Origin of the sequence: Sunxiuqinia dokdonensis (assembly GCF_001270965.1) — a bacterium.
Lineage (GTDB): Bacteria > Bacteroidota > Bacteroidia > Bacteroidales > Prolixibacteraceae > Sunxiuqinia > Sunxiuqinia dokdonensis.
Window position 1 is genome coordinate 1 of record NZ_LGIA01000210.1, and the last position, 43,403, is coordinate 43,403.

General features: G+C 46.8%; 36 protein-coding genes. 12 read left to right on the forward strand and 24 right to left on the reverse strand.

Annotation, left to right across the window (positions count from 1 at the left end):
* Positions 1-6 precede the first annotated feature (6 nt).
* Both NC99_RS22750 and NC99_RS19970 read left to right on the forward strand, forming a co-directional pair.
* Positions 7-147, forward strand: a complete 141-nt coding sequence (locus NC99_RS22750) for an RNA polymerase sigma factor (RefSeq protein WP_394330553.1) — start codon at positions 7-9, stop codon at positions 145-147.
* Between the two features lies 1 nt (position 148).
* Entirely contained in the window at positions 149-493 is a 345-nt protein-coding gene (locus NC99_RS19970; protein WP_053188224.1) for a hypothetical protein, read from the forward strand.
* A gap of 63 nt (positions 494-556) precedes the next feature.
* On the opposite strand, the gene NC99_RS19975 is transcribed toward NC99_RS19970, so the two are convergent.
* The 9 genes from NC99_RS19975 to ilvD form a co-directional block, all read right to left on the reverse strand.
* The gene (locus tag NC99_RS19975) at positions 557-967 is read right to left on the reverse strand and encodes a lipocalin-like domain-containing protein (RefSeq protein WP_053188227.1); all 411 of its coding nucleotides are present in this window, start codon (positions 965-967) and stop codon (positions 557-559) included.
* 120 nt (positions 968-1,087) lie between these two features.
* Positions 1,088-1,915, reverse strand: a complete 828-nt coding sequence (locus NC99_RS19980) for a ZIP family metal transporter (RefSeq protein WP_157625099.1) — start codon at positions 1,913-1,915, stop codon at positions 1,088-1,090.
* Between the two features lie 172 nt (positions 1,916-2,087).
* Entirely contained in the window at positions 2,088-2,852 is a 765-nt protein-coding gene (locus tag NC99_RS19985; protein WP_053188230.1) for a LytR/AlgR family response regulator transcription factor, read from the reverse strand.
* An 11-nt stretch (positions 2,853-2,863) separates the two neighbouring features.
* Positions 2,864-4,435, reverse strand: coding sequence for a sensor histidine kinase (locus NC99_RS19990; RefSeq protein WP_053188232.1), 1,572 nt, complete (start codon positions 4,433-4,435; stop codon positions 2,864-2,866).
* Positions 4,436-4,441: 6 nt separating this feature from the next.
* Complete coding sequence (locus tag NC99_RS19995) at positions 4,442-4,657, reverse strand: hypothetical protein (protein WP_053188235.1); 216 nt, start codon at positions 4,655-4,657, stop codon at positions 4,442-4,444.
* Between the two features lie 177 nt (positions 4,658-4,834).
* On the reverse strand, positions 4,835-6,310 hold the full coding sequence (ilvC, locus tag NC99_RS20000) for a ketol-acid reductoisomerase (RefSeq protein WP_053188238.1): 1,476 nt from the start codon (positions 6,308-6,310) through the stop codon (positions 4,835-4,837).
* 90 nt (positions 6,311-6,400) lie between these two features.
* Complete coding sequence (gene ilvN / locus NC99_RS20005) at positions 6,401-6,943, reverse strand: acetolactate synthase small subunit (protein ID WP_053188243.1); 543 nt, start codon at positions 6,941-6,943, stop codon at positions 6,401-6,403.
* A gap of 18 nt (positions 6,944-6,961) precedes the next feature.
* Positions 6,962-8,659 carry a biosynthetic-type acetolactate synthase large subunit gene (gene ilvB, locus NC99_RS20010; protein WP_053188246.1) on the reverse strand — a complete coding sequence of 566 codons (1,698 nt, stop codon included), beginning with the start codon at positions 8,657-8,659 and terminating at the stop codon, positions 6,962-6,964.
* Between the two features lie 24 nt (positions 8,660-8,683).
* Positions 8,684-10,513, reverse strand: a complete 1,830-nt coding sequence (ilvD, locus tag NC99_RS20015; protein WP_053188249.1) for a dihydroxy-acid dehydratase — start codon at positions 10,511-10,513, stop codon at positions 8,684-8,686.
* A 1,490-nt stretch (positions 10,514-12,003) separates the two neighbouring features.
* Here ilvD and NC99_RS20025 point away from each other — a divergent pair.
* The 4 genes from NC99_RS20025 (at position 12,004) to NC99_RS20040 (ending at position 18,972) form a co-directional block, all read left to right on the forward strand.
* Positions 12,004-12,444: a hypothetical protein gene (locus NC99_RS20025; RefSeq protein ID WP_053188256.1), complete on the forward strand. Its 441-nt coding sequence runs from the start codon at positions 12,004-12,006 to the stop codon at positions 12,442-12,444.
* 21 nt (positions 12,445-12,465) lie between these two features.
* Positions 12,466-18,045 (forward strand): MBG domain-containing protein, encoded by a 5,580-nt coding sequence (locus tag NC99_RS20030; protein WP_157625101.1) that lies wholly within the window; start codon positions 12,466-12,468, stop codon positions 18,043-18,045.
* 33 nt (positions 18,046-18,078) lie between these two features.
* Complete coding sequence (locus tag NC99_RS20035) at positions 18,079-18,510, forward strand: hypothetical protein (protein ID WP_053188261.1); 432 nt, start codon at positions 18,079-18,081, stop codon at positions 18,508-18,510.
* Between the two features lie 132 nt (positions 18,511-18,642).
* The gene (locus NC99_RS20040; protein WP_053188264.1) at positions 18,643-18,972 is read left to right on the forward strand and encodes a hypothetical protein; all 330 of its coding nucleotides are present in this window, start codon (positions 18,643-18,645) and stop codon (positions 18,970-18,972) included.
* A 483-nt stretch (positions 18,973-19,455) separates the two neighbouring features.
* On the opposite strand, the gene NC99_RS20045 is transcribed toward NC99_RS20040, so the two are convergent.
* A complete protein-coding gene (locus NC99_RS20045; protein ID WP_053188267.1) occupies positions 19,456-21,066 on the reverse strand; it encodes a sulfatase family protein in 1,611 nt (536 codons plus the stop codon).
* 135 nt (positions 21,067-21,201) lie between these two features.
* Complete coding sequence (locus NC99_RS20050; RefSeq protein WP_053188269.1) at positions 21,202-22,119, reverse strand: DMT family transporter; 918 nt, start codon at positions 22,117-22,119, stop codon at positions 21,202-21,204.
* Between the two features lie 287 nt (positions 22,120-22,406).
* Between NC99_RS20050 and NC99_RS20055 the strand changes: the two genes are divergently transcribed.
* Positions 22,407-22,982 carry a type 1 glutamine amidotransferase gene (locus NC99_RS20055; protein WP_157625103.1) on the forward strand — a complete coding sequence of 192 codons (576 nt, stop codon included), beginning with the start codon at positions 22,407-22,409 and terminating at the stop codon, positions 22,980-22,982.
* 329 nt (positions 22,983-23,311) lie between these two features.
* On the opposite strand, the gene NC99_RS20060 is transcribed toward NC99_RS20055, so the two are convergent.
* The 4 genes from NC99_RS20060 to ychF all read right to left on the reverse strand — a co-directional run bounded on the left by NC99_RS20060 (position 23,312) and on the right by ychF (position 28,411).
* Positions 23,312-23,506, reverse strand: coding sequence for a ferredoxin (locus NC99_RS20060; RefSeq protein WP_053188317.1), 195 nt, complete (start codon positions 23,504-23,506; stop codon positions 23,312-23,314).
* A gap of 230 nt (positions 23,507-23,736) precedes the next feature.
* Positions 23,737-25,413 (reverse strand): asparagine synthase B, encoded by a 1,677-nt coding sequence (gene asnB, locus NC99_RS20065; protein ID WP_053188275.1) that lies wholly within the window; start codon positions 25,411-25,413, stop codon positions 23,737-23,739.
* Between the two features lie 378 nt (positions 25,414-25,791).
* A complete protein-coding gene (locus NC99_RS20070) occupies positions 25,792-27,102 on the reverse strand; it encodes a sodium:proton antiporter (protein ID WP_053188279.1) in 1,311 nt (436 codons plus the stop codon).
* A gap of 208 nt (positions 27,103-27,310) precedes the next feature.
* Positions 27,311-28,411 (reverse strand): redox-regulated ATPase YchF, encoded by a 1,101-nt coding sequence (ychF, locus tag NC99_RS20075; protein ID WP_053188282.1) that lies wholly within the window; start codon positions 28,409-28,411, stop codon positions 27,311-27,313.
* 233 nt (positions 28,412-28,644) lie between these two features.
* On the opposite strand from ychF, the gene NC99_RS20080 reads away from it, so the two are divergent.
* Genes NC99_RS20080 through NC99_RS20090 form a run of 3 tightly spaced genes read left to right on the forward strand, consistent with a single transcriptional unit; the run spans position 28,645 to position 30,192 of the window.
* On the forward strand, positions 28,645-29,190 hold the full coding sequence (locus NC99_RS20080; RefSeq protein ID WP_053188283.1) for an RNA polymerase sigma factor: 546 nt from the start codon (positions 28,645-28,647) through the stop codon (positions 29,188-29,190).
* Positions 29,191-29,239: 49 nt separating this feature from the next.
* Entirely contained in the window at positions 29,240-29,704 is a 465-nt protein-coding gene (locus tag NC99_RS20085; protein WP_053188286.1) for a hypothetical protein, read from the forward strand.
* Between the two features lie 23 nt (positions 29,705-29,727).
* Positions 29,728-30,192 carry a hypothetical protein gene (locus NC99_RS20090; RefSeq protein ID WP_157625105.1) on the forward strand — a complete coding sequence of 155 codons (465 nt, stop codon included), beginning with the start codon at positions 29,728-29,730 and terminating at the stop codon, positions 30,190-30,192.
* 98 nt (positions 30,193-30,290) lie between these two features.
* Here the strand turns inward: NC99_RS20090 and hutH are convergent, their stop codons facing one another.
* From hutH to NC99_RS20110, 4 genes are all read right to left on the reverse strand, one after another.
* A complete protein-coding gene (gene hutH / locus NC99_RS20095; protein WP_053188292.1) occupies positions 30,291-31,787 on the reverse strand; it encodes a histidine ammonia-lyase in 1,497 nt (498 codons plus the stop codon).
* 162 nt (positions 31,788-31,949) lie between these two features.
* Complete coding sequence (gene hisS, locus NC99_RS20100) at positions 31,950-33,314, reverse strand: histidine--tRNA ligase (RefSeq protein WP_053188320.1); 1,365 nt, start codon at positions 33,312-33,314, stop codon at positions 31,950-31,952.
* Between the two features lie 88 nt (positions 33,315-33,402).
* On the reverse strand, positions 33,403-33,759 hold the full coding sequence (locus NC99_RS20105; protein ID WP_053188294.1) for a DUF4870 domain-containing protein: 357 nt from the start codon (positions 33,757-33,759) through the stop codon (positions 33,403-33,405).
* 176 nt (positions 33,760-33,935) lie between these two features.
* Positions 33,936-36,011 (reverse strand): acetate--CoA ligase family protein, encoded by a 2,076-nt coding sequence (locus NC99_RS20110; RefSeq protein WP_053188297.1) that lies wholly within the window; start codon positions 36,009-36,011, stop codon positions 33,936-33,938.
* A gap of 41 nt (positions 36,012-36,052) precedes the next feature.
* On the opposite strand from NC99_RS20110, the gene NC99_RS20115 reads away from it, so the two are divergent.
* Together NC99_RS20115 and NC99_RS20120 are read left to right on the forward strand one after the other, a co-directional pair.
* Positions 36,053-37,024, forward strand: a complete 972-nt coding sequence (locus NC99_RS20115) for a hypothetical protein (RefSeq protein ID WP_053188300.1) — start codon at positions 36,053-36,055, stop codon at positions 37,022-37,024.
* Between the two features lie 94 nt (positions 37,025-37,118).
* Positions 37,119-38,102, forward strand: a complete 984-nt coding sequence (locus NC99_RS20120) for a hypothetical protein (protein ID WP_053188302.1) — start codon at positions 37,119-37,121, stop codon at positions 38,100-38,102.
* A 174-nt stretch (positions 38,103-38,276) separates the two neighbouring features.
* On the opposite strand, the gene NC99_RS20125 is transcribed toward NC99_RS20120, so the two are convergent.
* The 5 genes from NC99_RS20125 to NC99_RS20145 all read right to left on the reverse strand — a co-directional run bounded on the left by NC99_RS20125 (position 38,277) and on the right by NC99_RS20145 (position 43,175).
* The gene (locus NC99_RS20125; RefSeq protein WP_053188303.1) at positions 38,277-40,424 is read right to left on the reverse strand and encodes a S46 family peptidase; all 2,148 of its coding nucleotides are present in this window, start codon (positions 40,422-40,424) and stop codon (positions 38,277-38,279) included.
* Between the two features lie 92 nt (positions 40,425-40,516).
* A complete protein-coding gene (locus NC99_RS20130) occupies positions 40,517-41,113 on the reverse strand; it encodes a Maf family nucleotide pyrophosphatase (protein ID WP_239684492.1) in 597 nt (198 codons plus the stop codon).
* On the reverse strand, positions 41,098-41,628 hold the full coding sequence (locus NC99_RS20135) for a KdsC family phosphatase (RefSeq protein ID WP_053188307.1): 531 nt from the start codon (positions 41,626-41,628) through the stop codon (positions 41,098-41,100). Before NC99_RS20135 ends, NC99_RS20130 begins: the two co-directional genes overlap by 16 nt.
* Before the next feature lie 3 nt (positions 41,629-41,631).
* Positions 41,632-42,402 carry a Rossmann-like and DUF2520 domain-containing protein gene (locus tag NC99_RS20140; RefSeq protein ID WP_082326607.1) on the reverse strand — a complete coding sequence of 257 codons (771 nt, stop codon included), beginning with the start codon at positions 42,400-42,402 and terminating at the stop codon, positions 41,632-41,634.
* A 62-nt stretch (positions 42,403-42,464) separates the two neighbouring features.
* Positions 42,465-43,175 carry a superoxide dismutase gene (locus tag NC99_RS20145; RefSeq protein ID WP_053188311.1) on the reverse strand — a complete coding sequence of 237 codons (711 nt, stop codon included), beginning with the start codon at positions 43,173-43,175 and terminating at the stop codon, positions 42,465-42,467.
* Positions 43,176-43,403: the final 228 nt, after the last annotated feature.

Sequence of the window (43,403 nt, forward strand, 5' to 3'; positions counted from 1 at the left end):
TTTTATTTGGAAGAACAACCCAGCAAAACCATTGCCGACGAGACCGGCTGGAGCGAAGCCAATGTGCGTGTAATTTTGCACCGGGGCCGCAAAAATATGCTGGCGGCTGTGAATCAACTGATGCTAAAAGAGCTAAAAACGATCTGAAATGGATAAGAAAAATCAAGAAGAAAGACTGATCAAAAACTTGATGAAGCATTCACTGACCAAAATGCCGTTTGAGGATTTTGAAGCGCGCATGATGGACAGAATCCACCAGGAAAAGCGTCAGCAGGAATCGGTAACCAACAACATCCGATTTGCCTGGATGTTCTTTTTTGTCGGGCTTTTTCTGGGCTTAGGCATCACCAACATGACGGCCAACCTGAGCGTCCAGCTTTATGGCATTTCCCTGAAGCAAGTCACCTTAATCATACAAATTGGCATTGCGCTGGTGTTGCTCTTTCAGTTTGAAAAACTACTCGACCTGTCCTTTCGCAAAAAAAAAACCTGAACCAAACCGTTTAAGTCACTTTAAAGGTTTGATTCAGGTTCAGTCAGCATCAATTTCTTCCTGCTAAAACACAGTCACCGGGGGCAGTTCTTCCTGCTTTTCAAAACGAATGGTGGCCACCAAAACTTCGTCATCGCCCCATTGCTGTGGCGGACAAGTCAGCTGCAATCCTTTTCCCCTCACCCGGGCATGGCGGATTTTATCCAGCCCTTCCTCATTCGGAAACAACGAGCCTTCCACATGATGAACGATGTAATCTTTCTCGCGGTTGTACTCATAACTCCCAAAATACGAAATTCCTTTCAGCTCCTTTTCGTCCTGATTTCGGGGCATATACTGAACCGAAAAATGGCCTGATGCCGAATAATGAATGTATCCAATGGCGTCTTCGCCAAATGGATAGACGATTTCGCCGTTTTCTTTTTCTGCCTCAAACGACAGGAGCTTATAAGTGCCTTCAATGATACTCTTCATAGTTTAAATTTTTGAATACGAATATTACACTTTTAACCGCAAAATCCACCTCAAAAAAACATGTTTAAAAGACAGGTTATTGGTGATTGGTGATTGGAATTTGGTCCGCCAGCTGGCGGATTATCCCAAGGCAACATCCAGGGTCATCATCACCGCAAACCCAAGCATGGCTCCAATGGTGGCAATGTCGGTATTCTTTTGCAACTGCGATTCGGGAATCAGTTCCTCCACCACAACATAGATCATGGCACCCGCGGCAAACGAAAGTGCATAAGGCAGAATCGGCTGCATCATCATCACCGCAGCAGCGCCAATTACCCCAGCAATCGGCTCTACAATTCCGGATGCTTGTCCATACAAAAAGCTCTTTCGCCGACTAAAACCTTCGCGACGCAGGGGAACTGAAACAGCGGCTCCTTCCGGAAAATTCTGAATACCAATACCAATGGCCAAAGCCACAGCCCCGGCCAAAGTTGCTGCCGGAACGCCGTCAATTGGGGCACTGGCAGCCACCGCGCCAAAGGCCACACCCACTGCGAGCCCTTCGGGAATGTTGTGCAAGGTAATGGCCATCACCAGCAACACACTGCGCCGCCAGGTGGTTGGAACCCCCTCCGCTTCGCTGGTCGGAAACCCAAGGTGAAGGTGAGGCAACAACTGGTCGGCCAGCCACAAGAAGGCGCCGCCTCCCAAAAAACCGATGACAGCGGGAATCCAGGGATGATCGCTGGTTTGCCGGGCCATTTCGATCGCGGGGTTCAGTAGCGACCAAAAGCTGGCGGCAATCATGACCCCGGCTGCAAAACCAAGCATGCCATCCAGCACCTTTCGGTTGATGCGCTTAAAAAAGAAAACCATGGAAGCCCCGAGCGCTGTCACGCCCCAGGTAAATAAGGTTGCCAATAGTGCCTGGATAACAGGCCCTTGATCAATAAACCAAGAAATCATAATCGAATTCTGTTTTCGTTTGAAGTTTCGTTTTTTGTCCCGTTGAAAATACAAAAAATAACCGATCGCACAGGCGAGTTGTTCAACGGTTTTGCTTCATCCTGCGACTTTCGCTTCAAATGGCTCAAATCGTAACAAACAAGTCCATGGAAATCGATCGTAAATCAGTTCCCTAAAGTTCCAGCAATGCTTTTATCTTATCATCATAATTGCGGCCACTCACCAACTTTGTCTTTTCGACATCATCCAAACGAACGACATACCGGCACCCCGAATGCTTGTCTATTTCATGAATCAAAGACGAGTTGACCATTAGACTGCGGTGTATGCGTATGAAGTTTTCAGGTAGTTTGTCTTCCAGAAATTTCAAGCTGTGATCAATAAGATACCTTTTACCATCTTTCATCACAATCGAAACATACTTATCCTCAGAAATAAAATAGCTAACATCGGTTATCCGTATGAGCAACATCCGGTCACCAATTTTCACAGGAATACTGGTCACCGATTTTCGCTTTTCAGGCGAAGAGTAGCTCGACAAAAGTCTCAACACCTGTTCTTTATTCCAGTCCTCCTTCAAATACCGGAGCTTTTCAATGGATCTTTTAACCCGCTCTTCTTTTACCGGTTTCACAAGATAATCGATGGCTGCCGTATCGAAGGCCTCCAAGGCATAATCGTCATAAGCTGTACAGAAGATCACGGCGGGAAAATGGCTCATTTTCTGAAGCACTTCAAAACCGTTCAGTCCCGGCATTTGAATATCCAGAAAAATCAGGTCTGGCTTCAATTGGTCAATCAAGCTCACGGCCTCCAAACCATTGGTGGCCTCACCGACAATTTCAACTTCAGGAATATCACCTAATATTTGTTGCATTCGCTGCCTGGCAGGGCCTTCATCGTCAATAATAATCGTTCGGTAGTGATTGCTTAACATGCTGTTTTTTGTTACGAAAAAGGTAAAACAATAAGAATGTATTTCTCAGGCTCATTTTCCCACTTCAACCAAGCCTTGTTTTGGTAGATCAAATTTAGCTTCTCCTGAATACTTTGCAAACCATAGCCAGCGATAGGCTCACTAGGAAAACCAGGGCCGTTATCAAAAACCATGATCTTCAGTTGCTTGTTGTGCCGCTCAACCACAACTCGAATTTGCCCGTTGCTGGTCAGTTTTGAAAGGCCATGTTTCACCGCATTCTCAACAAGCGGTTGAATCAAAAACTGTGGAATCAGGACCTCTTCAAGTTCCCTTGAAATCTGTATTTCATAGTTGAGTCGATCTCCGAAGCGCACTTTCTCAATGGTCAGGTAGGTTTCAATCGATTCAATTTCCTCCTTTAAGCTCACCGTCTGCTTTTGCTCCTTATTGAGCGAATACTTAAAGAAATCGGACAAAGCCAGAGCCATTTGCTCGGTCTTTCGGCCATCGATCCTGGCCAGACTAGCTATCGAATTCAACGAATTGTACAAGAAGTGAGGATTGATTTTAGACTGCAACGACTGCAGCTCAGCTTGTTTATGTAACTCGCTTAATTGCGCCAGTTGCACATCTTTCTCACACAACAGATTGCGCGACTGCATGCTCATGTATATGTAAAACGTCCGGGCTACAGCAATAAGCGAACAAAACAAAACGGTTGTGACTGTAACACCAAAAATAACCTCCTTACCACCATTTGACGGCATAATCACGGTTAAACCCATTGGCAGTAACGCAGGAATAAACGTCGTGGTCAAAAAGGGAATTAGCGTATTCAGCAATAAATTGTCTTTCCGGTTTTGAAGAATGCCAAATTCGACCAGGTAGATAAGAATAATGCTGATGACACCCAAAGCAGCTTGGCCTAACGTATTGGCAAGAACAATGAAATATTCAAATTTGACATTCAAAAAATACACATTGATCGACGTTGAAACAGCGACTTGTATCAAATAAGCGAGAAAAACCAACATGCTCTGCCCGAGAAACTTACCAAAATCATAATGATGATTTTTGATCACTCCGGCCTGCACAATCAGAATCAAATAAATAATCGCAATCAACATCCCAATTAATTGAGCACCGGAACTCACATAAAACCGGTTTCTCGGTGTGACGCTCTTGAATGAAACCGGAGGTTCTGCCTTTACGCCTCGCGAGCGATCGTCAAAAACTTTGGAATATAAAGCCTTTATTATTTTTCTATCAATAGCGTGAAAGGTGATATCCTCCGGTTTTTTTTCGTCAAAAACTGCTCCAGCTATTCGATTGCGCGGATAGCTGGAATATCCATCGTTTTTAGAACAATCAACTATTGCGCGTACCAAATAATAATAAAGAATCTTTTTTCTTTCCGGAAGCGATGTATTATTGGGAATATTTAGGATAACACGACTTTCTACAATTTCTCTCGAATTATTACGAGCTTCAATCTGGTTTTCTTTTTCTTTGTTTGTTGGGCTGTTAATTTCAAGAACCAGATTGGCTGTCCCGACTTCTATCACGTAAACATCCCACGCATCAATGAGGGAGTCGAGCATGCTGGCCTATTCCTTAACAATATTTTGGTCGTCAGGAGTTGGATTGCCATCTAAACGAATCAAAATGTTTGAATAATAGCGAATCGGAACAGAATCGATTAGGAATTTGGTGTTGATTTGGTCCCAAACGTCAGGCTCAAACTTAAGGCTCAAGTCAGATCCCGCCCGGGTTAGAAACCCAAAGAGAAAAACGAGTAAGCTTAACAAAACGTATTTTTTCATGGATACTAGTTTAAAGGTTTAGGCAAAGAACCTTTAAAAAAGATGAATTTAAAAGAATATTCTGACAAGCTGCAAAATCAGCCGGATAAAATGCAAAAAAGCCCCACCTTCGCAGATGGAGCTTCTTGATATTTTCGGTTCCCCTGCTTCAAAATTCGCCGGGGAATAGTCAATCAATTAGTAAATCGCCTTCATGGCAGCCATGGCTGCACGCAGCTCTTCGCCGATGATTTCCACATCGTGGTAGCGAATCTGTGCATTCACTTCAATCAGCCGCTTGTTGTCGACATGGTTATCGAAACCTTCACCATAAGTTTCGCCAATCACGTCGAGTTCAATTTTCTTCATGAAATCACCCAGCAACGGCTTGCAGGCATGATCGAACAAGTAGCAACCATATTCGGCGGTATCGGAAATTACCCGGTTCATCTCGAACAGTTTTTTACGCGCAATGGTATTGGCAATCAGCGGGGTTTCGTGCAACGACTCATAATATGCCGACTCTTCTTTGATTCCGGCTTCGGTCATGGTTTCAAAAGCCAGCTCAACACCCGATTTCACAAAAGCCACCAGCAATACGCCATTGTCAAAGTATTCCTGCTCGCTGATTTCTTCGTCGGTTGCCGGTGTTTTTTCGAAAGCCGTTTCACCCGTTGCCGCGCGCCAGGTCAGCAGGTTTTTGTCGTCATTGGCCCAGTCTTCCATCATGGTTTTGGAGAATTCGCCCGACATGATGTCGTCCATGTGCTTTTGAAACAGCGGACGCATAATGTCTTTCAATTCTTCAGCCAATTCGAAGGCTTTAATTTTGGCCGGATTCGACAAGCGATCCATCATATTCGTGATTCCACCGTGTTTCAAGGCTTCGGTAATCACTTCCCATCCATATTGAATCAATTTCGAAGCATAACCCGGCTCAATGCCTTTTTCAATCATTTTATTGAACGACAAAATCGAACCGGTTTGCAACAAGCCACACAAGATGGTTTGCTCACCCATCAAATCCGATTTCACTTCGGCCACAAACGACGAACGCAAAACGCCAGCTTTGTGCCCACCCGTAGCTACGGCGTAGGCTTTGGCAATTTCAAATCCATCGCCATTCGGATCATTTTCCGGGTGAACAGCGATCAGGGTTGGCACCCCAAAACCACGCTTGTATTCTTCGCGCACTTCAGAGCCCGGTGATTTTGGCGCCACCATAATCACGGTAATGTCTTTCCGGATTTGCATGCCTTCTTCCACAATGTTGAACCCGTGCGAATAGGAAAGCGTGGCCCCTTTTTTCATCAGGGGCATCACGGCTTCAATCACACTGGAGTGCTGCTTGTCAGGTGTCAGGTTGATCACCAAGTCGGCCGTTGGCAACATTTCTTCGTAAGTTCCTACTTTGAAGTTGTTGTCTGCCGCATTTTTATACGACTGGCGCTTTTCCTTGATGGCTGCTTCGCGCAGGGTGTACGATACATCCAATCCCGAGTCGCGCATGTTGAGCCCTTGATTTAGGCCCTGGGCCCCGCATCCAACGATCACCACCTTTTTGCCTTCCAGCTTTTTTACGCCGTCTGCAAATTCTGACTGATCCATAAACTCGCAGGTTCCCAATTGTTCCAATTGCAGACGCAACGGAAGTGTGTTAAAATAATTTGCCATTTGCTTTATACTTTTTTAGATAATTTTTCAATGTAAAATACAAGTCATCATACTGTAATTGGATGAATCCGGTTACGCTCCATCCGTATATTAGTCAATCTGGTTCAGCAAGTTGTCGCGTTCCATTAGGAACTCCGACAAACGCTCGATCGGGTCGCGGGTAATGGCCACACGCCCCGAGCGAATAAACTGCAGCACGCCAAACTGGTTTAAGGCCTCAAACAACTCCTGTGTTTCTTCCTTGTGTCCGGTTTTTTCGATCACGGTGTATTCGCGGGTAATTTCCAGAATACGGGCACCGGCTTTGCGAACCAGACGTTCAACCTGGTCGCTGTCGTACAAGGTATCGGTTTGAACCTTGTACAGTGCAATTTCCTGAAAAACCATCTCATCGTTGGTGTGGTAAAAGGCTTTGAGGACTTCGACCACTTTTTCCAGTTGCCCCACCACTTTTTTCACGCGGTCTTCTTCTTCTCTGACCACGATGGTGAATTTTGAAATCCCCTTGATGGCCGATTCAGAAACCGTTAAACTTTCAATGTTCATTTTACGCCTGGTAAAATTGATCGTAATCCGGTTGAGCAAACCGATGTGGTTTTCCGAATATATGGTAATGATAAATTCCTGTCTCATTGTGTCAATTTTTAAAGATTAAGCTTCAAGAATAATGTCTGAAACTGATGCTCCTGACGGAACCATGGGGAACACGTTGTCTTCCTTCTCGACAACAACCTCCAGCAAATATGGGCCGTCGTGATCAAGCATCCTTTGAATGCCGTCTTCCAATTCTTCGCGTTTAGTTACTTGGTGCCCTTCCATTCCGAAACCTTTTCCAATCATAATGAAGTCCGGGTTTTGCAGTTCGGTAAATGAATAGCGTTTTTCAAAGAACAGCTGTTGCCACTGACGCACCATTCCGAGGAAATTGTTATTCAGGAGAATGATTTTTACCGGCAGTTTGTTTTGTACGATGGTGCCCAGCTCCTGCAAGGTCATTTGGAAACCACCATCGCCCACAAAGCAGCAAACGGTACGGTCTTTAGCGCCCAGCTGCGCTCCCATGGCCGCCGGAATGGCGTAGCCCATGGTTCCGAGTCCGCCGGACGTGACGTTACTCTTGGATTGGGTAAACTTGAAGTAGCGCGAGGCGATCATTTGTTGTTGGCCCACATCGGTGACCAACACCGCATTGTGCTTGGTTTTTTCTGAAGTGATACGAACAGCCTCACCCATGGTCAGTCCAACTTTATCGGGGCGAATGTCTTTATCAATCACTTTCTCACGTTCAATTTGATCGCAGTCCCGGAACTCCTGAATCCACGCGTCGTGGTTGTTTTCCTTCACGTTGTCGATCAGCATGGCCAGCGATTTTTTGGCATTCCCCAGAACGGCCACATCGGTTTTGATAATCTTATCAATCTCTGCCGGATCCACTTCGAGATGAATAATCTTGGCATTTTTGGCGTATTCGCTCACCTTTCCGGTCACCCGGTCATCGAAGCGCATGCCGACGGCGATAATCAAATCGGCCTCGTTCGTTTTAATGTTGGGCCCGTAATTTCCGTGCATCCCCAACATGCCCACATTCAGCGGATGATCGGTTGGCATGGCCGATAAACCAAGCAAAGTCCAGGCTGCCGGAATCCCGGTTTTCTCCACAAAAGCTTTCAGCTCCGCTTCGGCTTGGGCAATGATGACGCCTTGGCCGAAAAGCAACAATGGTTTTTTCGCCTGATCAATCAGCCAGGCAGCAGCCTTCACCTTAAATGGATCAACCTGATGCTCGGGAATATAGGAACGGATTTTCTTACACTTTTTATAGCTGAAATCAATTTCCTGGAACTGGGCATCTTTGGCAATATCGAGCAGCACAGGCCCCGGACGACCCGATTGCGCAATGTAAAATGCTTTGGCAATGGCATCAGGAATTTCATCGGCGTTGGTAATCTGATAATTCCATTTGGTGATGGGCATCGAAATACCCACCACATCCGACTCTTGAAAAGCATCGGTACCGAGCAGCGGCGAAGCCACTTGTCCGGTAATGCAAACCAAGGGAATCGAGTCAATCATTGCATCGGCGATTCCGGTAATCAGGTTGGTGGCACCTGGCCCCGAGGTGGCAAAACACACGCCAGCCTTGCCAGTCACTTTGGCATAACCTTCGGCGGCATGCACGGCACCTTGCTCGTGGCGGGTCAAAATGTGAGACACTTGTTTGTCGTAATCGTAAAGGGCATCGTAAATGGGCATGATCGCCCCGCCCGGATATCCAAAAATGGTATCAACGCCTTCTTCCAACAAGGAAAGAATAACGGCTTTTGAACCTGTAATACGCTTTATTGCCATAATATATGAGTTTTTAATTTGTTGCTAATCAATTAATCGAATGGCGCCTTGATCTGCCGATGAAACCAGGCTGGCATAGGCTTTCAGCGCTTTGCTGACCACGCGGTTTCTGCCGGCAGGCCGATAGGCTGCTTTACCTTTTGCTTGTTCGGCCGCTTTTCTTTTGGCCATTTCTTCATCCGAAATCAGCAGGTTGATCTTGCGTTCGGGAATGCTGATTTCGATGAGGTCACCGTCTTCAATCAGCGCGATTTCGCCACCGGCTGCTGCTTCGGGAGATACGTGCCCAATCGAAAGGCCGGAAGTTCCTCCGGAAAATCGCCCATCGGTAATCAGGGCACAGGCCTTATCCAGTTTCATGGATTTGATATACGAGGTGGGATACAACATTTCCTGCATGCCCGGTCCGCCCTTCGGCCCTTCGTAGCGGATGACCACCACATCGCCGGCCTGCACAGAGTCGCCAAGAATTCCATTGACCGCATCATCCTGCGACTGGAATACCTTGGCAGTTCCTTTAAAAGTGTACACTGAAGGATCGACACCTGCTGTTTTAATGATGCATCCGTTGCGGGCAATGTTTCCAAACAAAACAGCCAATCCGCCATCTTTGCTGTAAGCATGCTCCAAATCACGGATGCAGCCTTTTTCACGATCGGTGTCCAATGCTTTATAATAACTTTCCTGTGAGCCCATCACATTGTTGCGGACTCCGGCCGGAGCCGATTTGTACTTGGTGATCACTTCTTCGGAAACCTCCGGATTCATGACATCATATTTCTGAATGGCCTCAGCCAGCGTCAGTCCGTCAACCCGCGAAACTGAAGTATCGAGCAAACCCGCCCGGTCCATTTCGGCCAAAATACCGAGAATTCCACCCGCCCGGTTTACATCTTCGATATGATACTCGGAATTGGGTGCCACCTTACACAAGTTGGGCGTGTTGCGCGAAAGCTTATCAATATCTTCCATCGTAAAATCAACCCCGGCTTCGTGTGCAATGGCCAAAATATGCAACACCGTGTTGGTGGAGCCGCCCATCGCGATATCGAGTTTCATCGAGTTTTCGAACACCGCTTTGGTCGCAATTCCTCGAGGGGTTACCTTTTCGTTTCCGTTTTGGTAATGGTCGTAAGTGATGTCGATAATGCGGTTGGCTGCTTCGGCAAACAGTTTGTTACGATTGGCATGGGTCGCCACAATGGTTCCGTTTCCGGGCAAAGCCAGCCCAAGGGCTTCGGCCAAACAGTTCATCGAGTTGGCTGTGAACATGCCCGAGCAGGATCCACAGGTTGGACAAGCTTCCTGTTCCACCCGCAAAATGGTTTCATCCGACACGGAATCGTCGGCGGCCATCACCATGGCATCAACCAAATCATAGGATTTCTCGTCGATTTTTCCGGCTTCCATTGGTCCGCCTGAAACAAAAATGGCCGGAATGTTTAAACGCATTGCGGCCATCATCATTCCCGGAGTAATTTTATCACAGTTTGAAATGCAGATCATCGCATCGGCTTTGTGCCCGTTGCACATGTACTCAACACTGTCGGCAATCACATCGCGCGAAGGCAACGAATACAACATCCCATCATGCCCCATGGCAATGCCATCATCAATGGCAATGGTATTAAACTCAGCGGCAAAACAGCCTCTTTCCTCAATCAGGGCCTTAATTTCCTGACCAATATGATGCAAGTGAACATGCCCCGGAACAAACTGGGTAAACGAATTAACAATGGCAATCATGGGCTTTCCAAATTGCTCTTCCTTCACCCCATTGGCTCTCCACAGACTTCGGGCTCCCGCCATCTTGCGTCCCTCGGTGGTCGTGGCTGATCTCAATCTTTTCTGCATTTTCAATCTGATTTTTTATTTTTAAAAAAGCCCTTCTCATAGAGAAAGGCTTTCGAATTTTATTTGTTCAACAATCCCCGGCCTTTCTTAGTGAAACACTAGAATGACGACTAGAAGGACCAAATGAATTGTTGTAAACTGTCTCATAAATCAAAGTGCTATAAATGAAAAAAGCCATTCCCCCTGATGAGAATGGCTATCGGTTAACCCAACGTACGACATCCTCACTTCGCCTGCGAAATGACCACGACTAGAAGAATAAGGACGTTGGATATGATAGCCTGTAATTTCATTTTTATTGTTATTAGTGGAGCAAATGTAGAAATTAATCCGCAAAGACAAAATTAATTCGTAAGTAAAAACTAGTTTTTTTCTGTGATTTAATATCTAAAGCCAATCTCTGCAAATAAAATAGAAGAAGAAATCAACTTACAACTTATAAAAACGACGAAAGAAAGGCTTTGAAAACCAAGCAATCAACGCCTCAACAATACTCTGCCTGCGATTCGTCCCATCTGACACAAGCAGAAAAGCGTTGCCGACTAAATTTTCTTTTCACCGGCGAATAGCGACAACACAATTCAAGACAAGCCGTTTTCTGAAACCCTTGATTTTAGTGGTCCCCGAGTAGGTATCACCCTCCCCGGCGGCTTTTCACCCCCCACAACGGAAAATCACCTACCCCTGCCTGAAATTTCATCGCTACAGCGGGAAATGCCCCTCCACGATAGGAAATTTCGGCTCCACAATGAAAAACGAGCAGCCCCTGAGCAGAATTTCAGCTCCACAGCGCGAAATGACCTCTCCCTGATCCTGTTTTTGTGTCGCAATTACCTCTGCAGATCCGTCAATCGGTCATTTTTCTAATTTAATCGGCAGTAGGAAGCCTCCCCTAAGCCATTTTTTGAATTTAACTGGCACCGGGAAGCGCCCCCGGGGCAAATTCTCGAAGTCAACCGGCTTGAGGAGGCATCCCCGGGACCATTTCTCTGCTTTCAGGGGCTGACTGATCTTTTCCCCAGGCCATTTCTCTGGTTCCATTACGCTTCGCAATCATTCTGCGGGATATCGCTCCCAAAAAATGCTCGTTGCATGAAAATTATTCCTAACCGATCGGCGGCATGATCCACTTTTCATCGGAATTTCTCTTCGGCCTGCCTGAACTTGGCGCGATTGCTCAAGCATCGATAAACAGACCATGCCTTGCGGTAACATTGCACACACAGCCTCACCGACCTGTTAAACTTTTCAACAAAATATGTGTTAGTTGAATCGTTATTTTGAAAAGACTTGGCCGATTGATGTTTTTAACTATTTTTGATCAGGTCTTAATCATACAAATATTAAAGAACTAAACAGCTAAACGAATTAGAAATAAACACCTAAATCTTATCAATAGCAGACACAAAAACGCAAATTCTCAACAATCAATCCCCATAAACCCGGAAAACTCAGCAATTAATCATTCAATAACCCATAATTCAGCGTGTATGAGAAAAATTTACCTTGTTTTAATGATTTGGATCTTTGGTACAAGTGGACTATTGGCCCAAGTATCCGATCAGGAAGCCCAGATTCTGCAGCTGTGTATTGATTTACCTGAAATACAGGAATTCTATCCACAGTTCGATGACGAATCCAAGGCAGCCGTCTATATCATGCAATATCCGATTGCAATATCGACCGACCTCCCGCTTCAAAAGTTCAACAAACAACCGGTTTACATGAGTCGGCATGAAATCTATGACAACAACGTTGATGCCTATTTCCTGTTCAAGCAAATTGATGTTGGAAGTCAATCCGCCTTTGTTGAATACACCATGTATTACGATTACAACAGCGATGATCAAAAGATCGTGAACATCAGCCTTGATTTTCAAAAATCAGATGCGGGCTGGGCGGTGCAAAATACCCAACTGGAACATAAATAGTAAACCTAAACACAATCTCGTATGAACAAACAGAATAAGATGCTCGCCTTTTTTAAAAGGCGAAGTGCCCTGCTGACTATTATTCTATTGTCAGCTATTTGGACAACACCTTCTTTGGCTCAATCTCCTTTATGTGACTCCTACCCAACTATGTTTTGTTGTGAATATATCTCAGAAGTTAGCATTAATGGTGCTTCCGCTGCCGGAGCTCCCGACGCTACCGGATTTGCCACCGGCCCAGGCTATATTGACCATACTTCGTCAAGCCTGACGACTTTGGTTGCCGGAAGTACCTACCCAGTTTCGGTGACCGTAAAAACAGGTAGCACCTACCAAGAATATGTCAAAATCTGGTTTGATTTTAACGGGAATGGTGACCTCACTGATATCGGAGAGTTAGTGTATGAAGCCGATCAGAATATTGATGGAACCTATACCTTTAATGGAACTATTACAGTTCCCAACGATGTGTTTAATGGTGATGTCTATATTCGAGTTGTGATGACCTTTGAAAATTCGCCAACACTTTGCGGAGAGTATGACTACGGGACCACCATTGATTTGAAAGCCACTATAACCGGAGGAGTTGACCCTCATGTTCTTCAGGTATCAGTTGCAAGTTCTGGAGGGCTTACTGGCACCGTAATCAGCTCACCGGGAGGTATTAGCACCGGAACAGAACAAGAAATGGCCAACTTTGCGGATGGTTCAACCGTGACCCTAACGGCAAATCCTTCCGGAGCAGCATCCTTCAACGGCTGGACTGGAGACGTGACAAGCACCAGTAACCCGCTTGAGGTGGTCATGAATGAGGCTAAAAACATCACTGCCAATTTTGGCCCGCCAAATGCTGCACCCAGCTTTAACAACGGTGCTACAGCCTCACTCACGGTTGACGAAGACGCAGCAACAACCTCAATCAACGATTTATTGGCCATTACCGATACCGATACGGGCAACCCGTTGACATGGTCTGTAGCGACAGCTCCCACCAACGGCAGCCTGAGCGGATTTAATGCTACGGCTACCAGCACAGGCTCGTCGGTTACCCCAAGTGGATTGAGCTACACCCCAGCCAACGGCTATAGCGGATCCGACTCGTTTCTCATCGAAATTAGCGATGGTACAGCAACGGCTCAAATCACGGTGAATGTGACGGTGAGAGCCAGCCAAAGCATTACTTTCGACGCGATTGGTACCAAAACCTATGGCGATGCTGACTTCACCCTCGGCGAGGCAACCACCGACGAAGGATTGACGGTGACCTACACCGCCGATGATCCCACCATCGTTTCGATTAGTGGGAATACCGCCAGCATTCTGAAAGCGGGAAGCACCACCATCACAGCAAGCCAGGATGGCGATGCCACCCATGCGCCAGCCACTTCGGTACAACAAACCCTGGATGTTTCAAAAAAAGAATTGACAGTGACAAGCGCCGTAGCAGCCGACAAGATTTACGATGGAAACACCGATGCGACCATCAGCGGAGCAACTTTAAGCGGACTTGTAGGCAGCGATGATGTCACTTTGGGCGATGCAGCAACTGGAACCTTTGCGCAAGCCACAGTAGGCACAGGCATTTCTGTTGGGACAGCCATGACCATCAGTGGAGCCGATGCCGGAAACTATACGCTGACACAGCCGGTGCTCACTGCCGATATTACGCCAAAAGCCTTAACGATTACTGCTGAAGACAAATCCAAGACCTACGACGGAGCAGTTTACAGTCCATTCACCGTGACTTATTCCGGCTTTATAACCAGCGAAGATGAAACGGCGCTGGATGGAACACTCTCCTTCAGCGGCACAGCCACTACCGCTACGAATGTGGGAACAGCATATGGCATCAGCCCCGGCGGATTGAGCGCTTCAAACTACGACATCACCTTTGTAGATGGAAAGCTGGACATTATGCCGAAAGAATTAACTGTAAGCGATGCTGTAGCAGCCGATAAGGTTTACGACGGTCAAGCCGATGCTGTCATCAGCAGTGCGATCCTTTCGGGGGTGGTCGGAACTGACGAGGTTTCGCTGGACAACCATACCTCAGGCGTATTTGCACAAGCCGGAGCGGGCACAAACATCGAAGTAAACACGTCAATGACCATCAGCGGAGCAGATGCCGGAAACTACAGTTTGACACAACCGGCACTGACTGCCAACATCACGAAAAAGGCTTTAACGATTACGGCCGACAACCAAACCAAGACTTATGATGGTGAGGTTTACAGCCCATTCACCGTAACTTATTCCGGCTTTGTAGCAGGTGAAGATGAAAACGATTTGGCAGGCGCCCTCAGCTTTACGGGTTCTGCAGCTACTGCGACTGATGTTGGCAAAGGCTATGTTATTACCCCCGAAGGCTTGAGCTCGTCGAACTACGACATCTCTCTTGTTGACGGCGAACTGGAAATCTACCCCAAAACCTTAACCGTAACGGCAGACGATCAGAGCAAGGAATATGACGGTGCTGTATTTAGTTCGTTCACGGTAAGCTATAGTGGATTTGCAACGGGTGAAGATGAAAACGATCTGGGTGGTGTTCCTACCTTCAGCGGAACAGCCATTTCGGCAACTGATATTGGCGAAGATTATACCATCATCCCGGGAGGACTGAGTTCCTGGAATTATTCGATCAACTACGTGAGTGGCATGCTGGACATCACAGCAAAAGAGCTGCAAGTTTTAAATGCAACGGCAGCCGACAAGGTCTACGACGGCCAGACCGATGCCCTCATCAGCGGTGCAATCCTGTCGGGGGTAGTCGAAGGCGAGGATGTTACTTTGAGTAACATGACCACAGGTACATTTGCACAGGAAGGTGCTGGCGAGAACATCACCGTAAGCACATCCATGATCATCAGCGGTGCAGATGCCGACAAATACACTTTGGTACAGCCAACACTAACCGCCAATATCACGAAGAAAGATCTAACGGTTACTGCTGAAGACAAATCCAAGATTTATGATGGTGCGGTTTATAGCCCATTCACCGTGACTTATTCTGGTTTTGTAACAGGCGAAGACGAGAATGATCTGGGAGGTGCGCTTGATTTCAGTGGCACAGCGACCACAGCAACCGATGCGGGGACAGCCTATGTGATTACCCCCGAAGGTTTGAGCTCGTCAAACTATGCCATCACTTTTATTGACGGCAAGTTGGATATTACGCCAATGGAACTGACTGTGACTGCCGATGCCGGACAAACAAAAGTCTATGGCGAAGCAGATCCGGTATTCACTTACGCGGTTGCACCTGCCTTGGAAACTGGCGACAGCTTCTCAGGCGAACTGAGCCGTGCAGCTGGTGAAGATGTTGGCTCGTATGCCATCGGGCAGGGAACACTGACTGCCGGAGCCAACTACGACCTCAGCTTTGTCAGCAGCGATTTCAGCATCACCCAAAAACCAATTACGGTGACTGCCGATGCCGGACAAACAAAAGTTTATGGTGAAGCAGACCCGGTATTCACCTACGCGGTTGCATCTGCTTTGATAACTGGCGACGACTTCTCAGGCGAACTGAGCCGCGCAGCCGGTGAAGATGTTGGTGATTATGCCATCGTGCAGGGAACACTGACTGCCGGAGCCAATTACGATCTCAGCTTTGTCAGCAGCGATTTCAGCATTACACAAAAAGCCATTACCGTGACTGCCGATGCCGGACAAACGAAAGTTTATGGTGAAGCAGACCCGACATTCACTTACGTGGTTGCACCTGCTTTGATAACTGGCGACAGCTTCGCGGGCGAACTGAGCCGCGTAGCCGGTGAAGATGTTGGCTTGTATGCGATCGGCCAGGGAACACTGACTGCCGGAGCCAATTACGACCTCAGCTTTGTCAGCAGCGATTTCAGCATTACACAAAAAGCCATTACCGTGACTGCCGATGCCGGACAAACTAAAGTTTATGGTGAAGCAGATCCCGTATTCACCTACGCGGTGGCACCTGCTTTGATAACTGGCGACGACTTCTCAGGCGAACTGAGCCGCGCAGCCGGTGAAGATGTTGGTGATTATGCCATCGGCCAGGGAACACTGACTGCCGGAGCCAACTACGACCTCAGCTTTGTCAGCAGCGATTTCAGTATCACTCAAAAGCCAATTACGGTGACTGCCGATGCCGGACAAACAAAAGTTTATGGCGAAGCAGATCCGGTATTCACTTACGCGGTTGCACCTGCCTTGGAAACTGGCGACAGCTTCTCAGGCGAACTGAGCCGTGCAGCTGGTGAAGATGTTGGCTTTTATGCGATCGGCCAGGGAACACTGACTGCCAGTTCGAATTACGATCTCAGCTTTGTCAGCAACGATTTCAGCATCACCCAAAAGCCAATTACGGTGACTGCCGATGCCGGACAAACAAAAGTGTACGGCGAAACAGATCCGGTATACACTTACACGGTGGCACCTGCCTTGGAGAGCGGGGATGTCCTGAACGGAGCGCTGTCAAGAGAAGCCGGAGAAGATGCAGGTTCATACTTGATCACTCTGGGCAGCTTGACCGCAGGTTCAAACTACGAATTAATCTTAGCCAGCGAATCGTTCATCATCACACAAGCCTCGCAGAGCATCAGCTTTAGCCCGATTCCATCGAAGCACCTGGAAACCGATGCAGATTTTACGTTGGATGCGACCGCGAGCTCAGGTCTTCCGGTAAGCTACACCTACACGTACAGTGCGACGGAAGCTCCCGCCACCGTTTCCGAAGATGGATTTGTCAGCTTGATGAGCTCGGGCGAAGTTGAAATTACCGCTTCACAAGCCGGGAACAACAACTACCTCCCTGCAGAACCCGTAAGCCAGTGGCTGACAATTACCAGTTCGGATGCCAGTATTCACAGTTTCACGATTAAAGGAGAGGACTTCGTCCAACCTGATCTGGAATTCTACTACCGGATGGATTGCGACGAACAGGAGACATCAGTAAGCATTAACTACAGTACCGATGCCAATGCCTCCTCAAGCGAAACAAACCCATTGGTCATTGAAACACCAGGCCCCGGGATTTACCGCAAAAGCGTGACGATCACTTCGCAAGATGAAAGCCAGCAACAGACCTACCATATCACCGTTGAAAAGGGCTTCCGTTTTGATGAAATCATCGAACAGAAGTACAACAACGTTTTATTGGTGAACAACAACCCCGATACCAATGGAGGCTACCGTTTTACAAGCTTCAAATGGTATAAAAACGGCCAGTTGATCAGCACCGGGCAATACTACTCGGCAGGTGATGATGCTTCAGACCGACTGGATCCGAACGCATCTTATTCGGTAGAGCTAACGACCACGGACAATCAGGTGCTTCGTACTTGTGAATTCAACATTGAGCTGAACAGTGCCTTTGCCTTGACAGCGAGTCCCAATCCGGTAAGAGCGGGAAGTACGATTGAAGTGGTAACAAACTACAGCAACAACATGCTGGTCGATCGCACGGTGCAGATTACAAGTCTGTACGGAGCTCCGATCTTGCGAGAGGTATCGGCCAGCAACGAAACCACGATTACACTCCCCAACAGCATGGCTCCGGGAACCTATGTCGTGACAACAGTTGCTTCGGGCGTTGTTCTCAACACAAAAATCATAGTTCAGTAATTCTTCTGGTAGCATTTTAAAAAATAGAATCATATGAATCGTTTTAAATTCAACCCATACCAACAAGTTCTGATTGCCATTTTCCTGCTCCTATCGGCAGGATCGGCAACAGCTCAATATTACCAGCTTCCGAAGGGTGAACTTTCGGTTTACTTAAAGGGAGTCAATTCTAAATTGCATATCGATATGCGGGAAACCGCTGACAGCGATACGCGATTCGGGGCAGGTGCCGGAATCCAGTACAGCTATTATCTTTCGCGAAACTGGAGTGTTTCGGGTGCGCTCGAATACCAATCTTATCGTTCTGAAACCCTCATTGACAACTTCGCCGACAGCTACAGCGTGAGCGATGCCGAAGGGGATAACATGATCTTCCGAACTTCGGCCGATGTTTACCACGAAAGGCAGTCCGTCGGCATGCTGAACATTCCGCTGCGCATTCAGTGGGAAACCACAGGCTATTAGACCAGGCTGTTTGCTGCAAGTGGGATCCAGCTGGGCCTCCCGCTTGCGGCCAGCTACAAGGCCACCGCTTTTGGCCTGGAAACTTCCGGTTACTTCCCGCAATGGGATGCTCATCTGACGAGCCCGCGTTTTATGGGTTTTGGAAGTTGGAATACCAAGCACAGCGGTAAGGAAAAGCTGAAACTAAAAAACAGCTATTCGGTTTTGTTCGAACTGGGTGTAAAACAGCAATTAAAGGCGTTCCGTCACCTGTACGTGAGTGCCTATGTCGAACTGGGACTGAACGATCTGGCAAAGGCGAGCGACCCGCAAGCACTCATGGGCTACAATACCGACAGCCCGGTTGATTTCCACCACGGCTCGGTCATTTACAGTTCGCCGGAAGCCGCCGGAAGCAACTATGCCGGTAAGGTAAGCGCTCAAAGTTTCGGTTTTAAGATGCGTTACGCTTTTAGCTGGTAGCCATTCATAGTTGCAACCAAGAGTTCAAGAAAAAAGCACTTCAGTTCCCTGAGGTGCTTTTTTCTTGAACTCCTTGTCAAACTTTTTTCTCATCTGCTTCCTAATTGTAAGTCAGTGAAAATAGTCCTTAACTTACCGTACTGCCAAATGTAGCACTTCCACCAGGAGCCTCATGATATAGAATATCAGTGAATAATTGAACTGTGACTCCAAATTATTTGATGCTGACCGTAAATTATCGGACTGTAACTCTAAATTATTTGATGCTGACGGTAAATTATCGACCTGTGACTTCAAATTATTTGATGCTGACGGTAAATTATCGGACTGTGACTCCAAATTATTTGATGCTGACGGTAAATCATCGGACTGTGACTCCAAATTATTTGATGCTGACGGTAAATCATCGGACTGTGACTTCAAAACATTTGATGCTGTCGGTAAATAATCGCCCTGAGATGCTGAATAATTCGATGGCAACAGTCAATTCTCCACCACTTCGAGATACTCATTTAAAAAGCGCTGATCGTTTTCATCCGAATCGCCATATTTTTCGCGCAGTTCAACCAAGCGGCCGTGCATCATTTCCTGCACTTCCGCATAGTCCGGGTCACCGTAAACATTGGTCATTTCATGCGGGTCTTTTTCCAGGTCGTAGAGCTCCCATTCGTCAATGTCGTAGTAAAAATGCATCAGTTTGTAGCGATCGGTAGCCACACCATAATGCCGTTTCACCATGTGTATCGAAGGATACTCGTAGTAAGTGTAGTACACCGCATCGCGCCATTCGCCGCTTTGTCCATTGAGCAGCTTGCGAAACGACTCGCCCTGCATGGCTTCAGGAATTTCAATGCCGGCATAATCGAGGAAAGTTGGCGCAAAATCGAGGTTTTGAACCAGCTGATCAAAGCTTGATCCGGCACCAATCTCTTTCGGATACCGAATGAGCAGCGGTGTGCGGAACGACTCCTCATACATAAATCGCTTATCGAACCAGCCGTGTTCCCCTAAATAAAAACCCTGATCGGAAGTATACACCACGATCGTGTTTTCATCCAAGCCGTTTTCCTCCAAAAAATCCAGCAATTCACCAACCCCGTCGTCAACCGAAGCGATGCAGCCCAGGTAATCCTGCATGTAACGCTGGTAGCGCCACTGCATAAGCTCTTTCTCATTCATATTGGCATAATCGCGCTGAAACTCGTCATTGATCGGACCATAAACCGAATCCCAGGCAGCCCGCTGGTCAAAGTCCATGCGCCCAACTTCGCGGTGAAAAGCACCTTTATCCCAACCGGCAGTTTCCTCAATACCCAGCCGGTCCATCACATCGGGATAAACCTTGGAATCGCCGGCCCAGTTCATGTGCTCCAAAATATTCATTTCCGACTCTTTGGCGGCCGTCCCCCTACCCTCGTAATCATCAAAAAGGGTTTCCGGCTCCCGAAAAGTCATGTTGGTGTAGGTTTTATAATGCCGGTTGGCAGGCAGCCATTCCCGATGCGGCGCTTTCTGATGATAAAGGACGCAAAACGGTTTCTCCAAATCCCGGTTCTTCAGCCAGTCGAGCGTCATCTCTGTGGTCAGGTCCGTCACATAGCCCGAAAGTCGTTTCCGCTCACCGTTAATGATGAAATCTGGATTGTAGTAGGCACCCTGCCCGGGCAGCACTGCTGAGTAGTCGAATCCGGTGGGCAATCCGTCGAGGTGAATTTTGCCAATCATTGCGGTTTGATAGCCATTCGCCTGAAGCAGCTTCGGAAAGTTATCCTGCTCCCAGTCGAACGGCTGGATATTGTCCACCTTTCCATTCACAAAGCTGTGCTTGCCCGTAAGAAGAACAGCCCGGCTGGGGGCGCAGATGGAATTGGTTACCGTGGCCCGGGTGAAAATAGCGCCTTCTTTGGCCAGCCGGTCAATGTTTGGCGTTTGGTTTAAGCCATGTCCGTAGGCGCTTATGGCCTGGTAGGCATGATCGTCACTCATGATGAAGACGATATTCGGACGCTTGGGTTCTTGTTCTTTGGGAGCACAGCCAACAATTCCGGCGGTTGCTGTCAGCAGGGCCAGTGAGTTTGTAAGGATTGGTTTCATACGCATGATTTATTTCGGTTGCTCAAAAATAGCAAACCGACAGATCATTTGAAACCCCATTCTGAAAAGACTTTTGACAATTGAATCATCCTCCGGAAGTGGACAAAACGAATTCCCGACAGGCTCTTCTCCGCTTTAAACGAAAAAGATGGCAACCCCCAATACGGTGATTACAGCCCCCACCACTTCTTTCCAGTTCACTTTTTCTTTGAAGATGATAATGGCGGGCGGAATAATCAGTACCGGAACAATTGACATGATGGTTGCTGCGATGCCCGCTTTCGTATTTTGAACGGCAATCAGCGAAAAGGAAACGCCGAGAAAAGGACCAAAGAACGAACCCAAACTAATACGTTTCATGGCCGAAATATTTTTCAAGGCCGCCCAAACGCGGTGATACCGCTTCATAAAAACCAGCAAAATCGCAAAACCGACAATTCCGGTCATCACCCGGATTTGCGAAGCGGCAAAAGCATCATAGTCGCCCATTCCTTTTTTGCTCAAAACCAAGCCGGTAGCCTGCCCCAGCGCGCCACCAAGGGCCAACAAAATACCGGGAACCGAGTAGGCCGAAGTCAGTCGTTTGCGAATTTTCTCTCCGCCATTGAGTGCACTGTTTTCGCGTTTCAAAATGACCATGCTGATTCCCAATAGCGTAATGATCATACCGACCCAGTTCATCGGCGACAACACTTCGCCCAATATAAAATAGGAAATGAAAGCCGTAAAAGGTGGCGTCATGGCCATAATCAGCATCGAAATGCGCGCGCCAACCACCACAAAAGCCTGAAACAAAAGCAAATCGCCAATAACAAAACCCACCAATCCCGACAAGGCCAGCCAGCCCCATTGATAAGTCGTAGCATCAAACGGAAACCACATGCCCCGTGAGATTTGGGTGTAAATGGAATAAATAAAAAACGCAATGACCAAACGAATCAAATTAACGGCCAGCGAGCCGACTTTTTTTCCGGCCGACTCAAAAGCCATGCTGGTTACGGTCCAGAAAAGAGCCGTCAGCAAAGCTGCAATTTCACCCCAATATGCCATCATAACTGTACCGCTTCAAGTGTAAACTGAAATTGCAGATCGAAGTGCAAAATCAGCAAAAATCGGGTCAAGACGTTCATTTAAAATTCTGATTAATTTGCGCCAAAAATAGTCAAATAATCACAGGCAAAAACAGACAAATACACAGGCCGGATTCATATTTTTTGACCGGGCAGCCAAATCACACGCGCTGCAACCGGACGACAAAGAAGTCAAACTTGGCGAATCGGCCGCTCGAAGAACTTTTCAGAAATGACTCAGAATCGTTTATCTTCGAAACCAAAAAGCAAATGAAACTACTGGTTGTGAACAGTGCCGAACCCGACGTGGCTGAATTCGCCGAAAATATCGCAAAAATTGTCCAAAGTGCCGGAGCAAACCACCAACTCATCAACTACCGGGATGGCCTGAAGCAGGATTTTTCGACCTTCGATGGTATTCTGATCTCCGGCTCTCCTCAGGGAGATGACATTGCAGAGCACCACCAACCCTTTTTTCGGTGGATCAAAACCACTCCGAAACCAATTTTGGGAATCTGTGCCGGCCACCATATCACCGGGGTGATGTACGGGGCCAAGTACCTGCGCAGCGTGGAACCCGAATCAGGCGATTGTGAAGTTGAGATTGTTCTGGATGACCCCATATTCGCCGGAATTGGCAGAACCTTTGTTGCCCGCCAAATGCACAACGACTCCGTCACACTGCCCGAAAACTTTGTGCATCTGGCCAAATCGGCGGTCTGTTTCAACCAAGCGATGAAACATCAAGACAGAGCCCTGTACTCCTTTCAATTTCATCCCGAATACCTTAATCCCAGTCTGATTCAGAATTTCATTCGCCTGTGCGCCCGAAAAACTGGGGAATAATCGGCAGCAGCGCCCAATCACGCGAGCATTTGGTATCAGAACGTTACTTTTTCCATTTTTTTTGAAGAAAAATGAAACGACTAACAAAAACATTGCTTTAATTCGCATCATCAAGTATGAAGAACAATCTTCATTTTTGTTACTCATGAATGAAAGGCCGCCTCACCAGCGGCCTTTCTGTATGTTAGCCCATAACAATTCATTGACGCTGGTTTGCCCCGAACCCAAACAAACAGGCAGACCAATACGGTTTCAACCCAAAAAAGTTGAGATAAAAACGGCCTGGAGCCCACCCCGGCTACAGCTGCAACTAACAGGATTAGGCAAATTTATTCTTCCTCGTACTTAATCACTTCAACGGGGCATCCTTCCGCCGCTTCGATGATGCCATCTTCGTTTGATGCCAAATCGGCACCTTCGATTACAACTGCTTCATCGGGCATTTCAAACACCTCTGGGCAAGCACTTTCACACAATCCACAGGAAGTACATCCTTCTTCGATCCAAACTCTTTTAATGGCCATATCTTTAGATTTTAGTTGAAATAAAACAGCTTTGCGAATCACTAATCAGTTACAAACCTAAGAATATTTGGCGAGAAAATGTTTACGAAAGAAGAATCACCGCATTCAACTCAAGCGAAAATTTTCACTAAAAAAGCCAGTGTCCTGGGACACCGGCTTTTCACTCATTTTTGGCAAAATGTACATTGCTTCAACAGCAATGCTTTATCGATACGAACTCCTCGTTTAACTTATTTCTCAAAAATGGTACTCTGCTCATGCACGCCGCTTACGGCACGTCCCGACGGGTCGGCATTGTTCTGGAACGATGCATCCCAGGCCAAAGCTTCGGCCGTGCTGCACGCAATAGACGGAACTGAAGGCACGCAAGAGGCCGCGGCGTCAGACGGAAAGTGCTCTTCAAAAATGGTTCGGTACAAATATTCTTCTTTCGAACGGGGCGTGTTGATTGGAAATCGGAATCCGGCATTGGCCATCATTTCGTCCGACACTTTGTCCTTGGCAATTTGTTTCAGGGTATCAATCCAGCCATAGCCCACACCATCGGAGAACTGCTCTTTCTGCCGCCACGCCACACTTTCGGGTAGCATGTCTTCAAAAGCCTTACGAACCACCCACTTTTCCATGCGCCCGTTACCAGCCATTTTTTCTTTCGGGTTCATACGCATAGCTACATCAATAAACTCTTTGTCGAGGAAAGGCACCCGCCCCTCAACGCCCCAGGCAGCCAGTGATTTGTTGGCACGCAAACAGTCGTACAAATTCAATTTGCTCAGTTTACGCAGGGTTTCCTTGTGAAATTCTTCGGGGTTTGGAGCTTTGTGGAAATAAAGGTAGCCTCCAAAAATTTCGTCGGCTCCCTCACCGGTCAGCACCATTTTAATGCCCATCGACTTGATCACCCGGGCAAGCATGTACATCGGAGTTGAAGCGCGAATGGTCGTCACATCGTAGGTCTCGATGTGGTAAATGACGTCGCGAATGGCATCCAATCCTTCCTGGATGGTGTAGTGAATTTCGTGGTGAATGGTTCCGATGTGATCGGCCACTTTGCGGGCAGCAGCCAGGTCGGGCGAACCTTCGAGCCCAATAACAAACGAGTGCAACTGCGGCCACCAAGCGTCTTTTTGATCGCCTTCTTCAATGCGCTTGCCCGAGAATTTTTTGGCCAGTGCCGAAGTTACCGACGAGTCGAGCCCGCCCGAAAGCAACACGCCATAGGGCACATCCGACATCAGCTGGCGATGTACAGCATCTTCCATGGCTTTTTTCAACTCCGGAATACTGGCCTCGTTATCTTTCACATTTTCATAGTCCATCCAGTCACGGGTCCACCAACGTTTAATTTCTCCGTCTTTGCTGTACAGGTAACTGCCCGGAGGAAACTCTTCGATTTTCGAACATACCCCTTCAAGTGTTTTCAATTCGGAACCCACATAAAAATTCCCAAACTTATCCCAGCCCATGTAAAGCGGAATGATTCCAATATGGTCGCGACCAATCATGTAGGTATCCTTTTCTTCGTCGTACAAGGCAAAGGCAAAAATCCCATTCAAATCATCCAGAAAATCGACCCCTTTTTCCTGATACAAAGCCAGGATTACTTCACAGTCGGACCCGGTTTGATACTCGTACCGATCTTTGGTTTGCTCACGGATGGCGCGATGGTTATAAATCTCCCCATTCACACCCAAAATCAGCTTTTTGTCTTTGCTATACAAAGGCTGACCACCGGACTCAGGGTCAACAATCGATAAACGTTCGTGGGCGATAATTGCTTTTTGCCCACAATAAATTCCTGACCAGTCTGGTCCACGATGTCTTACTTTTTTAGATTGCTCCAAGACCTGAGGTCTGAGCGTCTGCGCATCTGTTTTTAAGTCAAATACTCCTACAATTCCACACATATTGCCAATGAATTAAAAAATGAGTGTTCAATTCTATAATTTCAGACATCAAAAATAATCGTTTTGTTTCTACTTCAAAATATATTCTGACATTTTTCTATATTATTTTTGATTGTCTTGACAAATATTTCACGTACTCGTCAATATTTTTACTTTTTGAAATACACTATTTATTCACTGCCCCCTTCTTTTACACCCCTGTTTCTGAAAAAAAGCTAATAAAAATCCGTCCCCCTCCTTAAAATAAAAGGCCTTTGCCATATTAAACCCAAAACTCACCAAGTATCCCCATTCCAACTTCACACAAAAAAAATGAATAAAAAAAGCAGCCCATTGTTGAGCTGCTTCCTTAATATTTATAATCCGAATTTTCTCTTCTTACAGGAAAATCAATTGGGTTACGATATATACAGGTAAAAGAACGGTGAGCGAAAACTTCACGATATAACCAAAGAAACTCGGCATCTCTATTTTGTTTTCCTCTGCAATGGCTTTCACCATAAAGTTTGGTCCGTTACCAATGTAGGTCATGGCACCAAAGAACACGGCCCCCAAGCTGATCGCTTTTAGCAACACTTCAGGAATATGAGCAACCAAAGCGCTGGCTCCAAACTGGTCGACCATGCCCAGGGCCAGGTTATGAAACGACACAGCCGTCGGCGCATTGTCGAGGAACGCACTTAAAGTTCCGGTTGCATAATAAAAATGCGTAGGAGTTGATAGTCCAAACGAATGTGCGTTTTCTCTCAAGTACAGCAAGGCCGGAACCATGGTAATAAATATACCCAGGAAAAGGTAAGCCACTTCAATAATTGGCCCCCAGGTAAACTTATTTTCCTGGTAACGCATGTTGTTGTTGGTAAAAACCAGCGATAAAATTGCCATGAGCAAGATCACCCCTTCGCGAATAAAGCCCAGGTAATGGTTTTCATGAATGGCATGAATGTATTGCTGATTGAGAAAAGCAACGGCCAGCACCACACCAATCAGAAAAACAAAATTGAGATTTCCCTTTAAACGGATAGGTTCAATATGCGTGCGATCTTCCACAATAGCCTTCACCGACTCTTTTTTGTGGTAATAGCTGTCGAGCAGGAAGTAGATGACCAACAGCAGCGCATTGGCAAACAGCCAGGGACCTACAAGTCCAAAAAACCAGGAGAACGGCGCGCCTCGCAGGTACAGCAAAAACAGTGGTGGATCGCCCAGCGGAGTCAACATGCCACCTGCATTGGCCACAATGGCAATAAAAAACAGGATGGTGTGCACTTTAAACTTCCGCTCGGAGTTGGTTTTAATCACCGGACGAATAAGCAACATGGCTGCACCGGTTGTTCCCATAAACGACGCAAGCACGGCACCAATTGCCAAAAACAAGGTATTGACCGTTGGCTTGGCTTCAATATCACCTTTGAGGTGAATGCCACCGGTAATGACAAACAGCGCCCCCAGCAGAATAATGAAGGGGACGTAATCGAACAACATCTGGTGGATTAATTCATGATGAAGGCCCCGCACAACCAGCAAAATTGCCAGCGGAACACCCAAAATCAACGAAATTTTCAACTTATTTTTATTTTCCTCCCACCAGTGATGGAAAAACAAAGGACCTATTGCGATAAACAGCAACATAGCCACAAACGGCAAGGATAGCCACAAGGGCATACTTTCTACAGTTCCATGGTTCATAAGTCAGATTCTATTAATTTTTTATTTGAGGCCGAAAATAAAAAATATTCTCCAACTACATCCTATTATATATCAATTAGATCAGGACAGACTCATTTTGAAGGTTGTCATTTTACACAATCGTGACCCCAAAATCCCTGATTTTATGCCTGACAGGGACAAAAAAAGGGACAAAAGTCCCTTCCAATATCTTCAAATAAAATTAACACTACACGTTAAAACGGAAATGCATAATGTCACCGTCCTGCACCACGTAATCTTTTCCTTCGATGGCCATTTTGCCAGCTTCCTTGCAGGCTTGCTCCGACCCCAGAGCAACAAAATCGTTGTACTTTATCACTTCGGCACGGATAAAGCCTTTTTCGAAATCGGAATGAATAACCCCCGCAGCTTGTGGTGCCTTAAAACCCCGCTTATAGGTCCAAGCCCGAACCTCTTTCACACCTGCGGTAAAGTAGGTTTCCAGCTGCAGCAATCTGTAGGCTAATTTAATCAGCTTATTGACACCCGATTCCTTCAAACCCAAATCTTCCAAAAACAGCTGACGCTCTTCAAAGTCGTCCAACTCGGCAATGTCAGCTTCGGTTGCTGCAGCAATCATCAGCATTTCGGCATTTTCATCTTTGATGGCCTCTTTCAACGCTTCCACGTATGCATTGCCCTTCACAACAGCCGCTTCATCCACATTGCAAATGTAGAGAATGGGCTTATTGGTCAGCAGCTGCAGTTCGCGCCCAAGTTTGGCATCAGCTTCGTCCAACTCCAGCGTGCGCGCCGATTTTCCCTGAATCAGCACCTCCTTATACATTGACAGCACCTTAAACATGCGTTTGGCTTCGGGGTCGTTGCCTGTTTTTGCTTGCTTTTCAACCTTGGCAATCCGGCTCTCCACCGTTTCCAAATCTTTCAGCTGCAACTCAATATCAATGGTTTCCTTATCCCGAACCGGGTTTATTGTTGTATCAACGTGCGTGATGTTTTCATTTTCGAAACAACGCAGCACATGAATAATGGCATCAGTTTCCCGTATGTTTCCAAGAAATTTATTACCCAATCCTTCTCCTTTACTGGCTCCGCGAACCAGACCGGCAATATCAACAATTTCAACGGTTGTAGGCACCACTCGCTGAGGCTTTACCAACTCTTCCAACTTAATCAACCGGTCATCGGGTACCGTAATGACTCCAATATTGGGTTCGATGGTACAAAACGGAAAATTGGCCGACTGCGCTTTGGCATTCGACAAACAATTAAACAAGGTTGACTTTCCCACATTCGGAAGTCCAACAATTCCACACTTTAAAGCCATGTTGTTTTCTTCTTAAAAATTGAGCGGCAAAGTTAATCCTTTTTGACTATTTTTGGACATCCATTTATCTGGAGCGATCATGATTTAACAAAGCAGCACGGCGAGCCGAAACTGACGAATTCAGTTCCGGTTTCCTTTTGACGAATAAATGCTAAAGTTTTGTTAAAATCACACATCTGGTTAAACAATGGCTGCATAATGCACTCTATTGAGTTGAATCATCCGGTTAATCCATGAAAAGCGACCAGCAAATTTTAGCTGAACTGAAGAACGAAAGTACCAAACAAGCTGCTTTCCGCAGCTTGGTATCCCTGTACAAGGAGCGCCTGTACTGGCACGTTCGGAAAATAGTGCTTAGCCATGAGGATGCCGATGATGTTTTACAAAATACCTTTGTCAAGGTTTGGCGCAACATCGACGGGTTTCGCGAGGAATCTGGCTTGTTTACCTGGCTATACCGCATCGCAACCAACGAGTCTTTGACTTTCCTTAGCCAGAAAAAGAAACGGGCATTTGTCACTTCGGAGGAAACCAATGACTATATCATCGAAAACTTACAAACCGATCCCTACTTCGATGGCGACGATATTCAATACCGCCTGCAAAAAGCCATTGCCCGCTTGCCCGACAAGCAACGCCTGGTTTTTAACATGCGCTATTACGACGACATTAAATATCAGGATATGGAGAAAATACTGGAAACATCGGCTGGTGCTTTGAAAGCATCGTATCATCACGCCGTTAAAAAGATTGAGGAGTATTTGAAATCAGAAGAGTAGGCGGAAACGACCGGCATTAAACTTTTTTAAATTCATAGAGTCAAAGCGAATGATGAACGAAAAGAAAAACATAGGGAATGCATTGCAAAATCGACCTTCGAAACCTCCATTCAGGGTGCCGGATGGTTATTTTGACACGCTGGAAGATCGAATCGAGGCCAGAATCGCAGATAAAAGTTCACCGGTATCATCCAAGGGAAAACTGATCCGGATGATGAAGCCCATGCTCGCCATGGCCGCCAGTTTCGCGCTCATCTTCATGTTGGTTTATTATCCGTTAAGCGTATTTCTGCCCAATTACCTGGCAAAAAATACCGAGATACCGGCAGACACAACAACGGTGAACGAGAACGATTTGGTGATTTCATACCTGACTGGCTTGACACACTCGTATTACGATCTTTTTAGTGCCGAAGAGGAAACACCTGAAGTTGAAGTAAATGAACAAGATATGCTTGACTATTTAGCTTTCGAGATGAATGAAGCTGAAATCTATGCTGAATTAGCCAATTGACCGTCATAAAATCAATTTAAAAAATGAAAAGACTTATTTTATTTTTTCTAACAATAGCCACAGCATCCGGTTTTTTAATGGCGCAACCCAATAAAAAACACAGCGAAGACTGGATCCAGAAAATTAAAGCCGAGAAGGTTGCATTTCTGACGCAAAAACTTGAGCTCACGCCGGGCGAAGCACAGAAATTTTGGCCTGTTTACAATGAATTTGAAGAAAAACGCTTCGAAATTCATATGAAAAGACGAGAAATGGAATGGGAAACGATGGACAAGCTTGAAGGCCTGAACCAGGAACAGCTCAAAAAGATTACCGTGGACTTTATCGGCCTCTTTCAAAAAGAAGCTGATCTGATGAAAGACTATAACGAAAAGTTTTTCGAGGTGTTGCCGGCCAAAAAGGTGGTAATGCTTTACGACATGGAAAATGATTTTCGGTCGCACATGCTCAGAGAATACAAGGATAAGCAGAAAGACGACAAACGCTAAATGGATCATCAGATTTTTGGGAGATTCAAATTTCTCGTCGATCAGATAGAAAATACAAGAAAAAAAGAGGCTGTTTGAAAAGGACAGCCTCTTTTTTTTTAGACAAATTTTCCAAGTTCCAGAAAAGCGATCGTTTCATTAATTCCCTCATACATCAGGCAATCTTCGCGAACAAACGGAACATGTCTCCGATATTCCGCGAGGAAATCTTCCAGATAGGCCGATGTCTTCAGCGGTTTTCGAAACTGCATGGCCTGGGCACCATTGTACAACTCAATGGCCAAAACCTTCAGCACATTGTCGGTCACTTTCAATGCTTTTGTAGCGGCGTTGCCCCCCATGCTCACGTGGTCTTCCTGCTCGTTCGACGACGGAATGGAATCAACCGAAGCCGGAGTGCACAATTGCTTGTTCTGGCTCACAATGGAAGCCGCGGCATACTGCGGGATCATAAAGCCGGAGTTTAAACCCGGATCAGCCACCAGGAACTCAGGCAATCCTCTCTCCCCGGAAATCAGGCGGTAGGTTCGCCGCTCGGAAATGCTGGCCAACTCGGAAAGCGCGATGGCTAAAAAGTCGAGCGACAGCGCCAAAGGCTCGCCGTGAAAGTTTCCTCCGCTGATAATCAAATCATCATCGGGAAAGACTGTTGGGTTATCGGTCACTGAGTTGATTTCCGTTTCGATAACGCGTGATACATAGTCAACCGTGTCCTTCACGGCACCGTGAACCTGCGGAATGCAGCGAAACGAATATGGATCCTGCACATGCTCCTTTTTTCGGTTGATCAGCTCACTTCCTTCAAGCAGCTTGCGAAAATTCTCGGCCGTGTCAATCTGCCCGGCATGCGGACGAATTTGCTGCACTTGCGCCATAAAAGGTTCAATCAAACCATCGAAACTATCGAGCGAAATCGCGCCAATGACATCGGCATATTTCACTACTTTGAAGGCTTTCAGCAAAGTGTAAACACCGTGGGCACTCATAAACTGGGTGCCATTTAAAAGTGCGAGCCCTTCTTTGGCTTCCAATCGGACAGGCTCCCAGCTTTTTTCGGACAGCACGTCAGCGGCCATCACTTTTTGTCCGCGATAATTGACGGTTCCCAGCCCGAGCAGCGGTAAAAACAACATGGCCAGGGGTGCCAAATCGCCGCTGGCGCCGAGCGATCCCTGCTCAAAAACTTCGGGCAAAATATCTTCATTAAACAAATCCAGAATCCGCTGAACGGTTTTCAATTGCACGGCCGAATTGCCTTTGGCCAACGCGTGTGCTTTTAGCAACAGCATGAGCCGGACAACATCTTGCGGAATTTCGTCGCCAATGTTGCAGGCGTGCGAAACCACCAAGTTTTCCTGAAGTTTGCTCAGCTCGGCCTTCGACACTTTAATGTCGCACAAGGCGCCAAAACCGGTATTGATTCCGTAGATCGGATCTTCACTTTCGGCCAGTTTTTGATCGAGAAAAGCTTTTGATTTTTGAATTAACGCGACCGACTCATCAGAAAGAACCAGCTTTTTCTTTTCTTCCAGAATGTCTTCGATGATTTTGAAGCTGAGCGGTGCAGGACTGATCGTATGAATAGTAGACTCCATCTTTTTTTTCGTTTTTAATCGTTCAACAATTACACATCAAAAAAGAAAGCGTCCACTTCATGGGCAGCGGGTGTCGCAACCAAAGGCCTTTACAGGCCGGTCATCACGTCCAATTAGTTTTGTTCTTGCAGACCACATATCCGCAAGAACGTTAAATTCAGCTTATTCAGAAAGGATTTTTATCAGCTCTTCGGGCGTAACCGATTGTTGGTCCCCGGTTTTCATGTTCTTCAGGGTCACTTTCCCCTGAGCAATTTCTTCTTCGCCAACCATGACCACAGAAGCCACTTGCTTTCGATCAGCCCAGGTCATTTGCTTTTTCATTTTGGCAGGCTCCGGATAAATCTCGGCATTGACCTTGCTGGCACGCAGCTTAGCCAAAATCGGCAAGCAATAGGCTTCTTCCTTTTCACCAAAATTGACAAACAGCACTTTGGTTGAAGCAACGGCTTCTTCAGGAAACAGTTCCAATTGCGTCATCACATCATAAATACGATCGGCGCCAAACGAAATGCCCACACCCGACACGTCGGGCATACCAAAAATGCCGGTCAGGTCGTCGTAGCGGCCACCACCACAAATGCTGCCAATTTGCACATCTTTGGCTTTCACCTCGAAAATAGCGCCGGTGTAATAATTCAGCCCACGGGCCAGGGTTAAGTCCAGCTCCACCTCGGCGTTCAGCTCGAATCCTGACAGGTATGCAAACAACGTCCGCATCTCGTCCACCCCTTTTTTACCAACTGCTGAAGCTCCAATTACGGCCTCAATCTGATCGAGCTTTTCGGCATTCGAGCCACTCAACTTCAAAATGGGTTGCAACTTATCGACAGCTTCCTGCGATACCCCTTTTTCAAGCAGTTCGAGGTTTACTTTTTCCAAGCCAATTTTGTCGAGCTTGTCAATGGCCACTGTAATGTCGATGATGCGGTCGGATTCGCCAATGGTTTCAGCAATGCCCGCCAAAATCTTCCGGTTGTTGATTTTTACCACCGTGTTGATTCGCAGTTGGTTGAAAACATCGTTGATAATTTGAACCAACTCCAGTTCATTCAGCAGCGAATTACTTCCGACGATATCCACATCGCACTGGTAAAACTCGCGGTAGCGCCCTTTTTGCGGGCGGTCGGCGCGCCAAACCGGCTGAATTTGATATCGTTTGAACGGAAAGGAAATGTCGTTACGATGCTGCACCACAAAGCGGGCAAAAGGCACGGTCAGGTCGTAGCGCAAGCCCTTCTCCGAAATCTTGTTGGTCAACCGGATGCTATTGCGTTCCTGCAACTCCTGCTCGTCCACTTTCGAAATAAAATCGCCTGAATTCAGAATCTTAAACAGCAGCTTGTCGCCTTCCTCGCCATACTTTCCCATCAGGGTCGACAGGTTTTCCATCGCCGGGGTTTCAATGGGTTGAAAGCCGTAGCGCTGAAAAATTTCCTTCACCGTATCGAAAATATAGTTCCGGCGAGCCATCTCTACCGGTGAAAAGTCGCGTGTTCCTTTTGGAATCGAGGGTTTCTGAGCCATAGTCTGTTTTTTATTCGAACTGCAAAAGTAACTAAAAACAAGAAAAGCCGGAATGGATCCGGCTGTTTTCATTTTTTTTCAACATTTCTTAATTCAGAAACTTAATTGACCACGGATAGCGATAAAATTCGCCCTCGTTGGCTTTAATGGCTGCAATGATGGTAAAAACCAAGGCTGCAATACCAATCACGGCCAGAAGTAGCAGTCCGATACCAATGACGACCAGAATTCCGGAAATGAAAATCAGGATTGTTACCGTGATTTGGAAATTCAAAGATTCTTTGCCCTGGTCATCCACAAAGCCATATTCGTCTTTTTTCATCAGGTAAACAATTAAGGGGCCAACAATATTTCCGGCAACCGGAATAACCAGGCCGGCAAAAGCAGCCAGGTGGCAAAGCATGCCCCACATGCGTTCGTCGCGATCATCTATAATTCTATGCATAAGTTATTTTTTTGTGCAAGTTAGGGAAGTCATCACGAAAATCAAAGGTCGGTTTGGGAATATGGCGTATTCCTTGTTGCCGCAAAACTCGGCAAGGCTGTCGCAAAGCTATTTGATAGAAAATATAAAGTATTCCCTTCTGCTGCTTCAATATGCTCTATTGCGAACGGCGAATATCAATCGAGCGGAAGATTTTTCTCTATGCGAATCCGCGCATCGACGGCAAGAATCCGGTCGCCTTTGCCCAAGAGTGGATTGATGTCCATTTCCTTAATCTCGACAGCAAAGCGCAACATGCTCGACAAACGCACAATAATTTCCGCAAACTTACGCTGGTTGGCCCCTTCCTGTCCCCGGTAGCCTTTAATAATTTGGTACGATTTCAGGTTTTTGATCATGGACGATGCTTCGCAGATACCCAACGGAGCCAATCCGGAGGTCACATCTTTCAGCACTTCGACCATGGTTCCGCCCATGCCGCACAGGACGATATGCCCGAAGCGATTCTCGTATTTTGCCCCCACAAACAGTTCAATCCCGGAAGCCATTTCAGCCATCAGTACCGCCTCCGTTTCCGGGATGTTGATCAGCCGGTTAAACTCATGCAGCACCGTTTCCTGATCGTGCACATTGAGCACCACGCCCCGCACATCGCTTTTATGAACCGGCCCAATGACTTTCATCACCAGGGGCCAGCCCAGTTGTTCTGCTGCCTGCAAGGCTTCCTCCGGCGTTTTGACCACCAGCTCCTGTACCCGGGGAATGCCAGCCGCATCGAACAGGCGGTGAATAATTTCGGGCGGCTGGTAGCCGTCCGAGGCTTGATCCACAATGCGCCGGATTTCGGGAATATCCACGCCATCCAGAAAAATCTCGTCGGTGTGTGGCTTCGGCGTATTGGCCACCTTGGCCAAAGCCCGCCCGAGCAACACTTCGTCAGGAAAGTTCACATTCCCTTCGGACAGGAAATAAGCCACATCATCGCTGACGTTGATCACCGACGGCAGAATCGGATAAATCGGCTTTTTGCAGGTGTGCATCTTGCTGTTCAGCACTTCGTAGACATCGCCCACCGGGAAAAGCCCCGGACTTCCGTAGATGACCGCCATGCCATCCACTTCTTTAAAGTCGTTGTCGCAGGCGTCAATAATGGCGCCCAACTGCTCGGCATTGCCGGTGGCCAGAAAATCGATGGGATTTTCAACCGATGAACCGGGAAACAGCTGGTCTTTCAACTGCTCCTTTTGAGGCGAATCCTGAATCTGGGGAATCTTCAATCCACCTGCTTCGAGCGCATCGGTGAGCATTACCGCAGGGCCGCCAGCATGAGTAATGATGGCCATGCGTTTGCCCTTCATTTCCTTGCACATAAACACACAGCCAACCGTTGTCAGCTCCTCGCGTCCGTAGCAACGGACGATTCCGGCTTTTCGAAACAAGGCTTCAACTGCCGAATCGGAACTAGCCATGGCCCCAGTGTGCGATGAAGCCGCCCGGCTCCCGGCATCGCTGCTGCCGGCTTTGATAGCCGCAATTTTACAGCCTTTTCGAATGAGTGAAGAAGCATGCTTCAGTAATTTGTCCGGATTTTGAATGCTTTCAATATAAAGTAATTTGACCCGGGTGCTGGTTTTGGGGTCGAACACCTCGTCCATAAACTCCAACACATCTTCAACCCCAACCTGGGCCGAGTTGCCCACCGAAAAAACGCTGGCAAAATGCAGGCCTTTCGGAATGCCCGACTCCATGATAAACACAGCCGTGGCACCCGAACTGGAAATAAAATCGCAACCCATCTGGTCGAGCTTGGGAACCGGCGTGGTGAAAACACTGGCATGCGCCGGCGTAATAATGCCAATGCAGTTGGGTCCAATGAGTGAAGCCCCGTAGCGATTTACTGTTTCGACAATCTGTTGTTCCAGCTGCCGTCCTGCTTCGGATTCTTCGCTAAAACCTGCCGAAATAATGATGATGCCCTTCGCTTTTTTATCGCGGCACAGCTGCAAGGCCATTTCGGGGCAAAACCGGGCCGGAACAGCCAGCACCGCCGTTTCCACTTCCGGCAACTCGTCGATCGACGGGTAGGCTTTGATTCCCTGAACCACTTCGGTTTTAGGATTCACCACATACAAATCGCCTTCGAAATGATTATCCAGCAAGTTTTTAAGCAATTTGCCTCCGGGCTTGGAAACATCGTTTGACGCGCCTACTACGACAATACTTTCGGGCCAGATGAGTTCTCGTGTCAGCATAAATTCGGTTTATTTTCATCAAAAATACAAATTCCCTGCTCATGGCTGCTGATATTATTCAGGTGAATCATGATCTGTTAGGCAAAGGGCAGGAGAAGGAAAAGGAAAAGGAGAAGAAGAAAAAGAAGAAGAGATCAGAAATTGGAAAAATGGAATTCATTTTGGGTTTGACATTTTTTTATAGTTTTGGCAATGAAATGGAAAATCTTACCGAACAACGGATTATGGTTCTCTGCGACTTTTCGGAGTCGATGAACGACGCGATTGCTCACGGCGTACAAATGTCCAATATTTTCAGAAAGGAATTGTGCCTGTTTCATCCATTACAGAACAAAGGGAAAGCCGAAAAGCTGGCTGCTCAAAAAGCACTGTCCGAGATCATCCACTTGCTGAAAAAAGATCTGCCGGACATTCCCATTTCCAGCCTGACGCTCAAGGGTGAGCTGACGGGCTGCATTGACCGGATTGCGGAACAGTATGATGGCATTATGCTGGTATTGACTTCGGAAAAAGTGAAAACCAAGTTGCCCGCATTGCAAATCAGCCAAATCCCATTTTTGTTTGTCAACGGGCATCAGCCCGAATCGCTTCGCTACAAAAATGTACTGCTGCCAGTCGATTTCAGAAAAGTGATGAAAGACACCTCGCTATGGGCCAGCTATTTTGCCCGTTTCAACAAAGCCGATGTGACCATTTTCCCTGCGACAGAAAAAAACAAGGAAAACGCCACCATGATTCGTAAAAATGTGAAGTTCATCAAACATTTGCTTGCCAACTTGAAGCTCGGCTTTCAAATCAAAAATAGTAGCAAAGGGAGTTTTGGCTTACCGTTCGACGCTCTGCAGCGTTGCCATGACAAACAACACGATTTGCTGATCATGCCTTCCAGCAAGAACATCAGCCTGATCGACCTGATCATTGGCTTGCCCGAAGCAAAAATCATCAAAAAAGCCAATCACTTGCCGGTACTTTGCATCAACCCAAAAAGGGATATGTATATTCTGTGTGATTGACCGCCAGCGGAGCTCCTATAATTCAAAATTTTATTATTCCTTTGTAAAACGACCAAAAAGATGGTTCGGATAAACCATTCAACACGAAGAAATCATGCGTGCAATCCTACTATTTACTCTTCTTTTTACGGCCATAACTGGCTTTGCTCAAAAATTTGAATACGATGTTTTATTTCACGGCATCGGTGATAACCGGGAGTATTTTAGCGGCGTCGCCAATTCGCAAACCATTTTGGGAGAACGAACCAGTTTTGTGGTGGGAACTACCCTGGAAGAAAAGCACGAATTTCGAATTGGGCTGAGCCATTTGTTTGAATTTGGAAGCGAAATCGATGACCAAAAACCCAAGCTGACAGCTTACTACCATTACTCGGACAAGCAAGCAGAATTTTATTTTGGCGCCTTCCCGCGTATGGGGCTGATTGATTTTCCGCTGGCCTTAATCACCGACACCTTTTTATATTACCGCCCCAACATCGAAGGATTATATGGAAAATACAGCTGGGATTGGGGCCATCAAAGCGGCTTTGTGGACTGGACCGGCCATCAAACTGAAACCACGCGCGAAACCTTTATGGCCGGTTTTTCAGGAGAAATGCGCCATCAAATGATCTTCTTTCAAAATTACATCACCCTATTTCACTATGCAGGCACAGCGCTTCGGCCCGAAGGCGAAAACATCCACGACAACCTAGGCGCAGCGTTCTTTCTGGGCTCCGATTTGGACCAGCTGCTGCCATTGCACAATTCCTATTTCAAACTGGGTTTGCTCCACTCAAAATATCGCGAACGTCATGTGATGAACGAGTACCTGAATTCGACCAGTATTCTAGCTGAATCTTATGGCGAAGTGAAGAAATTTGCCCTACGGTCAGCCTTGCACTTTGGCGACGGGCACAACATGATGAATGGCGACCGTTTTTACGATGTGGACAGCTACTGGCGCACCGATGTGATTTGGCGGTTCATCAAGAGTAAACATATTGAAGGCCGTTTCAATCTTTCTTTTCACCTGATTGAAGGCAACGACTTGGATCAGTCGCAACAATTGTCGCTGATTTACCAGTTTGGAAATTGATCGGACTGGATGCTTGATACTCGATGCTTGATGCTCGATGATATTCGATTCTTGATGCGTGATGCTGGCAACTTGCGGCTTGAAGCTGATTTCTTTCTGCCTACTGCGACGGTTCACTGCGACTTGATGCTGGATTCTGGAATTTGGAATTTGTAGCTGCGACTGGAAACTAAGCTATTCCGAAACCAGCTCCATTTCATCAATCAGATAACCAGCTCCGGCAAACCTATCGACGATAAACAACATGTAGCGAACATCGAGCATAATATTCCGGCACTGATCGGGATCGAACATGATGTCGCTCATGGTGCCTTCCCAACACCGGTCGAAGTTAAGGCCAACCAATTGTCCACGGGCGTTGATTGCCGGGCTTCCGGAATTGCCTCCGGTAGAATGAATGGATGCCGTGTAAGCCACCGGAACCTCGCCATTGGTTTCGTATTCGCCAAAATTGCCGGCATTGTACAGCTCACGTAACTTATCCGGAATCTGGTAATCCGGAATATCCTGATTGTTTTTCTCCATAATCCCTGCCAGGGTGGTATAGTAGCGGTAGTTTACACCATCGCGGGGCTGGTAGCCTTCCACCTGGCCGTAAGCTACACGCAGCGTGAAATTGGCATCGGGGTACAATTGAAAATTCTTCTCCATCAACATGATCCCCTTCATGTATTTTTGCTGAACGGTGCTGATATTCTCCTGTATCTCCTGGTGGACGTTTTCAATATTCCGCTGATAGTGTTGCTTCAATGCCTGAAACAATTCGACTACCGGGTCCTTTTGCAACTTGTTAATTTTTTTACCATCAAATTCTGAGATCATTTGCTGTAACTTTTCCTGATCGGCCAGTACCGATTTGGCATACACCCTACGCACCAACTTGTCGTCATCGAATTTAGCCAACAGTTTCGTCAAGTCGTCGGGCAGAAAACTTTCATCCAAGTCATTTCTCAACATTCGGAGCAGCTCCACAAAAAGCTCCTGATCGGTGGCCTGGTCATAATCATCAAAATAATCAGCCACTTTTATCGCCAGGGCCTTTCGTACCATGTCGTGACGAGCTTCATCCACCCGGTTCCACCCCCGGTCATTTCGCGGAAAGAAGTCCGCCAGCTTAAATATTTCGATTCCCTTAAAAACAATCTCCTGGTAATAATGATACGCTTTTTCGTATGGCTGAAGGTCGACGTACAATTTTTCGAATTGGGGCAGCACCGGAGCATACGTTGCTTCGAGCGTATCGTTTTGCATGTACCAGACCTCGAAGTCTGCTTCAAAGGCTTTCTTTTGCTCCACCGCCTGCAAACGATCCAGTCCCCGTATTTCACCTTTCCAGCGTTTCCACGAATTGCTGGTCCGGGCATGCTTCGACGCATACTGAATGCGCACCTTGGGATCGGCAGCCATGTGCTTGTCGAAAATATCAAGAATGGTCGTCCTTATTTTGATGCGGTCGGGGTTGCTTTGATTTTGAATCAGTTCAACCGCCTGCGATGGCAAGTATTGCTGCGTGGTTCCCGGATAACCCATCAGCATCATAAAATCGTTGGGCTGAACGCCATCAAGCGAAATGGGCAACCATTTTTTTGGCCGGTAAGGAACGTTATCCGGCGAATACGACGCGGGCTCATTATCCGCATTGGCATACACCCTGAAAATGGAAAAGTCGCCGGTATGGCGGGGCCACATCCAGTTGTCGGTGTCGCCACCAAACTTACCAACCGACTGCGGCGGTGCTCCAACCAGACGAACATCCTGAAAAACCAGGTAAGTGTACAAAAAATACTGATTCCCAAAAAACAAGGGTTTTACAACTGCCTCAAATTTTCCATCTTCTGTGGCTTCGCGCTGAATACGACTGATGTTTTCGTTTAATTTTTGCTGAAGGGAATCGCCCTCCAAACCCGTGGTTCCCGCAAAAACAGAATCCGACACGTCCACCATCCGGTCCAGAAACTTGGCGGTCAATCCGGGATTCGGCAATTCTTCACCCTGCGACATGGCCCAAAATCCATCAGACAAATAATCCTGTTCCACCGAACTGTGCGACTGAATATTTGAAAATCCGCAGTGATGATTGGTCAGCAACAAGCCCTGATCCGAAATCATTCCTCCGGTACATCCGCGCCCAAAAATGACCACCGCATCTTTCAAACTGTTTTGGTTTACACTGTATATATCATCAGCAGTCAGGCGAAAGCCCATCTCCTGCATTTCGTCGATGTTATATTTTTCGAGTAAGGTGGGAATCCACATCCCCTCTTTGGCCGAGGCGGAAACACTTAAAACGGTGGCAATAAAAAACAGGAATAATTTTCTCATCAATCAGTAATTTTTCGGCAGAAAACGGACACTACAAAACGCTTATCGAAACAGAAACAACGTTGTAGTACACACTAGCAACAATTTATCAATTAAAATTCTTTCAGAAATTGGTAGACTTTATGCACCGGAAGGCCCATGACATTGAAGAAAGACCCTTCAATTTTCTTCACGCCAACAAAACCAATCCACTCCTGAATTCCATAACCACCGGCTTTGTCGTAGGGCTTGAAACGATCAACATAGTACTCGATTTCCGCATCGGTCAGTTCGTCAAACCAAACGGCAGTAACCGCATGAAAGGAATATTTTTTGGTAGCCGACTGGATGTTGACTCCGGTAATAACTTGGTGCTGGCTCGATGATAAATGTTGAAGCATTTGAATGGCCTCGTCCCGATTACCGGGTTTGCCAAGGACTTCTTCATCCTTCCACACAATGGTGTCGGCAGCGATCACCAGACTGTTTTCGGGTAAGTTTTTCCGAACGGCCGTAGCTTTTAACTCAGCCAGGTATTCCGGAATAGCGGTCATCCCAAGTTCCGGCGGAAAATATTCTTCAACATCCGAAACATGAACCTGGAAATCAAGCCCCAGTTCTTTTAGTAAATGTTGGCGTCGTGGTGACTTCGATGCCAGAATCAGTTGATATTTTTGTAAGTTTTGAGGTACCATTAAATTGATCTCCAATAATATGAATGTTCATTAATCCATGTATCCTGAGCTTTCATCACTTGCTCAATGATATCGCGGGCACAGCCTTCGCCCCCTTTCTTATCCGAAATATAAGAAGAAATTTCTTTAATCTCGCTGACCGCATCCAAGGGGCAAACGGCTACGCCAACGGCCTGCATCACCTGGTAATCGACCAAATCGTCGCCCATGTAAAGCACTTCATCTGCCTGAACACCGGTTTTTAGCATAAAGTCATTCAGACATTCCATTTTATCGCGTACACCCATGTAAATATATCCCACCCCAAGGTTAGCATAACGAGTTCGGACCTGCTCCAGGTTTCCGCCGGTAATAATCCCAATTTGGTAACCCATATTCAGTGCATTCCGAAGCGCATAACCATCTTTTACATTGGCGGTGCGTACCGGCACACCGGCTTCATTCAAAACCATGGTATCGAGCGACAACACGCCGTCAATATCAAAGATTAGTGCTTTTATCGTTTTTAGTTTGTCTTTGAAAAAGGCCATACTTTACTTGGTATTTTGAGTTTTGTAAATGCTTTCAGTCATCAATTGATAGATTGCTTTTTGGCGGGAATGATCGGCCAGCAAATCCAGGTGCTTGTTTATAATCGTCTCATCCATGCGCACTGCTGGCCCGGTTTGCGCGTCGATGGGTTTCATGCCCATGACTTTTTGAGCGGTTTCCTGGATTAACGGTTTCAGCAAATCGAAACGGAGTCCTTTTTCTTCCAACATGGAGTCGCCAATGCGATAGCAATGATTGACGAAATTGCAGGTAAACACCGCTGCCAGATGCAGAACCTTTCGCTCCTCAGAATTGACCGGCTGAACCGAAGTGGAAAGCTTTTTGCCCAAAGCCTGCAGGTCGGAAAAAACGTCATCAGAACTGGCCTCCAAACAAATGGGAATGTTTGAAAAATCGACATCCCGCTGTTTCGAAAAAGTTTGCAAAGGGTAAAATACACCGAACTTTTCAAAATAACCAGACAGCAGCTCCATCGGAATACTTCCTGCCGTATGCACCACGGTTGTTTCGAGTTGAATTTGCCGCAGCACCGTCTCCAGCGCATCATCTTTTACCGAAACCACGCACAAATCGCATTGCACCAATTCATCGAGCTTGGTGGTGTACGGACATTCCAAAACATGGGCAAGCGCTTTGGCTGCTTTTTCGCTTCGGCTGTAAACCTGCACCACATCCAGTCCATTCTTCCGAAAGGCTTTTCCCAACTGCGTGGCTAAATTACCCGAACCAACCAATACAATTTTCTGAATCATAGTTGAGCTTTTCGATTTCGCCACCCAAAGAAACAAAAAAACCGGTTAAAAACCGGTTCCATTTAAGCGTTTTGATAGCGCATGCCAACCACTTCCCAATTGACAATGTTCCAGAAATTGTCGACATAATCGGCGCGACGGTTTTGATAATGCAGGTAATAGGCATGCTCCCACACATCGAGTGCCAGGATTGGTGTTCCTTGTTTTTCCACCACGTTCATCAGCGGATTATCCTGGTTTGGTGTGGACGACACAAACAACTTGCCATTGGCATCAACCGATAGCCACGCCCAGCCACTTCCAAATTGTGTTTTTGCTGCCTGGCCAAATTCCTCTTTCAAGGCATCGACCGATCCAAAATCAGCTTCAATAGCTGCTTTCAGTTCTTCGTTCATCGCCGTTTGCTCCGGAGTCATGTTTTCCCAAAACAACTGGTGATTATAAAAGCCGCCGCCATTATTTCTCACGCCATCACTTTGCTGATCAATTTTGGCAAAAATTTCCGGCATCGGCGTTTTCTCCAGGTCAGTTCCGGCAATAGCATCGGTAAACTTACCGAAATATCCGCGGTGGTGCTTATCGTAGTGCAACTCCATGGTTTGCGCATCAACATACGGTTCAAGCGCATCGTACCCGTAAGGCAAATCGGGAAACTTGTGCCCTTCAAAAACCGCTTGTTTACTTTCGCTACTGCAAGCAGCCAAAGCACCTCCAAAAAGTGGAGCGGCAACAGCAGCTGTTCCTACCAAATTGATAAAATTTCTTCGTTCCATAATATCTAAACTTTTCTATTTACTTTAAACACAACAAAATGACTGCACGAATGTTTTTTATTGCCGCCAAAAAACCAGATTGATCGGCTAAACGGGAGAATGTGGGAGGGCGAGAGCGTTTGTAAGATCCAATTTGAACACAAAGGAACGAAAACACGAAGAATTGTTGATGGGATCTTCATTTCCCAGAGGGAATTCTTAGGCATAGAAGAGAGTGTTCAACGAACT

What these genes read in the sequence shown, in the direction of transcription:
- asnB (WP_053188275.1), bottom strand. Translation starts at nt 25,413, where the DNA reads ATGTGTGGAATTGTAGGAGTATTTGACTTAAAAACAGATGCGCAGACG.
- NC99_RS20030 (WP_157625101.1), top strand. Translation starts at nt 12,466, where the DNA reads ATGAACAAACAGAATAAGATGCTCGCCTTTTTTAAAAGGCGAAGTGCC.
- NC99_RS20105 (WP_053188294.1), bottom strand. Translation starts at nt 33,759, where the DNA reads ATGCATAGAATTATAGATGATCGCGACGAACGCATGTGGGGCATGCTT.
- NC99_RS20115 (WP_053188300.1), top strand. Translation starts at nt 36,053, where the DNA reads ATGGCTGCTGATATTATTCAGGTGAATCATGATCTGTTAGGCAAAGGG.
- ilvN (WP_053188243.1), bottom strand. Translation starts at nt 6,943, where the DNA reads ATGAGACAGGAATTTATCATTACCATATATTCGGAAAACCACATCGGT.
- NC99_RS20040 (WP_053188264.1), top strand. Translation starts at nt 18,643, where the DNA reads ATGGGTTTTGGAAGTTGGAATACCAAGCACAGCGGTAAGGAAAAGCTG.
- ilvB (WP_053188246.1), bottom strand. Translation starts at nt 8,659, where the DNA reads ATGGCAATAAAGCGTATTACAGGTTCAAAAGCCGTTATTCTTTCCTTG.
- ychF (WP_053188282.1), bottom strand. Translation starts at nt 28,411, where the DNA reads ATGGCTTTAAAGTGTGGAATTGTTGGACTTCCGAATGTGGGAAAGTCA.
- NC99_RS19995 (WP_053188235.1), bottom strand. Translation starts at nt 4,657, where the DNA reads ATGAAAAAATACGTTTTGTTAAGCTTACTCGTTTTTCTCTTTGGGTTT.
- NC99_RS20110 (WP_053188297.1), bottom strand. Translation starts at nt 36,011, where the DNA reads ATGCTGACACGAGAACTCATCTGGCCCGAAAGTATTGTCGTAGTAGGC.
- NC99_RS20080 (WP_053188283.1), top strand. Translation starts at nt 28,645, where the DNA reads ATGAAAAGCGACCAGCAAATTTTAGCTGAACTGAAGAACGAAAGTACC.
- NC99_RS19990 (WP_053188232.1), bottom strand. Translation starts at nt 4,435, where the DNA reads ATGCTCGACTCCCTCATTGATGCGTGGGATGTTTACGTGATAGAAGTC.
- NC99_RS20045 (WP_053188267.1), bottom strand. Translation starts at nt 21,066, where the DNA reads ATGAAACCAATCCTTACAAACTCACTGGCCCTGCTGACAGCAACCGCC.
- hisS (WP_053188320.1), bottom strand. Translation starts at nt 33,314, where the DNA reads ATGGCTCAGAAACCCTCGATTCCAAAAGGAACACGCGACTTTTCACCG.
- NC99_RS20055 (WP_157625103.1), top strand. Translation starts at nt 22,407, where the DNA reads ATGAAACTACTGGTTGTGAACAGTGCCGAACCCGACGTGGCTGAATTC.
- NC99_RS20125 (WP_053188303.1), bottom strand. Translation starts at nt 40,424, where the DNA reads ATGAGAAAATTATTCCTGTTTTTTATTGCCACCGTTTTAAGTGTTTCC.
- NC99_RS20135 (WP_053188307.1), bottom strand. Translation starts at nt 41,628, where the DNA reads ATGGCCTTTTTCAAAGACAAACTAAAAACGATAAAAGCACTAATCTTT.
- NC99_RS20060 (WP_053188317.1), bottom strand. Translation starts at nt 23,506, where the DNA reads ATGGCCATTAAAAGAGTTTGGATCGAAGAAGGATGTACTTCCTGTGGA.
- NC99_RS20085 (WP_053188286.1), top strand. Translation starts at nt 29,240, where the DNA reads ATGATGAACGAAAAGAAAAACATAGGGAATGCATTGCAAAATCGACCT.
- ilvC (WP_053188238.1), bottom strand. Translation starts at nt 6,310, where the DNA reads ATGGCAAATTATTTTAACACACTTCCGTTGCGTCTGCAATTGGAACAA.
- NC99_RS19975 (WP_053188227.1), bottom strand. Translation starts at nt 967, where the DNA reads ATGAAGAGTATCATTGAAGGCACTTATAAGCTCCTGTCGTTTGAGGCA.
- NC99_RS20090 (WP_157625105.1), top strand. Translation starts at nt 29,728, where the DNA reads ATGAAAAGACTTATTTTATTTTTTCTAACAATAGCCACAGCATCCGGT.
- NC99_RS20035 (WP_053188261.1), top strand. Translation starts at nt 18,079, where the DNA reads ATGAATCGTTTTAAATTCAACCCATACCAACAAGTTCTGATTGCCATT.
- NC99_RS20025 (WP_053188256.1), top strand. Translation starts at nt 12,004, where the DNA reads ATGAGAAAAATTTACCTTGTTTTAATGATTTGGATCTTTGGTACAAGT.
- NC99_RS19980 (WP_157625099.1), bottom strand. Translation starts at nt 1,915, where the DNA reads ATGATTTCTTGGTTTATTGATCAAGGGCCTGTTATCCAGGCACTATTG.
- NC99_RS20050 (WP_053188269.1), bottom strand. Translation starts at nt 22,119, where the DNA reads ATGATGGCATATTGGGGTGAAATTGCAGCTTTGCTGACGGCTCTTTTC.
- NC99_RS19985 (WP_053188230.1), bottom strand. Translation starts at nt 2,852, where the DNA reads ATGTTAAGCAATCACTACCGAACGATTATTATTGACGATGAAGGCCCT.
- hutH (WP_053188292.1), bottom strand. Translation starts at nt 31,787, where the DNA reads ATGGAGTCTACTATTCATACGATCAGTCCTGCACCGCTCAGCTTCAAA.
- ilvD (WP_053188249.1), bottom strand. Translation starts at nt 10,513, where the DNA reads ATGCAGAAAAGATTGAGATCAGCCACGACCACCGAGGGACGCAAGATG.
- NC99_RS19970 (WP_053188224.1), top strand. Translation starts at nt 149, where the DNA reads ATGGATAAGAAAAATCAAGAAGAAAGACTGATCAAAAACTTGATGAAG.
- NC99_RS20145 (WP_053188311.1), bottom strand. Translation starts at nt 43,175, where the DNA reads ATGGAACGAAGAAATTTTATCAATTTGGTAGGAACAGCTGCTGTTGCC.
- NC99_RS20140 (WP_082326607.1), bottom strand. Translation starts at nt 42,402, where the DNA reads ATGATTCAGAAAATTGTATTGGTTGGTTCGGGTAATTTAGCCACGCAG.
- NC99_RS20120 (WP_053188302.1), top strand. Translation starts at nt 37,119, where the DNA reads ATGCGTGCAATCCTACTATTTACTCTTCTTTTTACGGCCATAACTGGC.
- NC99_RS20070 (WP_053188279.1), bottom strand. Translation starts at nt 27,102, where the DNA reads ATGAACCATGGAACTGTAGAAAGTATGCCCTTGTGGCTATCCTTGCCG.